The 57,671-nt window shown below is 67.3% G+C and carries 38 protein-coding genes, 1 tRNA gene and 1 pseudogene (2 of these 40 cut by a window edge); 14 read left to right on the top strand and 26 right to left on the bottom strand.

Going from position 1 to position 57,671, the window contains the following annotated elements; genetic code table 11:
* A protein-coding gene (locus tag N2L00_RS04530; RefSeq protein WP_255767031.1) for an SGNH/GDSL hydrolase family protein crosses the window boundary here: on the top strand, nucleotides 1-736 show its 3' portion. Its footprint begins 65 nt before the window's first position; 736 of the gene's 801 nt are visible here — the last part of the coding sequence; the start codon falls outside the window, past its left edge; its stop codon occupies nucleotides 734-736.
* A 20-nt stretch (nucleotides 737-756) separates the two neighbouring features.
* Here the strand turns inward: N2L00_RS04530 and N2L00_RS04525 are convergent, their stop codons facing one another.
* The 12 genes from N2L00_RS04525 to N2L00_RS04470 form a co-directional block, all read right to left on the bottom strand.
* On the bottom strand, nucleotides 757-1,383 hold the full coding sequence (locus N2L00_RS04525; RefSeq protein ID WP_255767030.1) for an acetyltransferase: 627 nt from the start codon (nucleotides 1,381-1,383) through the stop codon (nucleotides 757-759).
* A gap of 149 nt (nucleotides 1,384-1,532) precedes the next feature.
* Complete coding sequence (locus N2L00_RS04520) at nucleotides 1,533-3,116, bottom strand: sugar transferase (RefSeq protein ID WP_255767029.1); 1,584 nt, start codon at nucleotides 3,114-3,116, stop codon at nucleotides 1,533-1,535.
* 334 nt (nucleotides 3,117-3,450) lie between these two features.
* The gene (locus tag N2L00_RS04515; RefSeq protein WP_370647065.1) at nucleotides 3,451-6,198 is read right to left on the bottom strand and encodes a LuxR C-terminal-related transcriptional regulator; all 2,748 of its coding nucleotides are present in this window, start codon (nucleotides 6,196-6,198) and stop codon (nucleotides 3,451-3,453) included.
* Nucleotides 6,195-8,939, bottom strand: coding sequence for a LuxR family transcriptional regulator (locus tag N2L00_RS04510; protein WP_255767026.1), 2,745 nt, complete (start codon nucleotides 8,937-8,939; stop codon nucleotides 6,195-6,197). The genes N2L00_RS04515 and N2L00_RS04510 overlap by 4 nt, the downstream gene beginning before the upstream one ends.
* 295 nt (nucleotides 8,940-9,234) lie before the next feature.
* Nucleotides 9,235-11,481 carry a LuxR C-terminal-related transcriptional regulator gene (locus tag N2L00_RS04505; protein WP_255767025.1) on the bottom strand — a complete coding sequence of 749 codons (2,247 nt, stop codon included), beginning with the start codon at nucleotides 11,479-11,481 and terminating at the stop codon, nucleotides 9,235-9,237.
* Between the two features lie 292 nt (nucleotides 11,482-11,773).
* Nucleotides 11,774-14,470, bottom strand: coding sequence for a LuxR family transcriptional regulator (locus tag N2L00_RS04500; RefSeq protein WP_255767024.1), 2,697 nt, complete (start codon nucleotides 14,468-14,470; stop codon nucleotides 11,774-11,776).
* 31 nt (nucleotides 14,471-14,501) lie between these two features.
* Nucleotides 14,502-17,108 (bottom strand): AAA family ATPase, encoded by a 2,607-nt coding sequence (locus tag N2L00_RS04495; RefSeq protein WP_255863441.1) that lies wholly within the window; start codon nucleotides 17,106-17,108, stop codon nucleotides 14,502-14,504.
* 442 nt (nucleotides 17,109-17,550) lie between these two features.
* Complete coding sequence (pth, locus tag N2L00_RS04490; RefSeq protein WP_255767022.1) at nucleotides 17,551-18,138, bottom strand: aminoacyl-tRNA hydrolase; 588 nt, start codon at nucleotides 18,136-18,138, stop codon at nucleotides 17,551-17,553.
* Nucleotides 18,139-18,204: 66 nt separating this feature from the next.
* The gene (locus N2L00_RS04485) at nucleotides 18,205-18,813 is read right to left on the bottom strand and encodes a 50S ribosomal protein L25/general stress protein Ctc (protein ID WP_255767021.1); all 609 of its coding nucleotides are present in this window, start codon (nucleotides 18,811-18,813) and stop codon (nucleotides 18,205-18,207) included.
* A gap of 256 nt (nucleotides 18,814-19,069) precedes the next feature.
* The gene (locus N2L00_RS04480) at nucleotides 19,070-20,053 is read right to left on the bottom strand and encodes a ribose-phosphate diphosphokinase (RefSeq protein ID WP_255767020.1); all 984 of its coding nucleotides are present in this window, start codon (nucleotides 20,051-20,053) and stop codon (nucleotides 19,070-19,072) included.
* Nucleotides 20,053-21,570, bottom strand: a complete 1,518-nt coding sequence (glmU, locus tag N2L00_RS04475; RefSeq protein WP_255767019.1) for a bifunctional UDP-N-acetylglucosamine diphosphorylase/glucosamine-1-phosphate N-acetyltransferase GlmU — start codon at nucleotides 21,568-21,570, stop codon at nucleotides 20,053-20,055. The genes N2L00_RS04480 and glmU overlap by 1 nt, the downstream gene beginning before the upstream one ends.
* 87 nt (nucleotides 21,571-21,657) lie before the next feature.
* Nucleotides 21,658-21,729, bottom strand: a tRNA-Gln gene (locus N2L00_RS04470).
* A 162-nt stretch (nucleotides 21,730-21,891) separates the two neighbouring features.
* On the opposite strand from N2L00_RS04470, the pseudogene N2L00_RS04465 reads away from it, so the two are divergent.
* The 5 genes and pseudogenes from N2L00_RS04465 to N2L00_RS04445 all read left to right on the top strand — a co-directional run.
* Nucleotides 21,892-22,476: pseudogene (locus tag N2L00_RS04465) on the top strand (TetR/AcrR family transcriptional regulator); the annotation flags it as partial.
* Nucleotides 22,477-22,482: 6 nt separating this feature from the next.
* On the top strand, nucleotides 22,483-22,938 hold the full coding sequence (locus N2L00_RS04460; RefSeq protein ID WP_255767265.1) for an NUDIX domain-containing protein: 456 nt from the start codon (nucleotides 22,483-22,485) through the stop codon (nucleotides 22,936-22,938).
* 112 nt (nucleotides 22,939-23,050) lie between these two features.
* Nucleotides 23,051-23,803 (top strand): TetR/AcrR family transcriptional regulator, encoded by a 753-nt coding sequence (locus tag N2L00_RS04455; RefSeq protein ID WP_255863442.1) that lies wholly within the window; start codon nucleotides 23,051-23,053, stop codon nucleotides 23,801-23,803.
* Between the two features lie 99 nt (nucleotides 23,804-23,902).
* Nucleotides 23,903-24,679, top strand: coding sequence for an ABC transporter ATP-binding protein (locus N2L00_RS04450; protein ID WP_255863443.1), 777 nt, complete (start codon nucleotides 23,903-23,905; stop codon nucleotides 24,677-24,679).
* A 6-nt stretch (nucleotides 24,680-24,685) separates the two neighbouring features.
* Nucleotides 24,686-27,196, top strand: coding sequence for an FtsX-like permease family protein (locus tag N2L00_RS04445; RefSeq protein WP_255863444.1), 2,511 nt, complete (start codon nucleotides 24,686-24,688; stop codon nucleotides 27,194-27,196).
* Between the two features lie 51 nt (nucleotides 27,197-27,247).
* Here the strand turns inward: N2L00_RS04445 and N2L00_RS04440 are convergent, their stop codons facing one another.
* The 3 genes from N2L00_RS04440 to rsmA are packed head-to-tail and all read right to left on the bottom strand — an operon-like array spanning nucleotide 27,248 to nucleotide 31,010.
* On the bottom strand, nucleotides 27,248-29,143 hold the full coding sequence (locus N2L00_RS04440; protein WP_255863445.1) for an ABC-F family ATP-binding cassette domain-containing protein: 1,896 nt from the start codon (nucleotides 29,141-29,143) through the stop codon (nucleotides 27,248-27,250).
* 6 nt (nucleotides 29,144-29,149) lie between these two features.
* A complete protein-coding gene (locus tag N2L00_RS04435) occupies nucleotides 29,150-30,106 on the bottom strand; it encodes a 4-(cytidine 5'-diphospho)-2-C-methyl-D-erythritol kinase (protein ID WP_255767264.1) in 957 nt (318 codons plus the stop codon).
* A gap of 19 nt (nucleotides 30,107-30,125) precedes the next feature.
* Nucleotides 30,126-31,010, bottom strand: coding sequence for a 16S rRNA (adenine(1518)-N(6)/adenine(1519)-N(6))-dimethyltransferase RsmA (rsmA, locus tag N2L00_RS04430; RefSeq protein WP_255767013.1), 885 nt, complete (start codon nucleotides 31,008-31,010; stop codon nucleotides 30,126-30,128).
* 248 nt (nucleotides 31,011-31,258) lie between these two features.
* On the opposite strand from rsmA, the gene N2L00_RS04425 reads away from it, so the two are divergent.
* Nucleotides 31,259-32,473: a helix-turn-helix transcriptional regulator gene (locus N2L00_RS04425; protein ID WP_255767012.1), complete on the top strand. Its 1,215-nt coding sequence runs from the start codon at nucleotides 31,259-31,261 to the stop codon at nucleotides 32,471-32,473.
* A 28-nt stretch (nucleotides 32,474-32,501) separates the two neighbouring features.
* Here N2L00_RS04425 and N2L00_RS04415 read toward each other — a convergent pair whose 3' ends face one another.
* The gene (locus N2L00_RS04415; RefSeq protein ID WP_304659967.1) at nucleotides 32,502-33,596 is read right to left on the bottom strand and encodes a resuscitation-promoting factor; all 1,095 of its coding nucleotides are present in this window, start codon (nucleotides 33,594-33,596) and stop codon (nucleotides 32,502-32,504) included.
* A gap of 419 nt (nucleotides 33,597-34,015) precedes the next feature.
* Nucleotides 34,016-34,963, bottom strand: a complete 948-nt coding sequence (locus N2L00_RS04410) for a TatD family hydrolase (RefSeq protein WP_255767011.1) — start codon at nucleotides 34,961-34,963, stop codon at nucleotides 34,016-34,018.
* A 156-nt stretch (nucleotides 34,964-35,119) separates the two neighbouring features.
* Here N2L00_RS04410 and N2L00_RS04405 point away from each other — a divergent pair, with 156 nt between their 5' ends.
* The 3 genes from N2L00_RS04405 (at nucleotide 35,120) to N2L00_RS04395 (ending at nucleotide 39,952) form a co-directional block, all read left to right on the top strand.
* Nucleotides 35,120-36,184: a MoxR family ATPase gene (locus tag N2L00_RS04405; RefSeq protein ID WP_255767010.1), complete on the top strand. Its 1,065-nt coding sequence runs from the start codon at nucleotides 35,120-35,122 to the stop codon at nucleotides 36,182-36,184.
* 82 nt (nucleotides 36,185-36,266) lie between these two features.
* On the top strand, nucleotides 36,267-37,604 hold the full coding sequence (locus tag N2L00_RS04400) for a DUF58 domain-containing protein (protein ID WP_255767009.1): 1,338 nt from the start codon (nucleotides 36,267-36,269) through the stop codon (nucleotides 37,602-37,604).
* Nucleotides 37,601-39,952: a DUF3488 and transglutaminase-like domain-containing protein gene (locus tag N2L00_RS04395; protein WP_255863446.1), complete on the top strand. Its 2,352-nt coding sequence runs from the start codon at nucleotides 37,601-37,603 to the stop codon at nucleotides 39,950-39,952. The genes N2L00_RS04400 and N2L00_RS04395 overlap by 4 nt, the downstream gene beginning before the upstream one ends.
* A 70-nt stretch (nucleotides 39,953-40,022) precedes the next feature.
* Here N2L00_RS04395 and N2L00_RS04390 read toward each other — a convergent pair whose 3' ends face one another.
* Together N2L00_RS04390 and rsmI are read right to left on the bottom strand one after the other, a co-directional pair.
* On the bottom strand, nucleotides 40,023-41,504 hold the full coding sequence (locus N2L00_RS04390; RefSeq protein WP_255767007.1) for an NAD-dependent succinate-semialdehyde dehydrogenase: 1,482 nt from the start codon (nucleotides 41,502-41,504) through the stop codon (nucleotides 40,023-40,025).
* 158 nt (nucleotides 41,505-41,662) lie between these two features.
* Nucleotides 41,663-42,553 carry a 16S rRNA (cytidine(1402)-2'-O)-methyltransferase gene (gene rsmI / locus N2L00_RS04385; protein ID WP_255863447.1) on the bottom strand — a complete coding sequence of 297 codons (891 nt, stop codon included), beginning with the start codon at nucleotides 42,551-42,553 and terminating at the stop codon, nucleotides 41,663-41,665.
* Between the two features lie 178 nt (nucleotides 42,554-42,731).
* On the opposite strand from rsmI, the gene N2L00_RS04380 reads away from it, so the two are divergent.
* The gene (locus N2L00_RS04380; RefSeq protein ID WP_255863571.1) at nucleotides 42,732-44,255 is read left to right on the top strand and encodes a dolichyl-phosphate-mannose--protein mannosyltransferase; all 1,524 of its coding nucleotides are present in this window, start codon (nucleotides 42,732-42,734) and stop codon (nucleotides 44,253-44,255) included.
* 44 nt (nucleotides 44,256-44,299) lie between these two features.
* Nucleotides 44,300-46,108 carry a long-chain fatty acid--CoA ligase gene (locus N2L00_RS04375; RefSeq protein WP_255863448.1) on the top strand — a complete coding sequence of 603 codons (1,809 nt, stop codon included), beginning with the start codon at nucleotides 44,300-44,302 and terminating at the stop codon, nucleotides 46,106-46,108.
* Nucleotides 46,109-46,178: 70 nt separating this feature from the next.
* On the opposite strand, the gene N2L00_RS16140 is transcribed toward N2L00_RS04375, so the two are convergent.
* Together N2L00_RS16140 and N2L00_RS04365 are read right to left on the bottom strand one after the other, a co-directional pair.
* On the bottom strand, nucleotides 46,179-47,897 hold the full coding sequence (locus tag N2L00_RS16140; RefSeq protein WP_308219746.1) for a TIGR01906 family membrane protein: 1,719 nt from the start codon (nucleotides 47,895-47,897) through the stop codon (nucleotides 46,179-46,181).
* A 93-nt stretch (nucleotides 47,898-47,990) separates the two neighbouring features.
* Entirely contained in the window at nucleotides 47,991-48,983 is a 993-nt protein-coding gene (locus N2L00_RS04365; RefSeq protein ID WP_255863449.1) for a stage II sporulation protein M, read from the bottom strand.
* Nucleotides 48,984-49,037: 54 nt separating this feature from the next.
* Here N2L00_RS04365 and N2L00_RS04360 point away from each other — a divergent pair, with 54 nt between their 5' ends.
* Nucleotides 49,038-49,838, top strand: a complete 801-nt coding sequence (locus N2L00_RS04360) for an RDD family protein (RefSeq protein WP_255863450.1) — start codon at nucleotides 49,038-49,040, stop codon at nucleotides 49,836-49,838.
* A 27-nt stretch (nucleotides 49,839-49,865) separates the two neighbouring features.
* Here N2L00_RS04360 and ahcY read toward each other — a convergent pair whose 3' ends face one another.
* The 3 genes from ahcY to N2L00_RS04345 form a co-directional block, all read right to left on the bottom strand.
* Nucleotides 49,866-51,332, bottom strand: coding sequence for an adenosylhomocysteinase (ahcY, locus tag N2L00_RS04355; RefSeq protein WP_255863451.1), 1,467 nt, complete (start codon nucleotides 51,330-51,332; stop codon nucleotides 49,866-49,868).
* A gap of 37 nt (nucleotides 51,333-51,369) precedes the next feature.
* Nucleotides 51,370-51,555, bottom strand: a complete 186-nt coding sequence (locus tag N2L00_RS04350; RefSeq protein WP_255767001.1) for a Trm112 family protein — start codon at nucleotides 51,553-51,555, stop codon at nucleotides 51,370-51,372.
* A 96-nt stretch (nucleotides 51,556-51,651) separates the two neighbouring features.
* Nucleotides 51,652-52,041 (bottom strand): DUF3499 domain-containing protein, encoded by a 390-nt coding sequence (locus tag N2L00_RS04345; RefSeq protein ID WP_255863452.1) that lies wholly within the window; start codon nucleotides 52,039-52,041, stop codon nucleotides 51,652-51,654.
* Between the two features lie 141 nt (nucleotides 52,042-52,182).
* Here N2L00_RS04345 and N2L00_RS04340 point away from each other — a divergent pair, with 141 nt between their 5' ends.
* Nucleotides 52,183-52,695 (top strand): metallopeptidase family protein, encoded by a 513-nt coding sequence (locus N2L00_RS04340; protein ID WP_255863453.1) that lies wholly within the window; start codon nucleotides 52,183-52,185, stop codon nucleotides 52,693-52,695.
* Nucleotides 52,696-52,702: 7 nt separating this feature from the next.
* On the opposite strand, the gene N2L00_RS04335 is transcribed toward N2L00_RS04340, so the two are convergent.
* Both N2L00_RS04335 and N2L00_RS04330 read right to left on the bottom strand, forming a co-directional pair.
* Nucleotides 52,703-54,415, bottom strand: coding sequence for a DUF5719 family protein (locus N2L00_RS04335; protein WP_255863454.1), 1,713 nt, complete (start codon nucleotides 54,413-54,415; stop codon nucleotides 52,703-52,705).
* Nucleotides 54,412-57,671, bottom strand: the 3' portion of a protein-coding gene (locus tag N2L00_RS04330) for a glycosyltransferase family 2 protein (protein ID WP_255863572.1). It continues 220 nt past the right edge of the window; only the last 3,260 of its 3,480 coding nucleotides appear in the window; the start codon falls outside the window, past its right edge; it ends in the stop codon at nucleotides 54,412-54,414. Before N2L00_RS04330 ends, N2L00_RS04335 begins: the two co-directional genes overlap by 4 nt.

The following is a 57,671-nucleotide window of genomic DNA, read 5'->3' as shown; positions in this document are numbered from 1 at the left end:
GTTCGTCTGGTTCCTGGTCCTTGCCGTGACTGCCGGCTTGGTCTCGGCGTACGCGCTTTCCCAGGCCCCGGAGACCAGCCGGGCTCTTTCCCCGCGCCCGTCTTCCGGAGGCCCCGGCACAGGCGAGGTCTTCGCAGATTCGGTGGTCAAAATCGATGTCCTGGGCGATTCCTTCACGGCGGGTTCCGTGGAAGGCGGCCGCGGGGCGGCTAACTGGACCCGGCTGGTCGGCACCCGGTTCACGGACCGCGGCGATACGGTCGAACTGAACGTCATGGCGCAGCCAGGGTCCGGCTACATAGCCCGCGGCATCGAAGGTCTGACCTTCCGGGAGATTGCCACTCTCCGGCTGAGGGAGGATACGGATGTCGTCCTGGTTTTCGGCAGCAGGAATGACGGCCTCCAGACGGACGATGCCATGTACGTTGCCGCCAAGGCGCTGTACGCGGACGTCCGGGACCGTGCACCGGGGGCCCGCATCGTCGCCGTCGGACCGGTCTGGCCCCAGGACACCGCTCCGGATTTCATCCAGGCCAACAACGAGGCCATGGCTCGGGCCGCCAGCGAGGAAGACGTCCGGTACGTTGATGCCTTGGCGGCCGGCTGGTTCGCCGGCGACAACACCGGATTGATCAGTGAGGACGGTGTCCATCCCACGGACCTTGGCCATGACTACCTGGCGGGGAAGATCTTTCCGCTGCTGGAGGACGCCCTGCGCGAAGTCCGCGCCGCATAGCGGGTACCCGGCTGCGGCCCTCACGAAGATTTCCGTTCCGCATTGCTGCTCTCCGCGGCGGACACGAACCGTTCCCCGAGCCCGGTCGGTCCGACGGCGCTGCCAAAGACCTGTCCCGGCGGGACCGTCCCCTTGACCACGGTCATTGGCTGGATGACTGCGGACTTCCCGATTCGGGTTCCTCCCAGCACCATGCAGCGCGACGTGACCCAGGCGCCGTCGTCAACCCGGATGGGACTGGTCACCAGCCCCATGTCGGTACGGACCCGGTGGCTGCCCGTGGTCAGGAACGTTTCCTGTGAGATGACGACGTCGGCTCCGATCCAGATGTCGTCCTGGTTGTGGAACCACACGCCTTCACCGATCCAGGACCGGGGACCGATGTGGAGCTTCCACGGTGCCTTGACGCGGGTGCGCGGACGGAAGATCACGCCGTCGGCAACCTCAGCCCCGAAGGCCCGCAGCACAGCGACCCGCAGACGGGAACTGATCTGCCACGGGTTCGTGACAAAGACCAGTTCACACGCGGACCACAGGGCCACCACATACAGTGGCTTTCCCCAGGATTCCTTGGAACCGGGTGCCTTGGACAAATCGATGACAGCGCCGGCGTTTTCCCCTACCGGTCGGGGCTTAGGCCGCAGCATTGTGCGGCCTCCGAGGCATCCGCCGGGGTTGCCTGGGCCAGTCCCCCCGGGAGGAGGCGACCAGCCGTGGTGCACCGGCTCCGGTAACGAAAGATTCCATGGTTTCCGCTTTCTTCTTGGGGAGACCAGCCGAAGCCGGCGGGCACGCGCTAGTAGGCGCCGACTGGCCGGCGGAGCATCTGCACCGTACGCCAGAGAATGATGAGGTCTCCGGCAAGCGACCAGTTTTCGACGTAGTACAAATCCAGCCGGACGCCGTCTTTCCAGTTGAGTTCCGACCGCCCGTTGATCTGCCACATACCGGTGAGGCCGGGCTTGATGTAAAGGCGGCGGTGCACCCGGTTGCCGTACCGGGCCACTTCGCGGGGCAAGGGCGGCCGCGGGCCGACCAGGGACATGTGGCCCACGAATACGTTCCAGAACTGGGGCAGCTCATCGAGGGAGTACTTGCGCATCCATCGACCCACGTCGGTGACCCGCGGGTCGTGCTGCATTTTAAAGAGCAGGCCGTCTCCCTCATTACGGTCCAGCAGTCCGGCAAGATCATCTTCGGCGGTTTCCACCATTGACCGGAATTTGTACATGAGGAACTTCCGGCCGCCCCGCCCTACGCGTTCCTGGCGGAAGAGAACCGGACCGGGGCTGTCCTTTTTGATCAGCACGGACAGGATGATGAAGACCGGCAACAGCACCAGCAGTGCCAGCCCGGAGAGGGTTATGTCCAGGGTCCGTTTCATGGCATGCCGGGCACCGGCGTACTGCGGGAGCTCGACGTGCATCAGGGGCAGTCCCTCCACCGGGCGGGCGTGAATCCGTGGGCCGGCTACATTGGTCAGTCCTGTGGTGAGGATCAGTTCCGTGGCTGATTCCTCCAACTGCCAGCCAAGCTCCTGTACATACTTGCTGCCGCCCTTGGTGGGACCCGCGACAATGACGGCGTCGGCACCCACGCGCCGCACGGCGTCGACCACCGAGTGCTCATCCGACACCACGGGAACGCGCGTGCCGTCTACTTCCAGCCAGGTCCGCGGCTTTCCGGTCAGCGCCACCCCCACCACCTGGTAGGCGGCCCGTGACTTCCTCCCGATCTGGTGGGTGACGTAGCGGACGTCCCGCGGCCTGCCCAGAACCACCACCTTCGAGAGGTAGCGGCCGCGTTGCCGCTGGCCGGCCAGCCATTGCCGCAGAAACCACCGGCTGCAGACCAACCCGGCAGTGCCGGCGAAGAGCACGAAGCCGAAATAGCCCCGCGCAAGGTCGAACTGGAAAGCGACTGAGGCAAGGGCGAGCCCGCCCAATAGGGCGACGGTGGCATTCACCAGCCGCTTGTATTCGTCGGTGCCCATTCCGGTTATTCGTTTATCCCGGGTCCGGTAGACAGACAGTGCCAGCAGCCAGGCGCAGCCCGTGACCGCCGCTACCACCAGGTAGCTGGTCTCGAACACGCCGACCGGCAGTACGGCGGGCTCCAGCCCGAACCGCACGAGATAGCCGCCAAAGACAGCAGCGAAGACAATCAGTGCGTCACAGACCGAAAGGATTCGGGCGTAACGGCGGTTCCAAAGTACTGCCGCGCTCCTGGTACGCCCGGTCCTGCTGAACGGCTTGGCAGTGGTGAAACTCGGAAAGACAAAAGGCTGCGCCGGCAGGACGGTTTCAGCTGCTCCGCGGACCTGCGCCATAACGGAGCCGTCGGAATGCGCGCCGGGAGGACCGGTGGCGGAAAAATGCACCAGATCTGGCGCCTTGCGTTCGGATACCGTCCGTTCGGCTGCCCTGTGTCTTGCCTCGGCGGGCACAGCGTTCGCCGCCTTACGACGGCGTTCTTTCGGCAACAGACGAGTGCCCATCTTTCCCCCCAGACCGAGACCGGCGTCCCTTTTCCCAAATCAACGTCTACCCAACTGACATCAATTTAGGAGCGGCAATGCAGGGCGGACACGCGTAACGGATACTCAAGTCAGCGGGCTGATCTCGCCCTGACAAACGGCAGTACCTGTCTTGTACTCGGTACCTCTACGTGTGCGCATACCGGCACGCTCCGACCGTGGCTTTCCGGACGGTCGATTACAGCAGAGGCGCAGTTCGGGGGCCCGGTTCCAGGGCGCGGTAGGCAGATTCCAGATCCGCCCGCCGGCTGATCCCCAGCTTGACGTAAATCCGGTACACATGCCCCTCCACGGTCCGCTGGGACAGTGTGAAGTGGCCGGCAATATCCTTGGTGGTTGCCCCGGACAACAGTAATGCCACAATCTCGTGTTCCCGTCGGGTGAGCCGGACCAGGTGCAGCGACGGACTCAGGTAGGAGACGGTTACTCCCGCCAGTTCCTCCCGTCGCCGCCGCAGCTGCTGGATAAGCGCACGCTGCCGGCGCAGGTTTCCATGGTTTCCGTAGAAGCGGATGGCGTGGCCAATGCTCTCCACGGCCACCAGGTACTTCTGTGCTCCGATCGCGTCCTCGGCGGCGGCAACCATACGGTCCGGATTACCGGAGGCGACTGCCGCGGCATAGGCGTGCAGGGCCTGGGCTTCTGCGCCCTCGAAGTCCGCCGTCAGCTCGGCCAGCCGTCCCACCTGGGTCAGGTCCCCCACGGCAAGGCACAGTTCCAGGATGTCCTTTTCGCTGCTGCGCAGCCCGGCCGCCCGGGCCTCGGCGGCAAGAACCGCCAGCCTGCCGGAAGTCGGCCCCTCGGTGGACTGGGAGGCCTCAGCAGCCGCCGCATAAGCCTGCGCGGTGAGCCACAAATGCCGGGGACCAGGGTAGCCTGCGGCGGATACCTGGGTGCCCGGCCCGGCGGCAGGAGTTCCGTCTCCGACCACCGTCGAGGCGTAGCCGGCCAAGCCGAGGGCGTAGGGAAGCATCAGCTCGGGGTCCTTGTCGCGCAGCGCTTCCACGGCAGGGCGCAGCCTCTGCAGTCCTTCGTGCAATCTCCCCCGGTGGATTTCGAGGGCGGCTTCGAAAACGCCCAACGTCCCTCCCAGCACGGTCAGCAGGTACTGGGGTCCGGTGTGCATCTTGGCGATCAGCTGTTCCAGTTGGACAAACCGGCCGCCGTGGAGCAGGGCGAGGGCATGGCGGACAAAAACGAACCCGGCATAGCTCCGGAACCGGCCGGCACTGCCCGCGAGGAGGTTCGCGGCGGCCTGCGCCTGTTTCAGTGCCGGTCCCACGTCGCCGCATGCCCCCAGGACTTCCGCATAGAGCGCGTGGATGATCACGGCCCGCTCGACGTCGTCGGCAGACCGGGGTTCTTCCTCGTCGCCGGCGAGGGCGGCCAGCCGGGTGCGGGCTTCGGCGTAGTCCCCCTTGAGCACCAGTGCGGCGGCCGTGAGCACTCCAGCACCGGCGGATACTCCCGGCGGCGTGCCGGCGGACGCTATCTCCCTTGCGGCCATTCCGGTTGCCACGTCGGTCCAGCGCTGTGCCAGGGCATTCAATTCCTCGGCGTCCACGTTGCTCTGGCGGAGCATCAGCGCACTTGTGAAGGCAGCCCGCTGCAGGCTCCGCTGATCCCAGGTCTCACCCGCACCCGTCTTGAGTGCTTCCAAGTGGGTTCGGGCGCGTCCGTAGCTGCCCTGTGCGGCAGCCGAAACTGCAAGCTCCACTTCTGCGGCCTTACGGAAGGCAGGCTGGTGGACGGCGGCAGCGAAACGCTGAGCGCGTGCTGCCTCCCACATTCCGTTTGCCGCTCGCGCCGCCGCCAGCAGCTCCTCGGCGGAAAGCCGTTCGCCGCAGTCGAGGGCCCACTCCGCGTACCTGAGCAGGGTATCCAGGCCGGCCGGTTGCACCGTATCCAGCAGGGATCCGGGCTCGTAGCGGCCCAGGACCCGGGCACGGATTTCGGAGCTGCGGGCGGCCGGAACCAGGCTGCGGATGATCTGCTCATGCAGCGGCTGCACCAGATGTACGGATTCATCCCGGTCCGGCAGGATTTCCAGGATCCCGTCGATCAAGAGCGAGCGGACGGCGTCGTCGTCGGACACCGCCGATACAACGGCCCGCGGCAACCGTTCGGCGAGCGCCACCGTTTCCAGGACATTGCGTTCTGCGGGGCTGCGCGAAGCCAGCATGCCCTTGACCAGATCCACCAGGGAGGTGTCGAGGCTGTCGGGTTCTTTCCCCAGGTACCAGGCACCGTTCACTTCGAGAAGCCGCTGCTGCCGCTGGGCCCGGGTCAACAGTTCCTTCACGTACAGCGGGTTGCCGCCGGACATCCGGCTCAACAGTGTGCTCGAGGCCTGGAGTACGGGGCCTCCGAGGGCGCTGACGCAGAACTCGTGAACGGCGTGCCGGGACAGCGGTCCCAGGTCTATCCGGGCCAGCAGACCGTCCCGGGCCAGTGAGAGCAACTCATGTATCCGCGGTGCCCGGGCGCGGGAAATGACCATCAGCCGCAGTTCTCCGGACATGGCCAGCTGGGTCAGCAGGTGCGCGCTGGCCTCGTCGATGTGCTGGGCGTTATCCACCACCAGCAGGGACTGCATACCGCTGGTTTCCGTCAACCGCTGGAAATGCGCCCGCACCGTCCGCAGGACCGCGAGCGGGGACTCCATTTCTGCAGCCGTGGCAGAACCCAGATAGGTGGACAGGATGCCGTACTGCATCCGGGACAACACCGGGGACCCGCAGACATAATACGGAACCATGATGGAGCTGAGGCGCTCAGCCGCCAGTTCGGCGAGGGAGGACTTCCCGATCCCCTCGGCTCCGAGCAGGACTACGCCGCGCAGCCCCGGATCCAAGAGCCTGTTAGTCACCTCTGCAAGTTCACGTTCGCGGCCGAACAACCGGCGCCCCTGTCCCCAGTGCGTCATTTCTTCGCCCCTGACTGCTCAGCAATTGTTCGGGCCAGTTCCCGTCGGCTTCCCACATGGAGTTTGGAGTACACCTGGTAGAGATGCCCTTCGACTGTCCGGACCGAGATGCCCAGTTCCTCTGCGATTTTTTTGTTGCTGGTGCCCGCCACAGCCTTCCGGGCGATGGAGCGTTCCCTGGCGGTAAGTGCTCCCAGGAATTCGTCCGCGGCTTCGGCCGGAGAATCGGGAGCTGCCACCCGGCGGCTGCGGTGGATAAAACGGACGGTGGCGCGGTCCCCGGCTCCCGAGGCGATGCTCAAGGCGTGTTCCGAGATTTCCCGGGCCAGCAGCACATGCCCGACCCCGGCGGCTACCTCAGACGCCCGCAGCAATACCTGGGCGTCTCCGTTGCCCAGCCCCTTGGCATAAAGCTCGCACAATGAGGCGAAGTCCCCTTCCAGGTTGGCCGCCACCGAGAGGACGTCATCCAGGCTTTCCTCATCGCCCAGCCTCATGGCGGTGAACCGGGCCAGCAGTTCATAGGCGTACGCTCCCCGCCGGTGGTCCTGCGCTGCCAGCGAGGAAAAACGGGAACTGCCCGTCTCGGATCCAAGCGCTGCTTCGGTCAGGGCCGCGAAGTGCCGGGCACCGCGGCGAACCGTCCAAGGGCCGCCGTCCGCCGCCGAGCGCTGTACCTGGAGGTACCGGCGCGCTTCCTCGCTCCGCCCCTCCACGGCGTGGCAGTACGCTGCCGCGGCAGCGGCGAGCGGAAGGAACGCCGCGGGTCCGCTAACCGTCAGCTGGCTGACCCCGGGCGTCAGTGCGGCGAGTGCCGGTTCCGGCCTGCCGGCGAAGGCATGCAGTAAACCTTCAGCCAGTTCCGCGTACGTGCCCTCCATTCCCTCTGCAGCAGACCGCTCCAGCAACCGCTCGCAGGCGGGGAGCGCCCCGGTGAGCGCGTAGGTGTGCAGCAGCCTGCTGACCACGCGGGCACGGGTACCGGCAGTAAGCTCCGTGCCTTGGAGCAGCCGCTCCACCTTGCCTGCCTGCTCGACGGCGTCATCCTGGCGGTTGGTCATGCTCCATGCCTCGGCCTGCCAGGCGGCACGCAGTATCCTGAAGCCCGCGTCGGGGAGCTCCAGGTCAGCCAGGTAGGTGGCGTTGGCGACGAACCGGCCGTGAGCGGAATGGCATTCGGCGCGGGCCAGAGCAAGTTCCCTGACCAGGTCGGCGACATCTCCCCCGTTGTCTCGGAGGTCAGCGATCTCCTGTTCCGCCTGCTCAAAGAGATCCGTATGCCGCATCCGGGCCGGCTCCGCGGGAGTTTCCGCGGAGCGGGGATCGCGCAGTCCGGTGGCCTCAATGCACATCACCTTGCCCTCGGCGAGCAGCAGTCGGATCCGGTCCTGGCCGGACGGAACCGATTCGCTGCCGCGGAAGCGCGCAAGCACCCCCATTGCTGCCCCGTATTCGCCCTGGGCTGTGCGTGCACGTGCAAGTTCGACGACGGCCCCGGCGCTTTCCTCACCGTCGGTGACCTCCGAAAGCAACCGGACAGCGGTCTCCGGCTGCCCCGAGGCGGTGGCAAGACGCGCAGCCCGCAGCACCAGTTCCAAGGACGGCGCTTCGCCGATGGCACTCAGCCAGCGGGCCAGGACGAGCGGATCCAGGACGAGGCCGGTGTTCAGCGCCGGCGCAAGTTCTTCAAAGAGCTGCCGCTGCCGCGCCGGTGTCAGGCTAGCCCGAACCGACCGTGCCACTACGGGATTGGAGATCAGCACGTCAACAACGGGACGGGCATCGAGTGTCACGATTCCCTTTTCCTGCAGCGCGTCCAGATCCGCACTGTCCAGCCGGGCAAGGACCACGGGCAGCGGGAGCGACTGCGCCATTGACAGCAACTGGAGGAGATTGGTCTGGGCGGGCGGCAGGTCGGAGAGGTTGCCCATGACTGCTGAAGCGACCCGCCCACCGCGGATTTCTTCGCCTGGGGCAAGGATCCACGTGCCGTTATGCAGTTTCAGCCGCCCGGCATCCTGGAAGTCTGTTCGGGCCAGCGCCAGCAGATGCGGGTTCCCTCCGGCGTGGTCGTGGACTGCGGCTGCTGCTGCCCGCGAGACCGTACCGCCCAGCAGCGAACCGAGGTAAGCGGCGGTTTCGGGGACGCTCAACGGCTCAAGATCCACCCGCTCCAGGATGCCGTCCCGCCACAGGCCCGCAAATTCCGCCGGAGCCGAACTGAAATCGCGGAATGCCACGAGCATGCCGGCGCTGCGGTTAAGCACCATCTGGGTAAGCACCATGGCTGAAAACTCGTCCAGCTCCTCTGCGTTGTCCACGGACAGGAGCACCGGCCGGCCGCCGGAACGTTCCGACACCAGCTGCGTGAGGCCGCGCAGGATCATCACCGGATGGCTGGAAAGCTCCGGATCCAGGTCCGAGAGCAGGAACGTCAGTGCGCCAAACGGTGTCCGCCCCGCAAATACCGAGCCACGCACCTGCACTATGTACGTGTCTTCCTGCAGGTTGCGGAGCACGTGCTGCATCACGGCGGTCTTGCCGATACCGGCCTCCCCCACAAGCAGGCAGCCGGTTCCCTGCGCGCCCCCGGACAGGTTCCGCAGTATTTCTTCCAGTACCTGCTCCCTGCCGACGACGGCGGGCTGGGCCTGCTGTCGGGCGCCCGTGCCCGCTGCCGCGTCCGGCGTATCGGCGGCGGTTAGAACGGGAAAGGCTGGTTGATCTTCATGAGGCTGCACTTTGAGACCCGTTTTCTGTCGGTTAACGTTCTTCGGTTCACGTACAAGCGGTTCTGGAACATGTTCGGCAGGGAGCTGTCACATCCAGGCACCATCGGTGTGCGGATTCCGCGTAGGACTCGGCCCTGCTGCCGTGCACCAGAGTAGAAAGGGTGGGTGTGCACTACACGAGTAGCACTCCCTAGTGATGCCACTTGGGTTACTTGGAAATATAGTGCCGGGGCAGCTCGTGCCTACGTGGTTTTTCCGTACAAACCACCCGTAACGCTGCCAACACTGGGCAAAGGGCGACTCATCAGTTACGGGGGCGCTCCGCCTCGAGGCACTCCCTCAGTTCTGCCCGCCCCGAAACACGTAGTTTCTGAAAGATGCGGCCAAGGTGCCAATCCACTGTTCTTGGCGAGAGGTGCAGGCCACCGGCCAGCTGTGAACTGTTCTTCCCTGCTGCTGCCCCGAGCGCCAGCTCCCGTTCAAAGTCCGACAGTTCCGGTAACCGGTCGGCAACCGAGTTGGCCGCCCGCAGCAAACGGTAACTGGCGTTCTCAAGTCGACGCGCTGCACGCAGCCGCGCACGGTCCGACTGCGCGCGTGCCAGGCGGACTGCCTCGCCGGCTGCCCCGTGTGCCGTCAGATACTGGCCCAGGCCGTGCGCCCTCTCCGCTGCCCTGAGCAGGCTGGCGGGTCGGAGCGCCGTGAGCCCCTCGGCCAATTCCAGGTACATCTGCGCGGATTCCCCGCTGCAGCCGGCCGCTGCTTCCCGCAGTTCCTCGGCTGCCCCAGGCCTGCCGTGCAGCGCGGCAGCGGCCAACACCAGCATGGCCTCCGGAAGGCCCTCAGGTCCGCCGTGTGCCGCGACAGTAGTGAACTCCCCGTTGCCTCCGGGGATCGTCACGCCGTAAACGGCGCACAACCCGGAAAAGCTCCGGGTGAGGGCGGTTTCCCAGTCGAAGGTCCGTGCGCCGGCATCCGTGGAAGGAGCATTGGCACCGCCCGTACGCTGCCGGGCGCCCGCGCCGGCCGCCGTAAGGTAGCCGCGGGCAGCATCGCCGTCGCCAAGCAGCACGCAGGCATAGGCTGCGGCCGATTCGGCGAGGGGAACCAGGTCCTCTGTTCCTTCTGCCTCGAACTGCGCGACGGCCCGCTGCAGGGAGTCCAAGGCACGGTCGGCGCGGCCGTCCAGGACCTGCACAATGCCCTCGCACAGGTCATTGCCTCCTCGAAGCTCCATCCCCTCGACTGCCTCGCCTGTTTTTGCCAGGACATCGGCCGCATGCCGCAGCTCGCCGCAGCGCAGGAACACACAAAACAGCTCCGACAGGAGGTCCCGGCGCCAGCGGCCGGTTATTCCACATCTGTCCGCCAGTTCCAGCCCCGCCTGCGCGGCTGCGCTGGCTTCCGTCCACCGGCCGGAGCGAGACAATTTCCCTGCTTCCTGCGCTGCTACCCGTGCAGCAGCCATTTCCGCGGCAGGTGAGGGCTCCCTGTTGTCTTCGGCTTTCTGCTGCCTCTGGACCGAGGCAAGCCGGGACCGGATCTCTGCGGCGCGGCCCGGCGGAACCAGTGCGGCCGCGGCCTCGGCTAGCAGCGGGTCCTTGAACCGAAGGAAACCGGCTGATCCGGAGGAGACCAGGAGATTCTGCTCAAGCCGTTCCACAGCCGGCGGATCGGCAACCTGCAGGAGCAAAAGAATAGGAAGGGCGCCACTGACCGCGAGCACGTCTGCGGCGAACCGTTCCGCCGTGGACAGCCCGCCGGTCTCCGCCTCCACCCGCTCGGCGAGGGCGCCGGAATATGACACCGACCCCGTCCATACCCATATTCCCCGCCGGCGGACCACTGTCCCGGCGTCCATCTGTTCCCGCAGGAACACGGAGGAAAGCAGTGGGTTGCCCCGGCTCCGGGCCTGTACCTGGGCCACCAGCCGGCTGGAAACCGTTCCCCCGGCCAATCCCTCGAGCAACACCCGGGTTCCCCCGGGACGCAGCGGCTCCAGGACTTCCCTGTGCACTGAATCTTCGGACCACCATCGGACGAACTCGCTGGTGCAGGCGGAGAGATCCCGGACAGTTGCCAGCATCAGGGCACTGCCTGTCCTGCACAGTTGGAGAAGGACGGCGATGGTTGCCGCATCCATGTCCTCCACGTTTTCGATTGCAAGAACAAGACGCCGTCCGGCAGCCTTGCCCTTAAACACCCGCCGGAGGAATTGGAGTACGTACACCGGATCGGACAGTGCCTCAGGCGGCAGCTCGCTGAGCAGCCAGAACAATCCGGCGAAGGGTTTTTCGGCCCACGAGGCCGCCCCGCGCAGCTGCAGCACCGAGTAGCGGTCGCCGAGCCCGGCCAGGATACCGGCCATCGCGGTGGACTTACCTGTTCCCGCGGCCCCCGTCACCACCACGCTCCGGTCTTCGGACAATGCTTCAAGGGCTCCTGCAACTGCGTTCTTGACCTGCGCCAGGAGGGGTTCGCCAAGTTGGTTTCCCGTTTCACTTCCGGGGTTCCGGCTGCTTGCAGTCAGGGTGCGTCCGGCAACTTCCATCGAACGGCTCCTTCACCGGCGTCGTGCAGGGCTGGCGTCACGCGCATAGTGGGGGTTTTGGTGCGGGCGCATGAATGCGCCCGGGAAGGAGCCGACGGCGGCTGGGGGGACGCCCCGGTCTCAGAGGGCATCGACGCCGCCGGCTCCGTATGTGGGACCCGAGGTACCGGGGCGGCAGGACCGGATGGAAACCCGCTGCCGTAACCAGGTTGAACCTTGAGTGACATGCACAAGGCTACGAACCCCGGAATGGCGGCGCCCGAGTAAAACCTACTGGTGTTCCCGGCGGAAATTACTCGGCCGGAGCGGGCCGGTTCCAACCTCCGGAGGGGCGGTCAAGCAGGGGAAACCGTTCCCTCAGTTCTTCCCGGCGGCTGATCCCCAGTTTTTCGTACGTGCGGTAGATATGCCCTTCGACTGTTCGGACGGAGAGGTTCAGCGCGCTGGCTATTTCGGCGTTGCGCTGTCCGGCGGCGACCAGCGCAGCAACATCGCGCTCCCGCCGGGTCAACTCCGGAAGCATGCTGCGGTTCCCGCCGCCGTGCCGTCCGGTCAGCCGATGGATCCGGTTCAACAAGGCACGGTCGTTGTTCCTGCGGGCCAGCCGCTGGGCTTCGAGCAGGCATTGCCGGGCCAGCTGCAGGTCAAGTTCCGGCTCCGGGTCCGAGGCCAGTGCCACCAACGCAGCGCTGTCCTGGTCCAGGACGGCTCGGGTCACCCGGTTCATGACCAGAGCCTGCGGTCCCTCGAATCCCTCCGTCACCTTCAGCAGGCGGCCGGCCTCGGAAAAGTCGCCCAGACGCATGGACAGGTGGCGCAGCGTGAACTCCACCGCTGTGAAGGAACGCTCCTGCGCCGCAGCGGCGGTGTCGCGAAGCTTTTGCAGGTAGGAGCCGTCGGCGTCCAGCGCAAACCGTCCCCCGGCGAGAATACCCTCGGCCAAAAGCCGGTATTGCTCCGGTCCCCGCGGCGGAGTCCTTCCCGCAGCGGCAAGCAGCCGTCCGGCAACTTCCCGTTGCCCAAGGCTCGCAGCGGCAAAGGAACCCATCGCCAGGGACAGCGGAAGGATTCCTTCGGGATCGTTGCCGGTCGACGCTTGGACTGCAGCGGAAAAATCCTTCACGGCCTCGTGCAGGGCATTGGAACGCAGGTGGCTCATGCCCATCGCAAAATCCGCGACACCGCCGGAATGCAGCAGCGCGCGCTGAACGGGTGAATCCGCGGAGGCAACGGACCGCTGCAGTTGTTCCCATTCCCCAAGCCAGAGCAGCGCGGTGAGATGCCGGTGCAGGATAAACGGACCAAAGAGCTTTGAACCGGCAGTGGCTTCCCGTAACAGTTCCATGGCAGTCGTACTGTGTTCAAGCGCGGTTTGGGCCCGGCCCGTCGCCACGTGGACCTCGGCCGTTATCGCTTCGGCAAAAAGGATTGCCTCGGTGTCTGCGCTTTCACGTGCCTTGCGGAGTACCTCCGCCAGTTCCAGTTCTGTTTGGGCGTATTCGCCCGCCCAAACCCGGGACAGAAGACGGAGCATGTGCGCCCCGCAGCGGGCCGCCTCAACCGCCTGCGCCGGCTGGCTCCCGGACAAGCGGTCTATTGCGCGGTTCCACTGGCTGGCCAGGGGAACCTCCCAGCCGGTCCCGGTTGTGGACTGCTGCGCCAGCTGGACGTGCACCATCATCGACTGCTTCACGGTGCGCAGGTCCGGTGCCTGCTCGAGTGTCCCCTCCAACGTTGCCGCCGCCTGGCCCGCTTCGCCGAGCAGCAGCAGTGCGCGCGCCTCCTGTATGCGTGCCGGTATGCGCAGCACCCCTCTTCCGACAGCAGCGGCAGCCCTCAGCGCCAGCCGGGGATCGGATCGGTTGTTTGCCGTTTCCGCGGCATACAACAGCTCCTGCTCCGGGACCTGCACCCCGAGTGCCAAGGACCACGAGACAAGGTGGAGTTGCCCTTCCTCCCCGATGTCCACGCCTGCCAGCACGGCTTGCAGCTGTTTAAGCAGGCGTGCACTGCGGGCAGCCGGAACCATCCCCCGGACAACTTCTCCATAGATCGGATGCAGCGGACGCACAACCTGCCCGGCGTCGGACGCACCTGAAACCACCACCAGGAGGAAATCCGCAAGACGGTCCACGGAGGCATGCAGTCCCAGCCGGAACGCAAGCCGCAGCGGCAGCGGTTCAGCAAGCGAAATGATCTCCAGCGCCGTGCGGTCCTCCGGGTCCAGACCCCGGATCTGGGCCTTGACGAGGTCTCCCACGCGTCCGCCGACGGGCGTCTCGCTTTCCGTCGTTCCCCAGATCCCCTGCCGCTGGACCAGGAAACCGCTGCGCACCGCCTCGTCAAGGAAGGCGAGCAGGTACATGGGATTTCCTCCGGTGAGACGGGCCAGCTCAACCGCGGCCGTGGTGCTGACCTGGCCTTGGAGCTCCTGCTGGCACAGCTGAAGGACGTCCAGTTCGTCCAGCGGCAGGAGGTGGTGGCGGGTTACCTGACCGTCCCACATGTGCGGCAGCACGCCCGAAATGTCCCGGAAGGACCGGGTGAGGACGAGCAGCCTGATGTGGCGGGCGTCAAGGAGTTGGACGAGTAGGTCGAAGCTGGGGACGTCAATATCGTGCGCGTCGTCAACTACCACCAACGGTGCCGCACCCGGCTGGTCCGCGGGTGCTCCCCCCGCGGGTGCCTGGGGAATGATGCGGGCCATCAGGGCACGCATCACCGCAAGGGCAGACCCCGTCTGCCCTTGCGCCAGGTCAGGCAGGAGCGCAGCCAGTGCACCGTACGGCACGGACTTCAGGGCAGGGCTGGAGTACACCCAGTAAACGGGCATCTCGGCCTGCATCTCCTGGACGACAGCCGTTGCCAGGGCGGTTTTGCCAAGCCCGGCTTCCGCCGCCACGGCGGCACCGTGGCCCGCGGGGCGGCGCAGGCTCTGCAGCACGGAGGCAAGGACGGTGTCCCGGCCCGTCAGCGACCGTGCGTTCAACCCGTGCATTCCATCCCCCCCCCGTCGGTCCCTAGGCCAGGATCTCGGACAGCTCAATGCGGCCGGAGACGTGGAGCTTCGCGAAAATCTTTCCCAGGTGCCACTCGATGGTTCGGGGAGACAGGTTCAGTTCCCTGGCTATCTGCGTGGTGGTGGCCATCGTAACCGCCCGATGCGCAAGATCTGCCTCGAATTCACTCAGTTCTGCCAGCGTTTCTGCGCGGCCGCCGGAATGCTCCATGCGGCGCATGCTCGCATTTGCCACTTCACGGGCAGTTTTGGCCAGTCTTTTCCGCTCGTCTGCGCTGCATTCTGCCAGGCTGTGCTCGACAGCCCTGGCGGCATCCCGTGCGAGCAGGTACTGCCCGCAGTCGAGGAAACCCCTTGCCGCAGCGACCAGCCGGGCCGGATCATCGTTGAGCAAACCGGCAGCGAAGTCCGCCATCCGTTCGCTGAACCTTCCGCTCACCTCCTTGGACACCCTGATCACATCGGCGGCAGCGTCCTTGTCACCGGCCCGAACAGCTGCAGACAGGAACAGCAGCGCCGGTGCCGCGTACCCTGCCGCGTGCGCGGACGCAGCTTCGGCGCGCAGGCGCCCGCCGCGGATTCCGTCATCGGCGCCGTCGGCCAGGATGGAGAAATAGCGGAGGAGGAACCCCCGGAAGTAGCTGGGATGTTGCCTGCCGATGCCTGCCTGCCGAAGCAGTTCGGCGGCTTCCGGGCGCCGCTCACGATGGATATAGGCCGTAAGGGTTCGGGCAAGGGGAAGCATGTCTTGCGGGTCATGGACGCGGAGCTGCCCGATAGCACCGGTTAGCGCATCCCGGGCCATGCCCTCCTGTCCTTGCCAGGCAGCCAGGATGGCCACGGCCAGTTCACCTGCGCTGCCCTGGTAGGAGGGGCGGACCCCGATCGCGTCGAAGGCCTTGACGAAATCTGCAGCCCGGTCCAGCTCGCCTGAAAGGACATAGGTATCGAATATGCGGGTGCAGGCTTCCCCGGCGTTCCCGCCATTGACCGCGTAATTCTCCGGCGGCCCCAGCTGGTCGAGGATGTGCAGTGCTTCATCGGTCCGGCCGGCCAGGGCGAGGACATGGGCGGACAACGCTGCTGCCTGCATCCGAGTGGCCTGCCCCAGTTTTCCGTCCTCCCTAAGGCTGGCGAGCCGCTCCGGGACCAGCGGAAGGCGCCCCCCGTCCGCAGCCAGTGCGCTGCGGGCCATGACCAGTGCCGCTTCAAGCTCTGGTGGTTCCCCTTCGGCCGGGCATGACTCCTCTATCGCGGCAAGCGCCTGTTGCGGGTCTCCCGATCCGGGAACACGGGCCAGGGTATAGCTGTAAAGCAGCATCAACGGCACGAAGCTGGAGCGCTTCTCCGAGGCCAGGCGGGGCTCGGCTTCACGCAAGACGCGGAGTGCCTTGTCGAGATGGCCCACACTGTGCAGGGCGCGGACCTCTTCAAGAACCATCTCCTGGCCGGGCGTTTTCGAGGCCGCCGCCCGGACAAACCGGAGCGCGGCCGCTGCATCCGCACGGTCGTTGGCCACACGTGCGGCCAAGAGGGCCTCCCCCGGACCGATCTCCTCCCCGCAGGACAACGCCCAGCCCAGGAACCCGGTCAGTTCCTCGCCGTCCATGTCCGCAGGGTCAAGCCGGACTCCCATGTCTTCCCACAGTTCCCGCCTCCGGCCGGGCGCCATGCTCGCCGCTATTACCGACCCCGGATTTCCGCCGCCGAGCCGCACTGACGGCGGGTTGCCGCCAACAGAGATGATCTGCTGCTCTTCGAGTGCCTCGACGGCGGCTGCCGGTACCAGTTCCAGGACGATGGACAGAGGCAGGCTGACGCACAGCGCCAGGACCTCGACCAGCCGGCGTTCGTGTGCACCCAGCCGGTCCAGCACGGTGTCGAAAACCTCGCTGACCTCGCCGGTGCGGACAAAGGGAGCGGTCCGGACCCATACCGCTTCCCGACGCACCAGGGTCCCGGATCGCTCCTGTGCAGCTGTCATGAGCCGGATGAGCCGGGGGCTGCCCGCTGTTTCCTTCCACATTGTGCCCGCGGCAAGGGAGGAAACGGGACCGCCGAGCAATTCCTGCATAAGCTGGCGGGTCTCCCGCTCGGTAAGCAGTTCAAGGTCGACCCGTTCCAGCAGGCCTTCGCTCCAGAGGCCCACCAGCTCATGGTCTGCTTCCCAGTCGAGGGACGCCGCCGCCAGCACGTCAATCTTTCCCCGCCGCAGCAACTGGGACAGCACCATGATGGAAAATCGATCCAGCCGATCCGCGTTGTCCACCGTAACCAGCACGCGGTTTTCCCGTGCTTCGGCGTCAAAGGAGCGGCTAAGTTCCTGCAGCAGCTGAAGCGGATCCCGCTCCGCGCCTTCGGGCAGGCCGCTGATGAGATAGGCCAAGGCTCCGTAAGGAGTCCCGGCGGCGATGGCCGTACCGCGGACCGGAATGATATGGAAGTCTGCCCGGAGGCGGTCCGCCACTGCGTGCAGCACGGCAGTTTTCCCGGCACCGGGCTGACCGAGGATAACGGCTCCGGCACCGCCGGCAGTAAGTGCCGAGCACAGGTCGTCAAGAAGCTCAGTTCGCCCGATTAGCCCGGCGACAAGTGAAACACTTTCCATCAGCCAGCCCACGCCCCCCACAACGCCTGCACGGATCCGGACTCCGGATGCCGCGGCTATCGGTAGCAACTGCTCAGTGGGATGGAGCATACGCGCGTATGTGGGCGGCGTCTAGATACAAAAACATGCATTTAGACGCGACCGCGCTGAGCGCGTCGAGCAGGTGCGTACCTGGGCCATGGATAACAGACCGAGGCTAACTGTCAGACTAGGGCGGTCAGACTGGGGGGAACAAGACCGGGGCGAAAGCGGGATGAATAAGGGACCGACGCCGGGATGGGGGTGGCCCAGTCTCGGAGGCCTCCCGACGTCGGCCCCGCTTTGGGAGCCCTTGAGGCTGATTCCATTTTAGGCCCGGTCACCGAACCGAAACAATGGTCACCCGGCATTCGGGACGCTGGAAAACTACTCCAATCTGCCCCGCCGCTACCTAGCTGTGACGTCAGGCGCCTGTGGCGTGAAACTTCTGCTGAGCGGTGGTAAGGCCCTCGGACAGGAGCAGCTCCACGGCATCGGCGGCGTCGCCGACGAGGAACGGAAGCTCCTTGGCCTCGGTACCGGAAAAATCCTTGAGCACGTAATCCGCGGTATCCATGCGCCCGGGCGGTCGGCCGACGCCTACCCTCACACGGAGGTAGTCCTTGGTGCCCAGGGCCTTGCTGATGTCCCGGAGACCGTTGTGTCCGCCTTCTCCTCCGCCGAGCTTGAGCTTAACGGTGTTGAAAGGGATGTCGATCTCGTCATGCACGGCCACCACGTGTCCGGGGTCGATATCGAAGAACCGTGCCAGGGAGGAAACCGGGCCGCCGGAGAGGTTCATATAGGTCAGCGGTTTGGCCAGCACTACGCGCGGTCCGCCGATCCCGAGGCGTCCTTCGACAATGGAGGCGTGCGACCGGTGGGTCTTGAACTTTCCGCCCATCCGGGAGGCCAGCTCGTCGAGGACCATCTGACCGATATTGTGCCGGTTACGGCTGTAGCCGGGCCCGGGGTTGCCGAGCCCGGCTACAAGCCAGGTGTTGCTGTTCACTGCGGGTACTGCTCCTTCGCTAAGAACCGGACGGCTCCGTTACCGGGAGCAGACCCCGGAAGTGGGTTACGCCTCGGCGCCGACTTCAGCAGCTGCAACGGCAACCTGCTCGTCGGACGGAACACCCAGGTCCTGCACGGCGGACTCGGAGATGTTGATGATCATGGTCTCGGGATCGAGCAGCAGCTCGACGCCGGCAGGCAGGATCAGGTCGGAGGCGTAGATGTGCTCGCCGGCCTTGCGGCCTTCGATGCTCACCACGATGGTTTCCGGCAGGTCGGTGGCGTCGGCGGCAACCAGGACGGTGTTGGCTTCCTGGTTGTAGACGGAGTCGCCTGCTTCCAGTTCGCCTTCAACGTGGACGTTGACCTCTACCTCGACCTTTTCGCCCTTGCGGACGGTCAGCAGGTCGATGTGCTCGATGATCTGCTTGATCGGATCGCGCTGGATGTCACGCGCGAGGGCCAGGTGGGACTCGCCGTCGACGTCGATTTCCAGCAGGGCGTTGGAGGTGCGGACGGCCAGCGTGGTGGCCTTGGCCGGCAGCAGGATGTGCATGACATCGGCGCCGTGGCCGTAGATGACGGCCGGGATCTGGCCGGCGGCGCGGGCCTTGCGGGCGGCACCCTTGCCGAACTCGGTGCGGGCGGTTCCTGCGAGCTTCTGCTCAGACATTGCTACTCCTGTAAGTGGTGTTCCGTGGTTGCCTCAGGCGCCGGTTTCGGAACAGTGCACCGTACGGACCGGATAACGGTCCTTTGTACGATCAGAAGTTGCCAGCCACCGTCGATAACGGAGTTCGTCCGGAGTTCTCCGGGCCGCTCCCTCGCCTAGGCATCGGTCTCCATGCTACCAGCACAAGTCCGCCCGCCCGAACGGCCGTGAGGCGCGGCCCGGGCGGGCGGTTGGGTAAGCAGGGTGCCGTAAGCGCCTAGGCCTTGCCGTCGAAGAGACTCGTGACGGATCCGTCCTCGAAGACTTCCTTGATGGCCCGGGCGATCAGCGGGGCAATCGAGAGGACGGTCAGCTGGTCGAAACGCTTGGCGGCCGGGATGGGCAGGGTGTTGGTGACAACTATCTCGCGGGCACCCGATTCAGCCAGGGTCCGGGCGGCCGGGTCGGAGAACACGGCGTGCGTGGCGGCGATGATGACGTCCTTGGCTCCGGCTTCCTTGAGCACGCGGACGGCACCGGCAATGGTGCCGCCGGTGTCGATCATGTCATCGATCAGCACGCAGGTGCGGCCTTCAATCTGGCCCACGACCTGCTTGGACACGGCCTGGTTCGGGACGGTGAGGTCGCGGCTCTTGTGCACGAAGGCCAGCGGTGCGCCGCCCAGGCGCTCGGCCCACTGCTCGGCAACGCGGACGCGGCCGGTGTCCGGAGACACGACGGTCACATTGGAAACATCCACGCGGGTGCGGATGTAATCGGCCAGCAGCGGGATGGCCATCAGGTGGTCCACGGGGCCGTCGAAGAAGCCCTGGATCTGGGAGGTGTGCAGGTCCACGCTCATGATGCGGTCCGCGCCGGCCGTCTTGTACAGGTCGGCGATCAGGCGCGCCGAGATGGGCTCGCGGCCGCGGCCCTTCTTGTCCTGACGGGCGTACGGGTAGAACGGGGAAACCACGGTGATGCGCTTGGCGGAGGCCCGCTTCAACGCATCCACGGTGATCAGCTGTTCCATCAGCCAGTTATTCATCGGTGCCGGATGCGCCTGGATCACGAAGGCATCGGTACCGCGGACACTCTCGCCGGGACGGACGTAGATCTCACCGTTCGCGAAGTCATAGGACGCCAGCGGCAGCAGGTCCGTGTCAAGACAGCGTGCAATCTCCTCCGCCAGCTCCGGGTGTGCCCGGCCAGTGGCAAGGACAAGCTTCTTTTCACCTTGTGCGGTGATCTCGCTGCTCATTAATGATCGCTTTCTCGCGTGGGGGAATCAGTTTCGGAGGAAGAAGTGCTGATGGCTGAAGCTGCGGCGGCCGCAGCGTCGGCGGCGGCGGTACCGGGGCGCTTATCCAGCACCCAGCCGTCGAGGTTGCGCTGTGGCGCCACATTGATTGCCAGGGCACCGGCGGGGACATCCTTGCGGATCACCGTTCCGGCTCCACTGTACGCTCCGTCGCCCACCGTGACGGGTGCCACATACATGTTGTCGCTGCCCATGCGCACATGCGAACCGATGGTCGTATGGTGCTTGTTTACGCCGTCGTAGTTCACGAAAACCGAGGCTGCACCGATGTTCGACTGCTCGCCGATGGTGGCATCCCCCACATAGGAAAGGTGGGGAACCTTGGATCCGGCGCCGATCTCGGCGTTCTTGGTCTCCACGAAGGTTCCGATCTTGCCCTTGGCGCCCAGCACTGTTCCGGGGCGCAGGTACGCGAACGGTCCCACGCTGGTTCCGGCACCCAGTACGGCATCGCTGCCGTGGGTCCGCACCACCGAAGCTCCCTCGCCCACGGACACGTTGGTCAGCGTGGTATCCGGCCCGACGACGGCGTCCCGGGCGACGCTGGTGGAACCGTGCAGCTGCGTGCCCGGAAGCACCGTGACATCTTCCGCGAGGGTCACTGTCGAGTCGATCCAGGTGGTGGCCGGATCAACGACCGTGACACCCGCGCGCATCCACCGATCCAGGTTGCGGCGGTTGTGTTCTGCGTTGAGGGCAGCGAGCTGGACACGGTCATTGGCGCCCTCCACCTGCCAGGTGTCGTCGGTGACAACGGCGCTGATGCGTCCGCCCGCCGCGCGGGCGATGCCCAGGACGTCGGTCAGGTACATCTCCCCCTGCGAGTTGGAGGTGGTCACCGATTCGAGCGCACTGCGGAGCACCGCGGCATCGAAGGCATAGATGCCGGAGTTGATCTCGTTTACGGCACGCTGCTCGTCAGTGGCATCCTTGTGCTCGACGATTCCGGTCACTGTCCCGTCTGCTGCCCGCAGGACCCGTCCGTAGCCCGTCGGGTCCGTAAGCCGCGCGGTCAGCACGGTCACCGCGTTGCCGTCCGTTTCATGCACGGCCACCAAGCTGCGAAGTGTCTGCGCCTCAAGCAGCGGGGTATCCGCGTAGGTGACTACAACGGTGCCGTCGAGCCGGGCGACGGCGTCCAAGGCAGAGAGCGCCACCTGGACCGCGCGGCCGGTGCCGGGAACCGCATCCTGGTCGACGATGACGGCCCCGGGGGCCTGTTCGGCGACATGTCCGGCGACCAGGTCCCGCTCGTGGCGCACCACGACGGCCAGGAAACGGGGGTGCAGCTCGGAGGCTGCGGCGAGTGCATGGCCGAGCATCGAGATGCCGCCCACGGGATGCAGGATTTTCGGGGTCCGGGACTTCATCCGGGTTCCGGCGCCGGCTGCGAGCACAATCACCGCGGACAAAGCGCCGGCGGAGGCCTCATTGGTTCGGACATCGTTGGTGGTCACGAAAATGGCGCTCCTCGGTGGTACGGCCGGTCTTTGTCGAAGCGCGGCCGATCCCCGGAAAGGATTCTCCTGGGGCGTCGCGCAGCGTTCCGCCCATAGGATTCGAACCTATACTCCACGGCTCCAAAGGCCGGGGTGCTGCCATTACACCAGGGCGGATCGTCTGCCTGGCTAGCCACGCACACAAGAGTTTAGTCTGCCACGGGAGCCGTTGGGTGCGCGAGTTGAGTCCCCGCCCGCTGTGTTGGCGCCGAGGTGGCAGGGGCGCGTGGGTACACTGGTCCGGTGGTAAAGACTTCCGCCGGCGGCACACGCCTGCGTATGACCGGCGTCCAGCGCCGCGCCCAGCTGATCGAGGTGGCACGCGGGCTGTTTGCCCTGCGCGGCCTCGACGGTGCAACCATCGAGGAGATTGCCGCTGCAGCGGGCGTGTCGAAACCTGTGGTCTACGAGCATTTCGGATCCAAGGAAGGCCTCTACACGGAGGTTGTTGACATTGAGTTCCGCCGCCTGCTGGAAGTGATGACCGAGTCGCTCAGCGCCGACGCCGGCCCCCGGGTGCTCCTCGAACGGGCCGCGTACGCCTTACTGGACTTCATCGAGAACCACACGGACGGCTTCCGGATCCTCACCCGGGACTCCCCGCCGTCGCAGCCGGAGGGGACATTCTCCACCCTGTTGTCCCGGATCACCCGCCATGTGGAACACATCCTGTCAAAGGAGTTCGGCAGCCGCGGCCTGAGCGCCGAGGTGGGAGGGATGTACGCACAGATGCTGGTGGGCATGGTCGCCATGACCGGCCAGTGGTGGCTGGACACACGGACCCCGGACAAGGCCGCCGTGGCAGCACACCTGGTAAACCTTTCCTGGAACGGACTGGCGGGCCTGCAGAAGGATCCCCGGCTCTCCCACATGCCCGCGGGCGCCGTTTTACCGGAGGGCGGCTACGACGGGCAGTCCCCGACGGTCCTGCGGCTCTCCGCGGTCCTGGTCACCGACGACACCGGACGCATCCTGCTGGTGCGCAAGCGCGGTACCTCCCGTTTCATGCAGCCGGGCGGCAAACTGGAACCCGGCGAAACCTTTGCGGAGGCGGCGGCCCGCGAGGTGGGCGAGGAGCTGGGGCTCGACGTGGCTCCGGAGGAGCTCGGATCCGAGGGCCGCTGGTACGGACCGGCGGCAAACGAGGAGGACACCTTCATTGACGCCGGGCTGTTCAGCCTGGACCTGCCGGCCGGAGCGCCGATGCCCGAGGCCGCGGCGGAAATTGAGGAGCTCCTCTGGCTGCAGCCGGCGGCAGCCGCCGCACGCAAGGACCTCTCTCCCCTGCTGCGCGACCACATCCTCCCCCAACTGCTCTCGGCCTAGAAGCCCCCCGGAGGCAGCGGGTTCCGAGAGTATTGTCCCGTCCTTGGCCCACCTCCTTAGCGTGAGACCCCCGAACAGTTCGTAGCATATACGGTTGTCGTAGACTGAACGCATGGTAGAGAAGACGGACCCGCAGGGCACGCTGCCGAGGGGCGTGCTCCAGGCCTGGGGGCAGGACAAGCCGCAGACCAGGCCGGGGCCCAAGGCAATGCTCAGCATTGCGGGCATCGCGGCGTCGGCGATTTCGCTGGCCGACACCGACGGAGCTGAAGCCCTTTCGCTGGGACGGATCGCCGAACGGCTGGGGGTGACGGCCAATGCACTGTACCGATACGTGGATTCCCGGGATGACCTCGACGTCATCGTCCATGACCAGGCTCTCGGCGCCCCGGCGGGCATCGGTCCCGGGGAAGACTGGGCATCGGCGGCCGCGGCCTGGTGCCGGGCCCTGCGCCAGCGATACGAGAGGCACCCCTGGCTCACTGACCTGCGGATCCGCATACCGTTCGCACCCAATGCGCTCGCTTGGCTGGACAATCTCCTGGAGCGCCTGGAGCCGAGCGGCATGAGCGGGCGGCAGGCGCTCCAAGCCGCAGGCCTCCTCGACGGCTACGTGCGTGCCCGTGCGGGAGCAGAGCGCGACGTCGCCCGGGAAGGCAGCTCCGCAGATCCCGAGGCGCTGGTGGACCGCATCGGCGCCCATCGTTTTTCGGCTCGGCTCCCCCGCGTGTCCGCCCTCATCTCGGACGGCCACTTCCGTCAGGCTGCGGCCGGAGCGGATGAGGACTTCGAGTTCGGACTGGCGGCCATCCTCAACGGACTTCGCCGACTCCCCCGCCACGACGCCGGCCCCCGGAAATCCTGAACGTCGGCACACCGGAAACCTTCGTGCAGCCCCTTCACGCATGCCCGCCATCCGTGTACAGTCCTAACTGTTCATGGCAGGCACAAAGGAGGCCGAACGATGAACAGAGCAGCCATCAGTACCCCGGCACGGGCGCCAACGGCTCCGGTGGTCCTGGAGCGGGTGTCTAAGACCTACGGGTCCGGTGCGCGAGCCGTCACCGCCCTGCACGAGACGGACTTGGAGCTACCCAAGGGATCCTTCACCGCCGTCATGGGGCCTTCCGGATCCGGCAAAAGCACCCTGCTGCACTGCGCGGCGGGTCTTGACACCCCGACCACCGGGCGGGCCATTCTGGTTGGCCATGACCTCAGCGGCCTCTCCGAGGATGCCCTCACCCGACTGCGCCGGGAGCGGGTGGCCTTCGTCTTCCAATCGTTCAATTTGATGCCCGCCCTGACGGCCGCGCAGAACGTTGAGCTCCCCGCCGTCCTGGCAGGACGCCGACCGGTCCGGCGGCTGGCCGAGGACGCGTTGGCCCTGGTCGGGCTTTCCGACCGGTCCGGCCACCGCCCGGGTGAGCTCTCCGGCGGGCAGCAGCAGCGGGTGGCCATCGCCCGGGCCTTGGCAGCCAATTCGGAGGTCCTCTTTGCGGACGAGCCCTCCGGAGCCCTGGATTCCCGAACTGCCGCCGGCGTCTTCGAGCTGCTGCGGGAGGCAGTGCACCGGCAGGGACAGACCATCCTGATGACCACCCATGACCCCATTGCGGCGTCCTACGCCGATTCGGTGATCTTCCTCTTCGACGGCCGGATCGAAGAACAGCGCGGGCACGGATCAGCCGGGGAAATCGCCTCCGCCCTTTCCCGCCTGCCCGTCACCGGCCACGGACGGTGAGGCGTCATGCTGACGCTGATCCTTGCGGGCCTGCGGCACCGCACCGCTGCCCTGCTCGCCATCGTGGTTTCAGCGGGCCTCGGTTCCGCGCTCATCGTGATGTGCGGCGCGATGATCGAGACCGGTATCCGGCTTTCGGCGCCGGCTGAGCGCATCGGCGCGGCCGACCTGGTGGTCATTGGTGATCCCAGCTATACGATGCTCAACCGGGACGGCGAACAAACCACCGATCTCCGCCCGTTGCCCGAGCGGCACCGGCTGTCAGCCTCAGCAGCTGAGGCGGCAGACGGAATCGGCGGCGTGGCACAGATTGTGCCCGTCACGTTCCTCGATTCCTTCGCCCGGAGCGCGGCGCGGGCCCTCCCGCTCACGGCGCAGAACTGGGCATCCGTCGCCGTCAGCGGCATCGACCCTGTTCCGGTCGCAGGTCCCGCCGCCGGCGAGGTAGTGCTCACCGCCGCCGCCGCGGACGCCCTGGCAGCGGGTGAGGACGAAGACCTGCTCCTGACCATGGAGGGACGGACCCTCAGCGTCCGGACCGCCGCCGTCATCGGCGGACCGGAGGATCCGGCGACCGTGTTCTTCAGCGAAGAGGCCGCTGGGAACCCGCTGGACGCATTGGGCGTGGTGCTGGCTCCGGATGCCGATCTGTCTGTCGTCCGCGCGGCGCTGCAAGCGGAGCTCGCGGACGTGCGGGTGCTGGCCGGTGATGGCCGCGGCGCCGCCGAGGATCCGGCTGTGTCGGCGGCCCGCATTCCCGCCATCATTGTCGGGGCGGTAACCGGAGGCATCGTCCTGACGGTGCTGGCGACCGTCATCTCCGGAGTCGTCGCCCTGTCCGTGCGCCAGCGCAGCCGCGAGATCAGCCTCCTGCGCGCCACCGGCGCAACCGGACGCCAGGTCCGTGCACTCGTCGTCGGCGAAGTCATGGCCGCGGGACTTCTCGGCGCCCTGCTCGGCCTCGTCCCGGGCATTCCGCTGGCCTACCTCCTGCACCTGGGGATGCAGGCCGGCGGCGCCCTTCCCAAGGGACTCGAGCTGAGCGCCGGGCCGGTCCCGCTGGCCGCCGCCGCAGCCGTAACCGGGCTGGTGATCCGGCTGGCCGCCGGCCTGGCCGCCCGGACGGCCCGCCGCTCCCGGCCAATCGACGCGATGCGCGAAGCTGAACTTCCCCCTGCCCGGATCGGCATTATCCGGTGGCTGGCAGGAATCCTGTTCGGGCTTGGCGCCGTCGCCCTCGCCGTGCTCACCTTCCTGATGCCGCCCGCCCTGGTCTCCGCCACAGCCGGTCCTGCCGTGCTTGCCGGCACCATTTCCGCCGCGCTTCTCGCCCCGGCCTACCTGCGCCTGGGCGCGGCCGCGCTCCGGCCGGTGATGGGCGACCACCGGCACGGCGTCGCCGGGCTCGCCGGGACGAGTATCCGCGCCCGGGCGGCGGCCCTCTCAACCGTCACCGGGGCCGCCGCACTGGTCTTCGGAATCGGCGCCGGCAATCTCGTGTCCTCATCCATGCTCACCGCAGCTGCCGCCGACGCCCAGGTCGAGACCATCACGGCCGACGCCGTCGTGACCGGCGCGGCCGGCGCCGCTGCCGAACGCGCAGACGAAATCGCCGCCCTGCCCGAGGTGGACGCGGCCACCCCGTTTGTGACATCCGGGGGCTGGATCGAACGCCCCTACGACGCCTCGCACCGCGACCGGCACTGGCCGGTGCGCGGGCTCGACGGCGCCCAGGCGCAGGAGGTGCTGAGCAACCGGCTCGTCGCCGGCGGCTTCGCTGATCTGACCGGCGCCTCCGTCGCACTGCCCGTCGATACCGCAGCTGCCCTCGGCGTGGACATAGGAGACACCATCGGCTTCCGGTTCGGTGACGGCGACGGCGCCGAACTTCGTGTCGCCGCCACCTACGAGGACCTGCCGGGCTACGAAAACCTCCTGCTGCCCGTCGAGCTCCTCACAGCCCACACGAGCGACCGGGCACCCGCGGCACTGCTGGTCAGCGCCAGCGACGGCACCGCCGCGGACGCCGTGGCCCCTGCCGTGGAAGGTGCGCTGAACGGCCATCCCTCACTGCGGGTCGGGGACCGCAGCGCGCTGGAGGTGTCCCTGCAGGAGGGCCTCAACATCAACGCACTCATCAACGGCCTGCTGCTGCTGGTTGTGCTGGCCTACGCGATGGTTGCCGTCACCAACACCGTTGCCGTCTCCACCCTGGGCCGTCGCCGCGAGCTGGCCATGCTGCGCCTGACCGGCGCGACCCGCGGCCAGGTCCGCAGGCTGCTGATTACCGAGACCGCCGTGTGCGCCGCCGTCGGCATCGCCATCGCCGTCATCGTTGCGTGCGCCGCAGTCCTGCCCACCGCCGTGGTTGTAGGCGCCAGTCCGTTCACCCCGCTGCCGCTGGCTATAGCCGGCGCCCTCTGCGCCGCCGTTGCACTGACGACGATGCCGGTCGCCACGATGACGGCGCGGCGGGCGATGCGCGGACCGCTCAGTGCCACGGCAGACACCATGTGAGCCGGCGGGAGACCCGGGTCCGGACCAGGAAGCGGCGCCCGCACCTTGGGGCTACTCGAGGATCTCCGAAGCCTCGAGCCACTCCATTTCCAGCTCCTCCTGCTCGGCCGCAACGGCCTGCAGCTTGGCGTTGAGCTCGCCGATGAGTTCAAAGTCCGCGCCGCCGGCCTTCTGGGTGGCGTCGTTCATCTGGGCGTTGATCTTTTCGGCCTGCGCGGTGAGCTTGCTCAGCTGCCGCTCGATCCGGGTGAGGTCCTTCTTGGCCGCCCGCTTTTCAGCTTCGGATGCACCGGAGCCGGCCAGCGCCGTCGTCGTTCCGCCCCGGGCGCCGGCTGGAGCAGCCGCGGACGTGCCGCCGGGGCGCGTGGCGCCGGCCGCAGCGGCGCGGGCCGCCTGGGAGGAGCCGCGGGCAGCGGTGGACGCAGACGAGTTGGCGGCCAGGGCTTCGCCGCGCAGTTCCAGGTACTGGTCCACGCCGCCGGGCAGTCCGCGCAGCTTGCCGTCGCCGAGGAGCGCCATCTGGTGGTCGGTGACCCGTTCCAGCAGGTACCGGTCGTGGGAGACCACCACGAGCGTGCCGGGCCACCCGTCCAGCACGTCCTCGACGGCAGCCAGCGTGTCGGTGTCCAGGTCATTGGTCGGCTCGTCGAGCATCAACACATTCGGTTCACCCACCAGCAGGCGCAGCAGCTGCAGCCGGCGCCGTTCGCCGCCGGAAAGCTCGCGCACCGGTGTCCACTGGCGCTGGGCGCTGAAGCCCAGCTGCTCCACGAGCTGGCCGGCGGACAGCTCGCGGCCGCCCACGTTGAAGACGCGCTTCTCGTTTTCAATGACTTCAATGACGCGCTGGTCCGCGACCTCATCCAGTTCCCGGACCTCCTGCGACAGCACGGCGGTCTGGACCGTCTTGCCGCGCTTCAGCCGGCCGGACGTAGGCTCAATGTCGCCGTTGAGCAGGCGCAGCAGGGTGGTCTTGCCGGCGCCGTTGACACCCACCAGGCCCAGCCGCTCCCCCGGGGCCAGGCGCAGGGTGATGTTGCGGAACAGGTCGGTGTCCCCGAGCGTCAGGGAGACGTTCTCCAGGTCCAGGACGTCCTTGCCCAGGCGGGCGGTGGCCATCTTGTTCAGGGACAGCGTGTCGCGGGGTTCGGGGACGTCCGCAATCAGGTTGTTCGCGGCCTCGATGCGGAACTTGGGCTTGGCGGTCCGGGCCGGGGCGCCGCGCCGCAGCCAGGCCAGTTCCTTCTTGACCAGCTGCTGGCGCTTGCCTTCCACCACGGAGGCCATCCGGTCACGCTCGGCGCGGGCCAGCACGTAGGCGGCGTACCCGCCGTCGAACGGATCCACCATCGCGTCATGGACTTCCCAGGTCCGGGTGCAGATTTCGTCCAGGAACCAGCGGTCGTGGGTGACTACCAGCAGGCCGCCGTCGGAGGGGCGCCAGCGCTGCTTCAGGTGCCGGGCCAGCCAGGCCACGCCTTCGACGTCGAGGTGGTTGGTGGGCTCGTCCAGCATGATGACGTCGTCGTCGCCGGTGAGCAGCTTGGCCAGCGCCACGCGGCGCTTCTGCCCGCCGGACAGGGAGGAGACCTGCGCGTTCCAGTCCACTTCCTGCACCAGGCCGCTCATCACGTCGCGGATCCGCGCATTGGACGCCCACTCGTAGTCCGCGGCGTCGCCGACGATCGCCTGGCCGACGGTCAGGTCCCCGTCCAGTACGTCCGTCTGGTCCAGGTAGCCCACGGTGACATCGCGGCGGCGGGTCACGCGGCCGTCGTCGGGCGTCTGCCGTTCGGCCAGCAGGCTCATCAGGGTCGACTTGCCGTCGCCGTTGCGGCCGACCATGCCGATCCGGTCGCCTTCCTCGAGGCCGAGCGAAACGCCGTCCAGGATGGTGCGCGTGCCAAAGGAAATGCTGAGGTTTTCAGCACCAAGCAGGTGTGCCAATCGGTACTACTTTCTGTGCGTCTGAGGTGCGGTGGTGTCGGCAGCCGTGACGGCGCCGTCGGCCGGCCCGTAAACGGCCAGGGCCGAGTGGCCTTCGGTGCGCAGCGCGGCGGCCAGGGCGGACGCAGCTGCTTCATCCGCGGCCAGGAAAGCCAGGGTGGGGCCGGAACCGGAAACCATGCCGGCGAGGGCGCCGAGCCGGATCCCCGCCTCAAGAACGGTCCCCAGTTCGGGGGCAAGTTCCAAGGCCGCCGGCTGCAGGTCATTGACTAGAACGCCCGCCAGTGCGGCAGTGTTCCCGGCGGCGAGGGCGTCGAGGATCACGGGGTCCGCTTCGGTGGGCTCGGCGACGTCGGTTCCCGTGCGGAGTCGGTCGACGGCGGCATAGACCTGCGGGGTGGAAAGCCCGTAAGGTGCCGGGACGAGGACCCAGTGCAGCCGGTGCGGTGCCGGCACCGGGGTGAGCCGGTCCCCCACGCCGAGCCCGGCAGCAGCACCGCCGAGCAGGGCAAACGGTACATCGGCCCCGAGCCCGGCAGCCAGGCCGGCCAACTCAGCCTGAGACAGGCCCGCGTTCCACAGCTCATTGCAGGCGAGAAGCGCGGCGGCGGCGTCCGCAGAGCCGCCTCCCATTCCGCCTGCCACCGGCACCCGCTTGGTGATGTGCAGGTGGACGCCGGGATGCTCCCTGCCAATCCGGGAAGCCACTGCCCGGGCGGCACGTGCGGCCAGGTTGTCCCCGTCCAGGGGTATGCCTCCCTGCGGAAGGCGGCCGTCGGGATCGCTGAGCGTCAACCGGATCTCGTCGGTTTCCAGCGCCGTGGCCGTGACCTCCTCGAAGAGGGACACCGCAAGGTAGACGCTGGCAACGCTGTGGTAGCCGTCCGGACGCAGCGGTCCCACCTTCAGGGACACATTGATCTTGCCGGGGGTCCGGACAGTGACGGAGCGCGGTGCGGCCATCTCTTCGGTTTCCTTTCCCTCAGGCAATGAGCGGCTTCCGTGCCTCGGCGATCCGGGCAAATGCCGTGATGTCCAGGACCTCGCCGCGGGCGCTGGGATCCACTCCTGCAGCACGCAGTGCCTTTTCCGCTTCGGCGGGGCTGCCGGCCCATCCGGCCAGGGCGGCGCGCAGGGTCTTGCGCCGCTGCGCAAAGGCAGCGTCAATAACTGCGAAGACCTCTTCACGGGTTGCTCGCGTCTGCGGCGGTTCGTGCCGGACAAACCCGACCAGGCCGGAGGCGATCTTGGGCGCCGGCCAGAAGACGTTCATGCCGATGACGCCGGCCTTGCGCATCTGCGCATACCAGGCGGCTTTCACCGAGGGCACCCCATAGGTCTTGGAGCCGGGCTTGGCTGCCATCCGGTCCGCCACTTCGTCCTGGACCATGACCAGGCCGTGCTGCAGGGACGGGAAATGCTCCAGCAGGTGCAGCACCACCGGGACGGCCACGTTATAGGGCAGGTTCGCTACCAGCGCGGTCGGTTCCTTGGGCAGCTCGGTGATCCGCATGCCGTCGCCAAGCACAACGTGCAGCCGGCCGGCCGCTTCCGGGCGCCGCTGCCCCACCGTGGACGGAAGCTTTCCGGCCAGGACGGGATCGATCTCCACAGCCACCACCGACTCGGCTGCGTCGAGGAGCCCGAGCGTCAGGGACCCGAGGCCGGGGCCGACCTCCAGCACGGTCTCCCCTGGAGCGATGTCCGCCGCAGCCACAATCCGGCGGATGGTGTTTCCGTCAATAACGAAGTTCTGGCCGAGGCTCTTAGTGGGGCGGACTCCGAGTTCTTCTGCCAGCGCCCGGATATCCGAGGCACCAAGGAGTGCGGGAACTGGTGTTCGGGGGGCAGGTTCGGATTCTCTCACCCAGTAATACTAGCCGAGCGGGCGTGGCTGCCGCCGCCGAGGGTACGCCGGTGCAGCCGTCCGGTCCACTCCCCGGAGGTCTTCCCACGCCCGGGTGGCGCGCTTCGAAGGTGCCGGAATCGAGTTCGCCGTTTTGCGTTCCATAAGCACGGAATGCCCTGCCGACGACTGGTCTCCACCGGTAGCATCGAGCGCATTGCCGGCACCGGTAACAGTGTGCCGCACCCCGGAGATCGGCGGTATCGACGATGGGCAAATCATTCGGTGGAAAGCTGCGCTCGGCGCGGCAGGAGCGAAACCTGACGCAGGCCCAGCTAGGACACGGTGCTTTTCGGCCCCGTGAGATCTCGCTTTTGGAAGCCGGGCGGAGGGAACCCGTTCCGGGTGCGGTCAGCCTGCTCTCCGACCGGCTGGACTCAGGCGCCGCCCCGGGCCGGACAGGGAAACAAACGGCCCTGTTCCTGGAACTTTCCGCCCGGCAGGCGCTGGATGAGCGCGACTACGGAGCGGCATGCTCACTGGCGGATGCCGCCGCGGGTGCGGCGCTGGCTGAGGGGCATCCGCAGTCCTGGTGGGATATGACCTATCTGGCAGCCCACTGTCTTTGCACCACGCACGCCTACCGGGACTGCATCGCGAAGGCGTCCCTGCTGGCCCGCCATCCCCTGGCGGCGGAGTACCCCGGCCTCCGGGCACAGGCGGAAACACTGCTCGCCACCGCCTACCTGGGCACCGGGGAACTGGGTTCGGCCGTGACCCATGCCCGCAGCGCCGTTGCGCGGGTGCAGGAAGCCAGGGTCGGTGCGGCTGCCTTCCTTGACGCGTGCGGAGCGCTGGTCACCGCGCTGGCCGAGGCGGGCGGGCTCGACGAGGCATGGACCTACTGCCGCACCCTGGTGCTTCCCCTGCTGGAGACGGGGGTTGGCCGGCAAATCGAGGGTAAGGCCCGCTGGGCGGTGGGCACTGTGGCCTTTCGCCGCGGGGACATCTCCACCGGGCTAATGCACCACCGTACTGCTGCGGACCTCCTGGAGCCGGGCGTCGACGTCGAGCTGTGGGCCCGCTTCAATAACGCCACCGCTGCCATCCGGCTCGGGGCGGGCATCCACGACAGGGAGACCCTGACCTGCATCGAGCATGCCGAGGCGGCCATGTCGGTGGTCGGACTGCATGGTCCCGAGCGGCTGGAAGCAGACCACAGCCGGGGAATCTGGCTGGACCTCAACGGCGACCATGCGCGGGCTGTGTGGATGCTCTCGGACGTGTACGCCCACCGGGGCGAGCTCTCACCCCAGGACTCGGGCGAACTGGCCCTCCACCTCGGCCTGGCCTTGGCGCGGACCGGCATGCCCGACGCCGGTTCCGTCTATCTGGCGGATAGCGAACAGCGCTTCCGCTCGGCCGGAGCCAAGGACCGCGCAGCACACGCGGCGGCCCTGGCCCACGAGATGGCGGCCGGGTGAGAAGCAGCCGGGGTTGGGCGGGCCCGGGTTAGAGCAAGCCGAGCTTCGAGGCGCAGGACGGCCAGTGGCCCCATCCGCCGTTGGCCCGCAGCTTCTCGGCTACCGCAATCTGCTGCTCCGGGGTGGCTTCACTGGCAACAGGAGCGTACGCACCGCCGCCGGCACCCAGCCAGCTGCCGGAGCTGAACTGCAGGCCGCCGTAATAACCGTTGCCGTTGTTGATGTGCCAGTTGCCGCCGGATTCACACTGCGCCAGGGCGGCCCAGGTCCCGGAGGCCGGTGCCTCACCGCCGCCGCCGGCCCTCGGACCGGCGGCAGGCTTCGCCTCCGGGCGCTTCTTGGTGCCCTTGGCGACGGCTTCGGCTACCGGTTCCTTGGTCACGCTTTCCTTCACGAGGGTACGGCTGACTTCCTTGCCGTCTACGCGGGTGACCGAGAAGACACGGGAACGTTCCCCGTCCACTCCGGCTGTGGTGACCTTCTTCTCGCCTTCGAGCAGGTCCGCATCGGGAACCTCGGAGCTGGTAAACGGCACCGCTTCCGTGACGGTCTCCTCAACGCCGGCCGAAACACGCGTGACCTTCAGGCCCATGCCGTCAACCAGGCCGGCGCTGCGCGGAGCCGAAACCTGGTCCCCGGTGCCAAGCTGCATCCCTGATTCCTTCAGCAGGTCCCGCACGGTTCCCGCTGTGGTGGTGTGTTCGTGGGTTTTCCCGTCCACGGTGACGAACACCGTCTTGGGAGTGGAGATCGAAATCCTGCCGTCCAGCCCGTCCAGCGAGGTATCCATCGGGGCGGAGACGGCGGAGTTGGTGGCCACCCGCAGCTCCGAAACCAGATCCTCGACGGTTTCGCCGGTGGTGTGGACCGTGGTCCCCTTGCCGTCCACCACGACATCCACTGCGAGGGCCCGCTGGACTTCGATGGTGGCGCCGTCTTCCAAGGCTGCCGTTGGCTCCGGTGTCACCCGGTCAACGGCGGTTACAGTCACATCGGCCTGTGCCAGTACATCCGCAACGGTAGCGTCGAAGGTCTGCACCTCCTGGCTCTTGCCGTCGACGGTCAACACCACCGACTTGCTGGCGCCGACAAAGGCGACCATGCCTAGCAGCAGGCACACCATAACGGTTGCCTGGCCAACGAGCTTTATCCCACGCCTTGCAAGTGTTCTCGCCACGAGATTCCAAACGGTCACAGAATCCGGGCACGGGGACTTTAAGCGCCGTGCGCATTCCGGGGCACCTGCCGGAGGGCAGGGCAACGGGACGCGGCCAGGCACAGGCTTGGCGAACAAAAACCAGCCGCAGCAGCGAACTGACGCGGACCGGTATCACAGGTCCGTGCAGCCGCTCGGCGGCATGGGCCCGCAAATTGTTGCAGTGTTATGCAGTGTTCATGCAGTGATAGTCCGGATGCCTTCCCCGACCCCGGCTAATTGCTCCCTACCGTAACCGAACCGTGATGTGAGGGCAAACAGGGGTCCCCGGGTAGTCGTGCGGCCCGCGGCGCGGCGCGGGCTTCGACGCGTGCTGACTGCCGTTCCTACTGCTCGGCCCAGGAGCCGTAGGCCCGGACAGTGTTCGCGGCCAGTCCTGCTCCCAGCTCGGAAAGGTCCACTCCCATGCGGTCTGCCATGGACCGCACCGTATAGGGGACCATGTAGCTGGCGTTGGGACGCCCGCGGTGCGGGTGGGGAGTCAGGAACGGAGCATCCGTTTCAACCAGCAGCAGGTTCCGGTCCGCGATCGAGAGGGCCTCGTGGAGGTCGTGCGAATTCTTGAAGGTCACGGTGCCGGAGAACGACATGTACCAGCCGTTTTCATTGCAGGTACGGGCCAGCTCGCGGTCCCCGGAGAAACAATGGAAAACCACCGTGTCGGGGGCGCCTTCCTCCTTCAGGAGGCGGACGACGTCGTTATGCGCATCGCGGTCATGGATCTGGAGTGCCAGGCCCAGGCGCTTGGCGATGTCGATGTGCCGGCGGAATGAGTAGTGCTGCCGTTCCCGGCCGTCTTCCCCGGTCCGGAAGTAATCGAGCCCGGTTTCGCCGATTGCCCGGATGCGCGGATGGGCTGCGAGCGCCTCGATCTCGGCCAGCGCCGGTTCCAGGGTCCCTTCCGCTGCAAGCACGGGGGCATCGTTTGGGTGGATGGCCACCGCACCCAGCAGGCGCGGATCGGCGTCGACAGCGGAAACAGTGAAGCGGGAAGACTCGAGATCGGTGCCTACCTGGACGGCACCTTGGACGCCGGCTGCCTCCGCCGCGTCAAGGGCAGCGGCGAGGGCAACCGTAAAGTCGCCGGCCATGTCGCCGGCCATGTCGCCGGCCGGAAAGTCGAAATGCGTGTGGTTATCCATTACGGGCACAGGCAGCGGCTCAGGAGCCGGCGGATAGCCTTTGCCCTTGTGCCGGACGGTTCCGGCGCCTTCGGCGGACGGGAGGTAGGCCGTCGGTGTGCTGCCCGGGACAAATCCACTTCGATTAATCATGTTCTTAAGCCTAGGTGAGCTAGTAGCCTGAACAGACAAACTGCTGTTGGAGCTCCCGCAGGTCGAAAACGGATAGCGGGGCTTACTCCGCCTGCCGTGTCACCGCAGGTGCGGTCTGTTTGCTGCAGCTGCAACCGCCGAGTATGGAAGGTGTCCATGGACGCTCCGATCCCGTCTGCCGCCGCAGCGTCCCTTAACGGCTTTCCTTCCCGGCCCTCGGCCGCCACCCTCCATTCCCCTCCCGCCGCGGTCGACGCCCAAGCCTTCTCCGAAGCGGCAGAGGGAATCCTGGCCGCCGTGAATACGGTGATTGACGGCAAGGAAGACGCCGCCCGGCTGGTGCTGACGGTCCTCCTTGCCGAGGGGCACGTGCTGCTCGAAGACGTTCCCGGGGTCGGCAAGACAATGCTCGCCAAGACACTGGCCCGGACCATTGACTGCACAGTCAGCCGCATCCAGTTCACCCCGGATCTGCTGCCGTCGGATGTCACCGGGGTGTCCATCTACAACCAGGACAGCCACCGGTTCGAATTCCGCCAGGGCCCGGTGTTCGCCAACGTGGTGATCGCCGACGAAATCAACCGGGCTTCCGCAAAGACCCAGTCGGCTCTGCTGGAATGCATGGAGGAACACCAGGTGACCGTCGACGGCGGCACCCACCGGCTCTCGGCACCCTTCATCGTGGTTGCCACGCAGAATCCCATCGAGATGGAGGGGACCTATCCCCTGCCGGAGGCGCAGCGGGACAGGTTCATGGCCCGGCTTTCCCTTGGCTACCCGGATGCTCGTTCCGAAGTGGAAATGCTTGAGAACCATCAATCCGGCTCACCCCTGGACAGCATTACCCCCGTTGTGGGAATACGCGAGGCCTCGGCCATGATCGCCAGGGTCCGCGATATCTACGTTTCCGACGCCGTCAAGGAGTACACGGTTTCCCTGGGCCGGGCCACCCGCGAACACCCGGATCTCCGGCTGGGTGCCAGCCCCCGGGCCCTTCTGCAGCTGCTCCGTGCGGCCAAGGCCTACGCAGCGCTCGAAGGCCGGGATTTCGTGCTGCCGGACGACGTGACGAGGCTGGCGGATCCCGTACTCGCCCACCGGCTCCTGCTGCAGCGAAAGGCAGCCGGAACGGGGATCAGCGCCACGAGCATTATTGCGTCCGTGATTGCGGCCGTGCCGGTTCCCCGGTCCGCCGGAACACCGCAGCGGCTGCACCGCTAGCGGCCCCGACAGGTTCCACCCGAGCCGGCTTCCCGCCGCACCGAGCCCGCACAGAGTCCGCACCGCCGAGCGAAAGGCTCCCATGGACACCTCATCCGTTACGAGGTTTTTCACCCCGCGCGGCTGGGGCCTGGTGTGCGCCGGGACGGCGGCGCTCCTTGGGGCAGTCACTCTGGGCCGCCGGGACCTGCTGGCACTCGCTGTCCTGCTGATCGCACTGCCGATCCTGGCCGCAGCACTGCTTCGCCTGTTCAAACCCGGCTTTGAGGTCGAGCGCAGCTTCTCTCCCCCGCTGGTGGAAACAGGCACGGCCGCCACGGTATCGCTGCGGGTGCTCAGCCGCGGAACCCCTGCATCCGAAGCACTCATCCGCGAGGGGCTGCCGTTCCGTTTCGGGCCCAGCCCGGTGTTCCGGTTCCCCTCCGGTTACGCGGCGGAGAACGGATCCAGTACCTATGAGTACCGCCTGCGGTCGAGCCGTCGCGGCCTCTACGGCATCGGCCCCGTAACCGCGGACTTCGTCGATCCGCTGGGCCTGGCGCGGACGGTACACACACTGGGCGGAACCGACCGGTTGGCAGTGGCGCCGGCCCCGCTTGAGCTTCCGCCGTCGTCGTTGTTCAGTGCCATGGGCACCGACGGCAGTGCGCCGAGCAGGCGCCGCGGAACGCCCAGCGAAGATGATGCTTCCACCCGCGAGTACCGTCATGGAGATCCCATGCGCCGGGTGCACTGGCCGGCGACGGCCAGGCACGGGGAATTGATGGTCCGGCAGGAGGAACCGGTGACCGCGCCGACCGCTTCCATCGTGCTGGACCAGCGCCTGGCCTCCTACGATGACGGATCGCCGCTGAATCCTGACAACGGCGAGCTGCTGACGTCGGAAACATTCGAATGGGCGGTTTCGGCAGTTGTTTCCTCCGCCGTTTTCTTCTCCGAGTCCGGCTACGGCGTGCGCTTCACCGACGAGCTCTCCCGGCCCGGGCTGGCCCGTTCCCCGTCTGCCGTAGACAGCAGCGAGACCGACTTCCGCGGGTTTGACGGGGTGCAAAACCTCGCCGAAGGGCTGGCCGCCCTGGGCCTGGAATCTCCGCCGCCCCCGACGCCGGGGAATCCCACCGATGCCGCTGCCCCCTTTGCCGCGCTGGACGTTTCCGGCCAGGCGCCCGGCCCCCTGCTCGTTGTTGCCGGCCGGATCGACACTGCCCAGGCGCATACGCTGGCTCCGGCCGCACGGTATGCCCGCCAACCACTGGTGCTGCTGGTTACCGACCGGCCGGCCGCGCTGCGTCCTGTCCTGACAATCCTGCGGGAGGCCGGGTGGATTGCCGCGGCGGTAACACCGGCAACTCCGGTACCCGCGGCCTGGTCCCTCCTTGACCACGATCCCCAGGGCGTCCACGCCGGGGGGCGGGTATGAGCGCCCTGCTGAGCCGCCCGGAGGCCGTGCCGGCGTCCGGCCACCTGCAGGGTACGGAACCGGCGCCCCGGGGCGACCGCGGGCCGGCCAACGTTGCGGTAGCCGGAGCAGGAGCGCTGGCGGTCCTGCTTTGTTCGCTCAGCGTGCACGGGGTCATCGAAGGCTGGTCCTGGCTGCCGCCGCTGTTTTTCGCCGTCCTCGTCCCGCTGGCGGCCACCGCCGGTGCGCGGCGGCTGAAGGTGCCGCAACCTCTGGTTCCGGTGGCAGGCATGGCGGTCCTGGCGTGCACCCTGACCTGGCTGTTCGCTTCATCGGCGTCATTCCTGGGCTTCCTGCCCGGCCCGGGCACCCTTGCCCGGGCGGATGCGCTGCTGGCCGAGGCGCGGACGGTCGTCCTCACCGAAGTCGCCCCCGTGCAGCCGCTGCCCGGCATCCTGTTCCTGTGCTGTGCCGGCATCGGGCTGGTAGCCGTCCTGACGGATACCCTGGCGGCCACCCTGCGGATGCCGGCAACCGCCGGGCTGGGCCTGTTAGCGGTGCTGATGATCCCCGCAGTGCTGAAACCCGCGAGCCTTGGAGCAGGATATTTCTTCCTCGCAGCGGTCGGATACCTGCTGTTGCTGACGGTCAGTGCACGCAGGGAACAGCACGGGCACGGTAACCCGCGGACCTGGCTGGCACGCGGAACGGCAGTTTCCGCATCTGCCCTGGCATTGGCACTCCTGCTGCCTCCGGTGTTGCCCGGATTCAACGGCGGCGCCTTCCCGGAAGGCACCAGATTCAACTTCTTTTCCGGCAGCACCGGGCTGAACCCCATAGTCACGTTGGGCAATGACCTGCGCCAGCCGCAGTCCTCAGGCCGGATCACCTATGCAACCTCGTCCGTCGAACCCGTGTACCTCCGCTCCACTACCCTGGAGGATTTTTCCGGGAGCCGCTGGGCTCCCGACGTGCGCGAGGACGAACGCCGGCAGGGCGTGGCAACCATGTCGGGCGGCGCCTACACACCGCCGAGGGGAAGCCAGGCCGAGGCGGTGGTGACGCGGATCAGCTCCAACACGTATTCGAGTCCGTGGCTGTTGGCCCCCTACTATCCGCTGGGCGTTACCGGTGCCGAAGGAAGCTGGTCCTGGGATCCCAAGACCATGACCGTGCTGGACGACGATTCCGAGGGCGCGGCCCGGCAGGATTACCAGGTGCTGAGCATCGCGGCCGAGTTCACGCCGGAGCAGCTGGCGGCAATTCCGGCGGCCGACGGCGCGGGCCTGGACCCCGTTTTCACGGACCTGCCCGCTGACCTGCCCGGAAACATCCGGGAGGCAGCCGCGGAGGCAGTCGGGGATGCCGCCACACCGTATGCCAAGGCCATGGCCCTCCAGAGTTATCTGCGCGGGCCGCAGTTCAGCTATTCACTGGAGGCACCTGTGGAGGGCGGCTACGACGGGAACGGGATTTCGGTCTTGTCCGAGTTCCTCGAACGAAAGGCCGGCTACTGCGTGCATTTCGCCGCAGCCATGGCCGTGATGGCCCGGCAGGAGGGCATCCCCAGCCGGATGGCACTGGGCTACGCGCCCGGCCAGGACACCGGCGAGACCCCGGACGGGACCGGCCCCAACGGAGAACCGCTGCGCGAGTTCGAGGTCGATTCCACGGACGCCCACGCGTGGCCCGAGCTGTATTTCGAAGGTGCCGGCTGGGTCCGCTTCGAACCCACCCCTTCCCGCGGATCCGTGCCGGACTACGCCCAGCAGCAGCGCACGCCGGGGACTGCCACTATTCACAACGACGACGATCCCCGGGTCCCTGACGCGCTGGCGACGGCGCCGGCTGTCCCGCAGGAGGAAGCTCCGCTGGCACCCGAAACCGTGCTCGAACCCACCGACACGGGCACGACCGCGTGGCTGGGCGCCGTCCTCGGAACGCTGGCGGCAGCGGCTGCCGTGCTGACGCCCTGGGCGATGCGGCGGCACCGTGCGGCCCGGCGGCGGAAGGCCGCCGCCGCTGGTTCCCGTTCGGGGCCGGTCTGGGACGAAATAGCAGATCTGGGGATCGATTACGGGTGTCCCGGCCGGACCTCCGACACTCCCCGGACGTACGCCCGCCGGTTGGCGGGCGAGGCCGGCTTCTCCCCGCAGGCGGACGAGGCGCTGACCCGCATCCGTCTGGCATTCGAGGAAGAGGCCTACGCCGGCTCCGGCCGCCGCGGACGCGGCGGCCGGGGAGCCGCCCCGGTATGGGAGGACCTTGAAACGGTGCGGAACGAACTGCGGAGCGGCACCAGCCTGTTCGGCCGGCTGCACGCGCGGTTCCTCCCGCCGTCGCTGGCCATGCGGTTTCGGCACGACTGAGCCTGACCTGAAAGGGCAAAAGAAACCCAGTGACGCCGGCGGCGTCACTGGGTTTCTTCCTTTCGGTTACCTACCCGGCGTAGGGGTCGGCGATCCCGATGTACTGCGTGTATAGGTATTCCTCGATGCCTTCGGCACCGCCCTCGCGGCCCAGCCCGGACTGCTTGACTCCGCCAAACGGTGCGGCGGCGTTGGAAACAACTCCGGCGTTGAGTCCCAGCATGCCGGATTCCAGCTTTTCGCCGATCCGCAGTCCGCGGTTCAAATCCCGGGTGAAGACGTAGGACACCAGTCCGTATTCGGTGTTGTTGGCGAGCGCCACGGCTTCGTCCTCAGTGGAGAAGGTGACGATCGGTGCCACCGGACCGAAGATTTCCTCTTTCAGGATCCGGGCATCCGGGGCAACGTTCTGCAGGACCGTGGGGCGGTAGAAGTAGCCCGGGCCGTCCACGGGTTCCCCGCCGACCAGTGCCACTGCGCCGCCGTCGACCGCTTCGCTGACGAGGGCGTGCACCTTGTCCCGCGACTTGCCGTCAATCAGCGGCCCGATCTTGGTGTCGTCTTCGGTACCCCGGCCGGTAGTCATGGCGCCCACCCGTGCCGCGAACTTCTCTGCGAACTCCTGCGCCACCGTGTCCTGGACGATGAAGCGGTTCGCCGCGGTGCAGGCCTCGCCCATGTTCCGCAGCTTTGCGGTCATGGCACCTTCCACGGCCTTGTCCAGGTCTGCGTCCTCGAAAACAATGAAGGGGGCGTTTCCGCCGAGCTCCATGGAGGTGCGCAGGACGTTCTCGGCTGCGTCCCGGATCAGGCCCTGGCCTACGGGTGTGGATCCGGTGAAGGAAACCTTCCGCAGACGGGAATCCTTGAGGATGGGGCCGGTGACGTCGCCGGCGGAAGTGGTGGAGACAACGTTCAGCACGCCGGCAGGCAGCCCGGCTTCCATCATGACGGCCGCGAAAAGCTGGGAGGTCAGGGGCGTCAGCTTGGCGGGCTTGAGCACCATGGTGCAGCCGGCCGCCACGGCGGGGGCGATCTTGCGGGTGGCCATGGCCAGCGGGAAGTTCCAGGGGGTGATCAGCAGGCACGGGCCCACCGGCTTCTTGTTCACCAGCAGCCGGGACTTACCGTCGGGAGCGGTGCTGTAGCGTCCGGAAACCCGGACGGCTTCCTCGGAGAACCAGCGCAGGAACTCCGCGCCGTACACCACCTCGCCGCGGGCTTCCGCCAGCGGCTTGCCCATTTCCAGCGTCATCAGCAGGGCGAAGTCCTCGGCGCGTTCCGTCACCAGTTCAAAGGCGCGGCGCAGGATTTCCCCGCGTTCGCGGGGTGCCGTCCGTGCCCAGGCATCCTGGGCGGCTGCGGCGGCGTCCATGGCCAGCGCACCGTCTTCCGTGGAGGCATCGGCAATGCTCATCAGCACCTTGCCGGTGGCGGGATCTTCGACGTCGAACGTGCGGCCGCCGGACGCCTCCCGCCACTGGCCGTCAATCAACAGGCCGGTGGGGACCTGCGCCAGGAGTTCGGCTTCACGGTCTGCGGGAATGCCCATAGGGAATGCCTCCAAAATCATCGGATCCACCGCGGGCGGCGTGCCCGTGGTCTCACTAAACCGTAGGCTTCGGCGGCACTGCCTGTAAATGCGGGTATGCACTACCTTCCGGAGGAGCTACTGTGCATCTGCCCATCCCCAGGCATAGGTCGGAGCGCTTAGCTGCGCGCTTCCAGCACCGCCGAATACAGTTCGCGCTTGCTGATCCGGGCATCCTCGGCCACGGCGGCGACGGCGTCTTTAAGCCGGATGCCCTGCTCCACCAGGGAATTGACGGCGGCCACATGGTCCGCCGCCTGTTCCGGGGCGGCGTCCGGTGCGCCTTCGACCACCACGGCGATTTCCCCGCGCACGTCCCCGGCTTCCGCCCATTCCAGCAGCTCGCGCAGGGGCCCGCGCAGCACCTGTTCATGCAGCTTGGTGAGCTCGCGGGCGACGGCGGCGCGGCGGTCCCCGCCGAAGGCGGCGTCCAGGGCACGCAGCATGGGTTCGAGGCGGTGCGGAGCCTCGAAGAACACCATGGTCCGCTGCTCGCCGACCAGCTTCGCGAGCCGGCTGCTGCGTTCCCCGGGCTTCCGGGGAAGGAAGCCTTCGAAGCAGAAGCGGTCCGTCGGCAGGCCGGAAAGGGCCAGTGCGGTCAACACCGCTGAGGGTCCGGGGGCGGCGGTGACGGTCAGTCCTTCGGCGGCCGCAGCCTCCACCAGGCGGAAGCCCGGATCGGATACGGCGGGCATGCCGGCATCGGTCACCATCAGGAGGGTGGCGCCGCCGCGGACCATCTCCAGCAGATCGGCAGTGCGGGAAGCTTCGTTGTGCTCGTGGTAACTGATGATCCGGCCCCGCGTGGTGATGCCGAGGGCGCTTACCAGCCGGTGCAGGCGCCGGGTGTCCTCCGCGGCAATGATGTCGGCGCTTTCCAGCAACCCGATCAGCCGGTTGGTTGCATCACCCATGTTGCCGATGGGGGTTGCCGCCAGGACAATCTGCCCCGGCCCTGCGGCGTCGTTGTTCGCGGTGCCTGCCATGGTGCCTGTCCTGGTGCCTGTCATGCTGCCTGTTACCTTGCTCGAGTCCACCCTCTAACCCTACGCGACAGGCTATAGAGTGGTGCGCGTGAGTCTCTCCGGTACCTCGACGACGCACCGCGAGGCACCGGCCGCGGTCGAGTCCCCACAGCATGCGTTCACCTTCGAAGCCCTGCGGAACCGCCTGCTGGGCAGCAGCCTCATGCCCCTGGGGGCGGCCGGCTGGATCCTGCCGCTGATGATGGCGGTACTGGGCGGTGTGCTGCGCTTCACCCGCCTGGGTGAGCCCGGCGCCCTGGTGTTTGACGAGACCTACTACGTCAAGGACGCCTACTCGCTGCTGCAGTCCGGCTATGAACGTGCCTGGCCCGAGGATGCAAACGAGTCCTTTGCTGCGGGCCGGCCCCAGGTCCTGCTCGATGAGCCCGAATATGTGGTGCATCCGCCTGTCGGCAAATGGATGATCGCTTTCGGCATGGCACTTTTCGGATCGGATAATTCCTTCGGCTGGCGCTTCGGCGCCGCGCTTACCGGCGCCCTTACGGTCCTGCTCCTGGGGCTCATCGCCGCACGGTTGTTCTCCTCGGCGACTCTCGGCGCCCTGGCCGGGTTGTTCCTGGCCGTGGACGGGCACCATCTGGTCCATTCCCGCACCTCCCTGTTGGATGTCTTCCTGACGTTCTGGGTGGTGGCCGCGTTCGGCGCGCTCCTGTTGGACCGACGGGACGGCCGGCTGCGGCTGGCACATGCCCTCTCCCGAACGGCCGGCGCCGGTGCCCCGGACCGCGCAGACCCCGGCGGTGCACTGCTGTACGGGCCGTGGCTGCTCTGGCGCCCCTGGCGGATCGTCGCCGGCGTCTGCCTCGGCCTGGCTGTGGGCACCAAGTGGTCAGCCCTGGCCTTCGTTGCCGTCTTCGGCCTGATGACTGTCCTTTGGGATGTCAGTGCCCGGCGGGTTGCGGGCATCCGCCAGTGGGAAAGCGCGCTGTTCCGGGACGGCGTGCCGGCGTTCCTCACCATCATCCCGGCCGCGTTGATCACCTACGTGGCCAGCTGGAGCGGGTGGCTGTTGTCCGATGACGCGTACGACCGGCAGTGGGCCGAGGAGAACCCAGACGAAGGCTGGAGCTGGCTTCCTGCTTCGCTGCGTTCACTGGCCGAGTACCACCGCAGTGCCTATGCCTTCCACAACGGACTCAGTTCGGAGCACAGCTACTCCTCCACCGCCTGGACCTGGCTGTTCATGGGCCGCCCCACGTCATTCTTCTACGAGTCCTCTGCGCAAGGAGAAACCGGCTGCGCCGCGGAGAGCTGCTCCACTGCGGTCACCTCCGTCGGCAATCCCCTGATCTGGTGGGCTGCCGCCCTGTCGCTGCTGGTGGTGCTCTTCTATTGGGCCGGCCGGCGGGACTGGCGGGCCGGTGCGGTCCTGTCCGGAGTGGCGGCTGGATACCTTCCGTGGTTCGCCTATCCTGAACGGACAACTTTCTTCTTCTATGCGGTCTCCTTTGAACCGTTCCTCGTCCTCGCATTGGTGTACGTGCTGGGCCTGATACTCGGCCGGCCCGCGGACAGTCCGCAGCGCCGGCGGATCGGCCTCCTGCTTACCGCCTGCTTCGTCGCGGGGGTCCTGGCGCTATCGGCATATTTCCTGCCGGTCTGGACGGCGGATACCATCCCGTATTCTGGCTGGCGGCTGCGTATGTGGATGCCCAGTTGGATTTAGTCTCATTACCCATGTGCTCAATGCACAGAAAGAGAGGGTCATAAGTGCGCGAGTCCGCCACTGACCTCCTGGTTAGCCTTCCCGAAGATTCGAATGTTACGGATCTCCTGCTCCAAATGCATCGAAAAGATCCCGCCCGCGTCCTGTACGCGGTCAAGAACGGCAGCAGCTGGGAAGACATCACCGCCGCGCAGTTCCTCGCAGAAGTTACCCGGCTGGCCAAAGGCCTGATCGGATGCGGTGTCCGTCCCGGAGACAGCGTTGCCGTCATGTCCCGGACCTCTTACGAGTGGACCGTGGCGGATATGGCCAACTGGTTCGCGGGAGCCGTGACCATCCCGATCTATGAAACCTCCTCCCCCTCCCAGGTCGAGTGGATCCTCAAGGATTCCGGTGCCCGGCACGTGTTCGTGGAGGACGCGCGCAAGGCCGACGTCGTGCTGGCCGCCGCTTCCGCCCTTGACGGAGAGTTCTCCATCTGGCTGATGAACAACGGCGACGGCGCCGACACGTTCACCGGCCTCACCGCCGCGGGAAGCAGTGTCAGCGACGACACGCTGGAAACCGCCCGCAGTACCGCGAACCTCAGCGACACCGCGTCGATGGTCTACACCTCCGGCACCACCGGCCGGCCCAAGGGCTGCGAAATCACGCACGGCAATTTCGCCCTCTTCGGCGTCAACGTCATTGAAGTCCTGCCGGAAATGCTGAAGATCCCCAACCCGACCACGCTGATGTTCCTGCCGCTGGCGCATGTGCTGGCCCGGGCGGTCCAGGTGGGCTGCCTGCACGCCGGCGTCAAGGTGGGCCATTCCCGCAGTGCGTCCGACCTGATGTCGGACCTCAAGTCCTTCTCCCCCACGTTCCTGCTGGCCGTGCCGCGGATCTTCGAAAAGATCTACACCGGCGCCCAGGCTTCGGCCGAAGCCGCCGGCAAGGGCAAGGCCTTCGAGGCTGCCGCCGCCACCGCCGTTGCCTACTCCGAGGCACAGGACTCGGCCGCCCGCGGCGGCCGCGGCCCGTCGGTGGCGCTGACCTTGAAGCACAAACTGTTTGATCGGCTCTTCTATCCCAAGGTGCGTGCGGTCCTTGGCGGAAATGCCGCATTCGCGATCTCCGGCGCCAGCGCGCTGAGCCCGATGCTCGCGCACTTCTTCCGCGGCTGCGGAGTCACGGTACTGGAGGGCTACGGCCTGACCGAAACCACCGCCCCGGCGAGCGTGAACCAGGCGACCCGCACGCGGGTGGGCTCGGTAGGCCTGCCCATGCCGGGCACCACCATCCGGATTGCCGACGACGGCGAGGTCCTGGTCCGCGGCGCCGTGGTCTTCAAGGGCTACCACCGCAACCCTGAAGCAACTGCGGACGCCTTCGAGGGCGAGTGGTTCAAGACCGGCGACGTGGGCGTTCTCGACGACGACGGTTTCCTGCGCATCACCGGCCGCAAGAAGGACCTGCTGGTCACGGCCGGCGGCAAGAACGTGGCTCCCGGCCCGCTGGAAGAAAAGATCCGGGAGAACCGGCTGGTCTCACAGGCCATCGTGGTGGGCGAAGGACGCCCGTTCGTTTCCGCCCTGATCACGCTGGACGAGGAGGCCCTCGCCGCCTGGAGCCGGGAGAACGGCGCCCCGGACGGTATTGCTGCGGAGGATCCCCGGGTGCAGCAGCTGCTGCAGGAGTCAGTCGACGCCGCCAATGCAACGGTGTCCCGGGCCGAACAGATCCGCAAGTTCACCGTGCTGCCCAAGGATTTCACCTTGGAATCGGGCCATCTCACGGCCACGCTGAAGCTGCGCCGCAATGCGGTGATTGCGGATTACTCCGACGAGGTCGACAAGCTCTACGCCAAGTAGGCACACACACCGGCAGTAAAAATCCCCCGTACCGATACCGGTACGGGGGATTTTTATGCTGCGGGGCTGCCTAGAGTGCTTCGAGGGACTCTGCGTAACGGCGGCGGGCGTCTTCCCGGGCCTGCTGCACGCGTTCCCGGCGTGCCCGGGTGGGCCAGCAGCAGACCAGCACGACAACGCAGGTGAGCAGCACCAGCGCGGCAATGGTAATCCCGGCGTCCATCCAGAACTGGGCCGGGAAGAGCCGGATCAGCGTGTCATCCAGCCGGAAGGTCCAGTTCCCGTTCGAGAAGAAGACCGTGTGCAGCTGGGTGAAGAACTGTTCCCAGCCCAGAACGGCGAGGACGACCAGCGCCGCCACCAGGACCAACGTGATCACCGCACCGGAGAACAAGGACCGGCGGATGCCGCCCGGGCTGCGTCGGTGCAGATAAAGTGCGGCGAAGAGGCTCAGCACCGCCATCACCGTCGCAGCGATGAAGGCCACCGTCAGCACTGTCTTGACATCGGCCATGTGGCTGACTTCGCTGGCCAGGTACAGCGGTTCTCCGCCGTCTCCGACCAGGTCCCCCAGATACCGGGATCCGCTGAAGTTGAGCAGGTAGTCCACGGCGTAGGAACCGTAGGTCATCCGGTCATCGGTGGAGAATCCGTAACTGTCTGCCGGGAAACCGGGCCGATGGTACTCAGCCCACAGGAACAGGGGCGTCGCGACGGCACGGATCGCCGCGGCCAGCACCATGACCGGGAAGAACACGGCAATCATGACCTGCAGGACACGGGCCAGGACGGGCTTACCCGCTGCAGCCTTCTCGCGTTCCTGTGCACGTCGCTGCGCTTCAGCCAGTGCCGCGTCGGCGTCGTCGGCGTGGTCTGCCCTGTCAGTGGCTGGCTCTGTCCCGCTCTCCGTCTCGGCAGAGTGGACGATAACCGGTGTGACGGCGGTGTTTGTAGACTCGGCAGCCACCGCCGCAGTGCCGTCCTGCACTTCGCCGTCGGCGTCGTCGGACGTTTCGGTTTCGCGCTCCGGCGTCGTTTCGGTTTCCCTTTCGGAGTCCCCGGATGCATCGGCTTCATGCCGGCCGGCATCGTGCGCTCCGGAGGGCACGGCATGCGGCCGTTCCTCGCCTGCTTCCACTGCGCCCGAAGGCGTTTGGGCGGATGTTGCCGCCATGTCCTCATCCGTGCGGTCCCGGTCCCGGTCCTCGGGGCCGGCGTCCACGGCGTCGTCGGTGGAGGAATAACCGCTCAGGTCGGGGAGGGTGCTTGCCCGGCGCATGGGAAGCTGGCTGCGCTGGGCGACCTTCGGGTGCCCGCCCGGGACGGTGCCACCGGCGCCTGCAGTTGCTGCCGCATCACGGTTTTCGGACGCGGCCGGGCCCTCAGCCGCTTCCCGGTTCCGGAGGGCCTCAGCGTCCTCCGCGTCTTCCGGGTCTTCCGGGTCCTCGAGGTCCTCCGGCGCTTCCGGGGTCAGCTCGACGTCCGATTCTGCGGCGTCCGGTCCTGCGACGTCCGGTTCGGCGGCGTCCGGTTCTGCGACGCCGGCGTCGCCTGCCTCATCTGCTGCAGCCTCCGCGTCGGCCTCGGCCTGCTCGGATGCGGTGAGGTTGTCGAACTCCGCGTCCCAGTCGGCGTGCTCACGGGTCCCGGCGGCTTCCGGGGCAGTAGCGGCATGGGAGCCGGATCCGTTGGGGTCCTTCCCCTGCAGCGGCGCTGAAGCCTCGGTTCCGTTGAGCGGCTCCCCTCCGGCCGTCGATCGATGCGTGGGGGTTTCGTCCTGACTTGCCACTGCTTCCTCTTTCACTTCCCTGAACTGTTCTCCGCTGGTCTTACACTCGACCCTACCGGGACAGCACCGGGTGGACTGCACGCCACCCCGCGGCTAGGCAGTACGCAGATACGCTCCGGCGTCGCGCGCGGACAGGTCACCTCGGTGACCGGCCCGGTAGGCCCTCCCGCCGAGGATGAGCGTGTACGCCCAGTACGCCGCAAATACTCCGAACCCGATGGCCAGGCGCAGCCAGGCCGGCAGGGGGCTGGGTGTAACGAAGCCCTCAACCAGTCCGGAGATAAACAGGACCACTACCAGGCCTAGGGCAACCGTCATCAGGGAACGTCCCTCCTGAGCCACGGCGGTCATCCGGGAACGCCGCCCGGGTGCGGCGAAGGCCCAGAAAATCCGCAGCCCGGCGGCTGAGGCAATGAATATGGCGGTCAGTTCCATGAACCCGTGCGGCAGGATATAGGTGAAAAACACGTCCAGGCGGCCGTGTGCTGCCATCATCCCCGCGGACAGGCCCACGCTTACGGCGTTCTGGTACAGGATCCAGGGCACCCACAGTCCGGTGATGCCGAACGCGACCGCTTGGACGGCGATCCAGGCGTTGTTGGTCCAGACCATGCCGGAGAACGACGCTGCCGGATTTTCGGAGTAGTAGTTGACGAAGTCCTCTTCGACATAGCGGCGGACCTCCTCATCCGACCCTACTGCGGCCAGCACCCCCGGCGTATTGACGGCCCACAAACCGGTCAGCCAGGCCACCAGGACGAAGGCTGCACCTATCGCAACGGTCAGCCAGCGCACGCGGTAAAAGGCGGCTGGGAGGGACGAAACGAAGAAGTTCGCCAGGTCCTCCATGAAGTTGGACCGGCTGCCGGTAAACCGGGTCCGGGCGCGGGACAGGCGCATGGAGAGGGAGGCGGAAAGCGTTCCTTCCGGGGCTACCGAGCGCACGATGGAAAGATGGGTGGAGGCACGCTGGTAGAGCCGAAGCAGTTCGTCCGCTTCCGGGCCGCTTAAGCGGCGGCGCGCAGCCAGCTCGTCGAGGCGTTTCCAGTCATCGCTGTGCACTGCAGTGAAGGCATCGAGGTCCACGGTTACACCCTAACGGGTCGGTACAGTGGTCCCCATCACTTCAGGAGGACACGAATGAGCAGCATTGTTACCGGCGAAGCCGTGGTCCTTGAGCTCCGTCCTGCCGGCTTCGCGGCGCGGATGGTCAGCGCCCTCATCGACGTCATTGCCCAGGTCCTCGTGTTTATCGTCTTGATGCTGCTGGTCGCGCAGGCCGTCGCGTCGTCGGACCCGGCCCTGGCACAGGCACTGTCGCTGAGCCTTGTGGTGCTGCTGTTCGTGTTGGTCCCGGCGGCGGTGGAAACCCTGACGCGGGGAAAGTCGCTCGGCCGCCTGGTCATGGGGCTGCGGATTGTCCGCGACGACGGCGGTTCGGTGCGGTTCCGGCACGCCTTCATCCGGGCGTTCACCGCGGTACTGGAGATCTACATGCTCGCCGGTTCGCTGGCCGTCATGGTGGCGTTGTTCAATGACAAGTCCAAGCGCCTCGGGGATCTCCTGGCCGGCACCTATGCCCTGCGGGACCGGGTGGTGGCACCGTTGCCGGAGCTGGTGGCGGCTCCCCCGGAGCTTGCCGGCTGGGCGGACCTGGCCGATATCGGCCGCCTGCCCGACGGGTTGGCGCGCCGCATCTCCCGCTTCCTGGCCCAGAGCGGGCACATGACCGGAACGGCCAGAATGGTGCTCGCATCCGAACTTGCCTCGGAAACCACTGCGCATGTATCCCCGCAGCCGCCGCCGGGCACGCATCCGGAGGCCTACCTTCGGGCGGTCGTCGCCGAGCGCCGGAACCGCGATTACGTCCGGCTGGACCGCCAACGGCTGCAGTCCCGGGCCCTGGCCGAACGGCTGCACCGGATGCCGTTCAGCGACTGAGTCCGGGCCCGTAACAAACCCCGGCAGTCAGTACCGGTAGTGCTCGGGCTTGAAGGGACCCGCCACGTCGACGCCCAGATAGTCCGCCTGGCTCTTGGTGAGTTCTGTCAGTTCGACGCCGAGGGCGGAAAGGTGCAGGCGGGCCACCTTTTCGTCCAGGACCTTGGGCAGCACGTAGACCTGGTTGGCGTAGGTCCCGTCGCCGTGCCTGGTGAACAGCTCAATCTGCGCAATGGTCTGGTTCGCGAAGGAATTGCTCATCACAAAGGACGGATGCCCGGTGGCGTTGCCGAGGTTCAGCAGCCGCCCTTCGGAGAGCACAATGATGCTGCGCTGCGCGTCGGTGCCTTCATCGAACACCCATTCATGGACCTGCGGCTTGATCTCGACCTTGCGGATGCCGGGCACCCGGGCGAGTCCGGCCATGTCGATCTCGTTGTCGAAGTGCCCGACGTTGCCGACGATCGCCTGGTGTTTCATGGCGGCCATGTGCCGGGCCATGATGATGTCCTTGTTCCCGGTGGTGGTGATGAAAATATCGCCCTGCGCCAGCACGGATTCCAGCTTCGCCACTTGGTAGCCGTCCATCGCCGCCTGCAGTGCGCAGATGGGGTCGATTTCCGTGACGATCACCCGGGCGCCCTGCCCGCGGAGTGCCTCCGCGGCGCCCTTGCCGACGTCGCCGTAGCCGCAGACCACGGCAACCTTGCCGCCGATAAGCGTGTCAGTGGCACGGTTCAATCCGTCCGGAAGGGAATGCCGGATGCCGTATTTGTTATCGAACTTGGACTTGGTGACGGAGTCGTTGACGTTGATGGCCGGGAACAGCAGCCTGCCCTCGGCCGCGAGCTGGTAGAGGCGCAGCACACCGGTGGTGGTTTCCTCCGTGACGCCCCGGATGCCCTTGGCGATTTCGGTCCACTTCCCCGGATGCTCCGCCAGGCTGCGCCGCAGGCGGTCGAGGATCACGGTGAACTCGTAGGAGTAGTCCTCGTCGCCGTCCTGCGGGTTTTCCGGTACGAACCCCGCCGCATCGAACTCCACGCCCTTGTGCAGCAGGAGGGTGGCGTCACCGCCGTCGTCGAGGATCATGTTCGGGCCGCCGGATCCTTCGGGCCAGCTAAGGATCTGCTCGGCGGTCCACCAGTAATCCTCGAGCGACTCGTTCTTCCATGCGAAGACCGGAACGCCTGCGGGTTCCGAGGCCGTTCCCCCGCCTACCACCACGGCAGCAGCGGCTTCGTCCTGCGTGGAGAAGATGTTGCAGGACGCCCAGCGGACTTCAGCGCCCAAGGCCGTCAGCGTCTCGATCAGCACGGCGGTCTGCACCGTCATGTGCAGGGACCCGGCGATTCGGGCCCCGGCCAGCGGCTGGCTTGGACCGTACTCGCGCCGCAGCGCCATCAAGCCTGGCATCTCGTGTTCGGCCAGGCGGATCTGGTGGCGCCCGGCTTCGGCGAGGGAAAGGTCAGCTACTTTGAAGTCAATGCTCACGCTGGAATCCTTACGGGTTCGCGGCGGGTCCGGGCGGTTAGCCCTCCTGCCGAGTGGCGGCGGCCTTCAGCAGAACCGGAATGCCTTCTTCCACGCGGTACCGCACCCGTTCGCCGCTTGCGTCGGGAACGGTCGAAACGAGTTCGTCACCGTCCTGGACGAGGACGGATCCGGTGGCAGGGCAACGCAGGACGTCGAGGAGTCCGGCTGTCAGATTGGCCATTGATACAGCACTTCCTTGAAATCGGGTGCCGCGGTGGGCGGCGCATCACAGCCAAGCCTAGCGCTTGGAAGCCAGCTGCCCGGCGAAGGGCGGTGCCTAGTTCTGCTCGCGCAGCACCTTCAGGTGCGCCCGGCGGGTCCCGGGGGTCTCGGCGGGTGGCTCCAGGGCATGCTTTCCGCCGCGCTGCGACTCCGTGGCGTCCTCTTCCGTTGCCTTCGCTGCCTGTTCGCGTACGGCGTCCACCAAAGCGGAGAGTTCGTCACTGGTCGGAGTCCGGGGCTGGCCCTCCAGGTTCAGGCGGACAAGTTCCCATCCCAGCGGGGCGGTAAGCCGGGCGGAGTGGCCGGCACACAGATCGTAACAATGCGGCTCGGCGTACGTGGCCAGCGGGCCAAGCACTGCAGTGGAATCGGCGTATACGTAGGTCAGCGTAGCTACCGCCGGCTGGCGGCAGGCTGACCGGGAGCACTGGCGTAAGGATTCCACGGAGGATCACTTTACCCGCTCCCTGCGCGGTGCCGGTGCAGGCGCGCCGGAACCGCGGTCCCCGGGCACGGCTGCGACGCAAGACGAGTGCACAAAAGATAAGGGGTCCCCGGGGCTGGGACCAGCGGTTAGAGTTCTTACATGTCCATGGGATCTTCATTCCGGGTGCGTCTCGAAGATGAGTCAAGTGCCGCAGCCGCTTCCTCCCCCGGTGCGCCCGCCCGGTCCTTCCGGCAACGGCGGCGCAACCGGCACGGGCGCGGCCTGCGGGGAGACGTGATCCCGCCGCATCTGGCCGGTGCCCGCACGCGCGCGGAACGTTTCGACGAGTGGGTACTCGAATCAGCGCAGCGGCTGGAACGGCTCTGGGGCGAACGGATCCAGACCTACCAGTTCGTGGTCGAGGAGATCCCTCCAGGACTTGAGGAGCTGGCGCGCTCCGGCGGACCCATTCCGCTGGGCGCCGGGACCGCCTCTGCACCAAACCGGCCGCCGGTCATCACCATCTACCGGCACGCCGTCGAAACCGCTGCCCGCTCCCTGGTGCCCGTCAGCGAGCTGGTGCATGACGTCATCGTGGAGCAGCTGGCGATACTGATGGGAATGGACCCCGAAACCGTTGATCCTGCCTACGGCCGGTTCCGCCCCCTGTAACCGAGGTCTAGTACCCCACACCCACCTGTACGCGGCTGCCGCCTACAGTGCCCCGGGGCAGGGGCACCACGCTGATCCCGGTATCTCCCCCGGTCACTATCTGTGCCCCGTAAACCGGGGCTCCGGTGGCACTGACCAGGACTGCGGCGGCGGGTCCACCGAGATCGGCCGGGTTGACCACGGTAGTGGAGGCTGCCTTGAGCTGCACCGTCTTTTCGGCCAGCAGGACACCGTCGGCGGTGACAGCAGCGAGGCGCACTTCGGAAGCGCCTTCCGGTGCCGTGAAGGAGAGAGCGGAGTCCCCTGAGGCCAGCACCGCCAGGTGCTCGCTGCCCAGGCGTTCGCCGGCGGGGGCAACGGCAATATCGGTCCCCTTCTCGGCATCGGAACCCCGGCTGAAGACGGCTGAAGCGGCCACGGCGACGTCGGACGTAATATCCAGCGTATAGGTGCCCTCGGGCAGCGTATCCAGCGGAAGGCGCGTCACTGTGCCTGCCGCAGCGTTGTAGCTTCCGCCGCCCGCCAGGACGGCTTCGCCGCCGCTGCCGAAGACGCGGACATTCACGACGGCGTCGCTGCCGCCCGGAACCGCTACCTGCAGTGACGGCGTCACCGATGCATAGCCCTCTTCCTTGGCCAGGTTGCGGGTAGCCTCCGGGTTCTGGATGCGCACGCCGCTGACCACCTGCGCCGGACCGGGTGCCGCCGTGGGCTGGATCAGCTCCACGCCGCCGGGGGTCAGGCCCCGCAGCAGGTTCTGCGAGATGACCGCTGAAACCGGTCCGCCCGAACTCCGCACCCGCACGGCCAGGGACTCCTGGTTGGCGGCCAGGCCGGCAAGGACCACTGACTTGGTTTCGCCCGGGGCTACGGCGATGCCCCGGGTACCCGGCCCTTCCACCGGACCGGCAGTGCCGTAGAGCTCCAAATCGACATCGGCCGGGGTAAGGGACGGGTTGGTCAGCTGCAGCACCGCGGTGGCACCCACGTTCGTCCGTGCTCCCACCAGCCAAAGGTCGTTGGCGGGCGCCTGGCAGGTGGCCGCCGTGAGTCCGGCCAGATCGCCGTCTGCGGCGGTATAGGTCATGGTCGCTCCGGCCGTGACCTGCTGGGCATCGGCTGGCTCGGCGCTCAAAAGCGCCGCCGCGGAGACCGGCGTCTCGCGTACGACGCCGGCGGTCCGCTCTCCGGCGAGCGGTGCTTCCGTGCCGCCGCCGATGCCTTGGAGAACCGAACCGTCCGAGACTGACGACAGTTCGGCAGCCGGCAGCGGGTTGCCCGCATCAGCCAGGAGAACCGCGCTCACTACGGACTTGGCGGAGGTGGACTCCGCACTGAACTCGGCATCCGTACCGGCCGTGTTGCCGGCGAGCAGCCGCGGCGGCTGCGGGCACACACCGGTCAGGGGCCCGGCGGGGACTTCGGCATAGGGAACATCGACGGCGCCGCCTGCGGAACCGGTTCCAACAAGCGACGTCCCCGCCACCAGCGCACCGGAAGCAGTCAGGAGCAGGATCCCCGTCGTCCAGCGTCCGGCGGTCCTGGCGCCGCCGGAACCGGCCCTGCGGGCAGTGGCTCCGTCGGCCCTGGAGCCGGCCGGCGCGGACGCCGGAGGCGTTGATGAAGCCGCCTCGGGCGCCTCCCGGCGCAGCTCAGCCTCGTCCTCCGTAGAAGGAAGTTCCTGCTCCCCCGGCTTGTTGCCGGACTTGTCCCTGCTCATTGCTGGCTTCCTTCCGGGGTCCGGTCAACCCGGTGCGGGCCTGCGCCGAGGGGCACGGGCGATTCCTCTTTTGCGGCCGTCTGTGCCGAGCCGGGTGCCGGTCCGGCCGCGGGCTGCGGCTCGTTTGCCGCCGTTGGCGTCTCGGGTAATTCCCGTTTGCCGGGAAGGCGGACAGTCTGGCCGGTGGGCGTGGGAAGCGCCAGCAGCAGGGTCAGGCCGATCACCAGGATCTGCAGCGCCTCAAGCCACGGCGAGGCTGCGCTGACGTAGTCCACGCGGAGCTCTCCACCCTCGGCAGGCAGTTCAAAGGCCTGCTCCCACTGAAGATCCGCTGCGGTCAGCGGGCTGCCGTTCAGGCTCGCCTGCCATCCGGTGTCGGCACGTTCGGCGAGGACGAGCAGCCGGCCTTCCGCGCCGGCCGGTATGGAGGCGCGGATTTCTTCGGTCTGGGACGGCACCCCTGCCGCGGTGCTGCCGTCCGCATTGACGATGCGTGCCCTGGCACCAAGCCCGGACTGCGTTTCCGTACCGGCTGCGCTGAGGGGTTCGCTCACCCGCCAAAGCCACCCGGAGCCGGTTTGTCCCACCGCGGACAAGCCGGGTACGGAGTCCATCCGCCCGGCCAGCAACTCTGCGGCCGTATCGGACTCCTGCAGCACCACGAAGGCGACGCCGAGACGGGCGAGGTCTGCCCGCGGGTCAACTCCGCTGCCCGCAGTGATCGCGGCCACCGCCCGGCGCAGGTCGGCAGTCGCCGGATCGTCGTCCGCCAGCGTTTCGCTGCCGACGCCGCCCTTTACCCCGCGGGCAGCGTAAATGGTCGAAAGCTGCTCGAGGGTTGTCCCGCCGCCCCGCATGAGCGCAGCTGAGACATTGCCCTCCGCGTCGGCATGAAGGACGAGGCTGCGTGACTGGGTGGTGTCATGGCCGGCATCGGCTGCCGTGGCGGGCAGGCTGCGGGCTTCCGCACCCTGGACCTCCAGGCTGGTTCCCGGCAGGATGGCTGCGGCGGCCACGTCCGGGCTCTGCGTTCCGGGGAAACCGCTGCCGGTGAACTGCGGGATGACCCAGAGGCCAAGGCTGGCGGCCGGACCGGCCGCCAGTACTGTTCCAAGAACCGCGGCCAGGATGCGGTTGCTGCGCGCAACCGTACGGCTCCGTGCACCGGACAGGAGATCGCCGGCAAAGACCAGCGCCGGGCAGAGAAGCAACAACGTGCAGGCGGAGACGAGCGGGCCGGTGAACGCCGTCACCACGGCATCCGGCGCGGCAGCGGTTCCCAGGTACGATGCTGCGGCGTTGAGTGCCAGGGCCGTCAGGACCAGCAGCCAGCTCAACCTCGCCAGCGGCGCGGACCGGGTGCGGAAAAGGGCAAGGGCCGCCAGGAACACAACCGGAGCGCCGACCACCAGGGCCAGGACCAGGTTCCAGGGACCGGCCGGAAGCAGGCCCGCCAAGGTGCCGTTGATGTCGAAGGCCAGTGGATAGCCGAGCAGTTGCTGCCAGGCCTCGGAGCGGGTGAAGGCAAGCGGCAGGCCTGGATCCGCCGGCACGGCGCGGAGGTTGGGCACCGCCGAGAGGACCTGCGGGAGCAGGAGGACGGCGCCGGGCAGCAGGGACCACCACAGGGTCCTTGCTCGGCGCCGCAGTCCCAGCGTCAGGAGGAGGACGGCGGCGGCAGCCAGCACGAACACCAGCGGCGCGGCAGCAGTGACGGCGGCCAGCAGAAGGCCTGCGGTAGCGGCTGCGGTCCAGGATGCGGCTCCGGCGGGTACCGGTGTTCCGGCGGCCGCGGTCCCAGCGGCCGCGGTCCCAGGTGCTGCGGTCCCGGATGCTGCACCCGAGCCGACGGCGCGGGCAACCGCCAGCACCGTCAGGGGAAGCAGCAGATGGACAACCAGGGCGCCGAGCCGGCCGCTGCCCAGGGCCACTTGGAACGCGGGAACCGCTGCCCAGAACATGGCAGCCCAGAAGCGCAGCCCGCGATGGCGGGTAAAGGCTCCGGCTGCGAACCAGGCGCTCAGCCCGGCCAGCGGGAGCGCCAGCAGCAGCAGGATCAGCAGGGCGGCATTGCCGTTGCCGAATCCAGCGATCGCCAGCAGTGTGAGGACAAAGTTGAAGGGGTCGCCATGGGCCGGGGCTCCGGAGCCCAACTGCGCCCACCAACCGGTAGCGGCGGCCCAGATTTCACCCACACCCTGGCCCAGGGGCACCAGCGCACCGCCGGCCGCGGCCGAGGCGCCGAAGAGCCGGTGCAGCCCGGCCAGGGACAACCCTGCCAGCAACAGCACAGCAGCCAGGGCGCCAAGCCCCACCCAGGTGCGCCCGGGACCTTCCAAGGCGGCGAAATCGTTATTGGTGTCCCCGCTGGGGACGTATTCCGCGCTGCCTGTTTCGGCAGTTTCCGGCGAATCGGCCCGGTACATTGTCCGCCGGTGCTCCCGGACCTCCCTGCTGCCGCTGCGCAGTGCGTTAACCGCGTTACGCGGGCGCCGCCTGGTCACCGCTGCCCGCCGTCGGGAGCGGTACAGATCGACCGGGCGCAGGACGGCCGCGGCGCTGGTGAGCAGCGAGGACACCGCATATCCCGGGTCCTTGGCCACCATGCCGAGGAAGAAGCGGCCAATGCCGCCCAGGACCGCACCTACTGCAAGGAACGGCACCTGCCACAAGGGTGCGTGCTTGAGCCGGAGGAAGATCTCCGCCCGTCGGGCGGCGGATGCGGAGGCCGCGGGGTTGGGACGGTTTCCCGCATGGCGCATCCGTGCGGAAGGCACCACCACCACCCGGTTTCCGGCCAGCCGGTTCCGCCAGCAGAGGTCAATGTCGTCTCCGCTTCCGGGCAATGCAGGGTCGAATCCCCCCAACAGGTCCCAGGCGTCGCGGCGGATCAGCATGCCGGCGGAGTTCACGGCAAAGATGTCGCTTCGGGAGTCGTACTGCCCCTGGTCGAGTTCATCGGCATCGATAAGCGTGAGCCTTTCGGCCCACCGGTTGATGCTGACCCCCACGTCCACCAGGCGTCGGTCGTTATCCCATTCCACCTGCTTCGCACCGGCAATGGTTACGGAAGGAGCGCGCTCAACGGCTAGAAGCAGTTCCTGCAGTGCCCCTGGATCCGGAGCCGAGTCGTCATGCAGCAGCCAGATCCATTCCTGCACGCTGCCGGCGCCGTCCTCGGTGCCGCTGCCGGAAGCGGAACCGCTGCCGGTGACGCGCAGGTTGTCCGGGAGTTCGGCCAGGCCCGCCTTCACCG

It is taken from the genome of Arthrobacter sp. zg-Y1171 (assembly GCF_025244845.1).
In the GTDB taxonomy this organism is placed as follows: domain Bacteria; phylum Actinomycetota; class Actinomycetes; order Actinomycetales; family Micrococcaceae; genus Arthrobacter_B.
The sequence above is the reverse complement of the archived record's forward strand: the minus strand, read 5'-3'. Positions and strand labels throughout refer to the sequence as shown.

Excerpts from the sequence above, each read along its gene's own strand:
- N2L00_RS04525 (WP_255767030.1), bottom strand. The coding sequence starts at position 1,383 with ATGCTGCGGCCTAAGCCCCGACCGGTAGGGGAAAACGCCGGCGCTGTC.
- N2L00_RS04515 (WP_370647065.1), bottom strand. The coding sequence starts at position 6,198 with ATGACGCACTGGGGACAGGGGCGCCGGTTGTTCGGCCGCGAACGTGAA.
- N2L00_RS04505 (WP_255767025.1), bottom strand. The coding sequence starts at position 11,481 with ATGGAAGTTGCCGGACGCACCCTGACTGCAAGCAGCCGGAACCCCGGA.
- N2L00_RS04495 (WP_255863441.1), bottom strand. The coding sequence starts at position 17,108 with ATGGAAAGTGTTTCACTTGTCGCCGGGCTAATCGGGCGAACTGAGCTT.
- N2L00_RS04485 (WP_255767021.1), bottom strand. The coding sequence starts at position 18,813 with ATGTCTGAGCAGAAGCTCGCAGGAACCGCCCGCACCGAGTTCGGCAAG.
- N2L00_RS04480 (WP_255767020.1), bottom strand. The coding sequence starts at position 20,053 with ATGAGCAGCGAGATCACCGCACAAGGTGAAAAGAAGCTTGTCCTTGCC.
- N2L00_RS04460 (WP_255767265.1), top strand. The coding sequence starts at position 22,483 with ATGCCCGCGGGCGCCGTTTTACCGGAGGGCGGCTACGACGGGCAGTCC.
- N2L00_RS04455 (WP_255863442.1), top strand. The coding sequence starts at position 23,051 with ATGGTAGAGAAGACGGACCCGCAGGGCACGCTGCCGAGGGGCGTGCTC.
- N2L00_RS04450 (WP_255863443.1), top strand. The coding sequence starts at position 23,903 with ATGAACAGAGCAGCCATCAGTACCCCGGCACGGGCGCCAACGGCTCCG.
- N2L00_RS04445 (WP_255863444.1), top strand. The coding sequence starts at position 24,686 with ATGCTGACGCTGATCCTTGCGGGCCTGCGGCACCGCACCGCTGCCCTG.
- N2L00_RS04435 (WP_255767264.1), bottom strand. The coding sequence starts at position 30,106 with ATGGCCGCACCGCGCTCCGTCACTGTCCGGACCCCCGGCAAGATCAAT.
- N2L00_RS04425 (WP_255767012.1), top strand. The coding sequence starts at position 31,259 with ATGGGCAAATCATTCGGTGGAAAGCTGCGCTCGGCGCGGCAGGAGCGA.
- N2L00_RS04415 (WP_304659967.1), bottom strand. The coding sequence starts at position 33,596 with ATGGTGTGCCTGCTGCTAGGCATGGTCGCCTTTGTCGGCGCCAGCAAG.
- N2L00_RS04410 (WP_255767011.1), bottom strand. The coding sequence starts at position 34,963 with ATGATTAATCGAAGTGGATTTGTCCCGGGCAGCACACCGACGGCCTAC.
- N2L00_RS04405 (WP_255767010.1), top strand. The coding sequence starts at position 35,120 with ATGGACGCTCCGATCCCGTCTGCCGCCGCAGCGTCCCTTAACGGCTTT.
- N2L00_RS04400 (WP_255767009.1), top strand. The coding sequence starts at position 36,267 with ATGGACACCTCATCCGTTACGAGGTTTTTCACCCCGCGCGGCTGGGGC.
- N2L00_RS04395 (WP_255863446.1), top strand. The coding sequence starts at position 37,601 with ATGAGCGCCCTGCTGAGCCGCCCGGAGGCCGTGCCGGCGTCCGGCCAC.
- N2L00_RS04390 (WP_255767007.1), bottom strand. The coding sequence starts at position 41,504 with ATGGGCATTCCCGCAGACCGTGAAGCCGAACTCCTGGCGCAGGTCCCC.
- rsmI (WP_255863447.1), bottom strand. The coding sequence starts at position 42,553 with ATGACAGGCACCAGGACAGGCACCATGGCAGGCACCGCGAACAACGAC.
- N2L00_RS04380 (WP_255863571.1), top strand. The coding sequence starts at position 42,732 with ATGCCCCTGGGGGCGGCCGGCTGGATCCTGCCGCTGATGATGGCGGTA.
- N2L00_RS04360 (WP_255863450.1), top strand. The coding sequence starts at position 49,038 with ATGAGCAGCATTGTTACCGGCGAAGCCGTGGTCCTTGAGCTCCGTCCT.
- N2L00_RS04350 (WP_255767001.1), bottom strand. The coding sequence starts at position 51,555 with ATGGCCAATCTGACAGCCGGACTCCTCGACGTCCTGCGTTGCCCTGCC.
- N2L00_RS04340 (WP_255863453.1), top strand. The coding sequence starts at position 52,183 with ATGTCCATGGGATCTTCATTCCGGGTGCGTCTCGAAGATGAGTCAAGT.
- N2L00_RS04335 (WP_255863454.1), bottom strand. The coding sequence starts at position 54,415 with ATGAGCAGGGACAAGTCCGGCAACAAGCCGGGGGAGCAGGAACTTCCT.